This window comes from Actinomyces mediterranea (assembly GCF_900155595.1).
Classification (GTDB): Bacteria; Actinomycetota; Actinomycetes; order Actinomycetales; family Actinomycetaceae; genus Pauljensenia; species Pauljensenia mediterranea.
On the sequence record NZ_FTPB01000004.1, the window covers coordinates 748,574 to 806,244 of the forward strand.

At 63.6% G+C, this 57,671-nt stretch carries 43 protein-coding genes, 3 tRNA genes and 1 pseudogene (1 of these 47 cut by a window edge); 18 read left to right on the forward strand and 29 right to left on the reverse strand.

Annotated features, from left to right (window positions below):
• The 3 genes in view from dcd to BQ7471_RS07380 are tightly spaced (at most 50 nt apart) and all read left to right on the forward strand, a layout consistent with a single transcriptional unit that may run on beyond the window.
• Positions 1-205, forward strand: partial view of a dCTP deaminase gene (gene dcd, locus BQ7471_RS07370; protein WP_076466260.1) — the final stretch only. Its footprint begins 377 nt before the window's first position; the window shows 205 of its 582 coding nt (coding positions 378-582); the start codon falls outside the window, past its left edge; it ends in the stop codon at positions 203-205.
• 4 nt (positions 206-209) lie between these two features.
• Entirely contained in the window at positions 210-1,520 is a 1,311-nt protein-coding gene (locus BQ7471_RS07375; protein ID WP_076465282.1) for a PRTRC system protein E, read from the forward strand.
• 50 nt (positions 1,521-1,570) lie between these two features.
• Positions 1,571-2,449 (forward strand): HhH-GPD family protein, encoded by an 879-nt coding sequence (locus tag BQ7471_RS07380; protein ID WP_076466262.1) that lies wholly within the window; start codon positions 1,571-1,573, stop codon positions 2,447-2,449.
• Positions 2,450-2,452: 3 nt separating this feature from the next.
• Here the strand turns inward: BQ7471_RS07380 and BQ7471_RS07385 are convergent, their stop codons facing one another.
• The 4 genes from BQ7471_RS07385 to BQ7471_RS07400 form a co-directional block, all read right to left on the reverse strand.
• A complete protein-coding gene (locus tag BQ7471_RS07385; RefSeq protein WP_076465283.1) occupies positions 2,453-3,826 on the reverse strand; it encodes an ABC transporter permease in 1,374 nt (457 codons plus the stop codon).
• A complete protein-coding gene (locus BQ7471_RS07390) occupies positions 3,823-4,569 on the reverse strand; it encodes an ABC transporter ATP-binding protein (protein WP_076465285.1) in 747 nt (248 codons plus the stop codon). Before BQ7471_RS07390 ends, BQ7471_RS07385 begins: the two co-directional genes overlap by 4 nt.
• 16 nt (positions 4,570-4,585) lie before the next feature.
• A complete protein-coding gene (locus BQ7471_RS07395) occupies positions 4,586-5,653 on the reverse strand; it encodes an efflux RND transporter periplasmic adaptor subunit (RefSeq protein ID WP_076465286.1) in 1,068 nt (355 codons plus the stop codon).
• 568 nt (positions 5,654-6,221) lie between these two features.
• A complete protein-coding gene (locus BQ7471_RS07400; RefSeq protein ID WP_076466263.1) occupies positions 6,222-6,407 on the reverse strand; it encodes a YgaP family membrane protein in 186 nt (61 codons plus the stop codon).
• 195 nt (positions 6,408-6,602) lie between these two features.
• Between BQ7471_RS07400 and BQ7471_RS07405 the strand changes: the two genes are divergently transcribed.
• On the forward strand, positions 6,603-7,466 hold the full coding sequence (locus tag BQ7471_RS07405; RefSeq protein WP_235821260.1) for a MerR family transcriptional regulator: 864 nt from the start codon (positions 6,603-6,605) through the stop codon (positions 7,464-7,466).
• 147 nt (positions 7,467-7,613) lie between these two features.
• Here BQ7471_RS07405 and BQ7471_RS07410 read toward each other — a convergent pair.
• Positions 7,614-7,687: transfer RNA gene (locus BQ7471_RS07410), tRNA-Gly, on the reverse strand.
• Between the two features lie 115 nt (positions 7,688-7,802).
• Here BQ7471_RS07410 and BQ7471_RS07415 point away from each other — a divergent pair.
• The 3 genes from BQ7471_RS07415 to trxA all read left to right on the forward strand — a co-directional run bounded on the left by BQ7471_RS07415 (position 7,803) and on the right by trxA (position 9,521).
• Positions 7,803-8,255 carry an NUDIX domain-containing protein gene (locus tag BQ7471_RS07415; protein ID WP_235821261.1) on the forward strand — a complete coding sequence of 151 codons (453 nt, stop codon included), beginning with the start codon at positions 7,803-7,805 and terminating at the stop codon, positions 8,253-8,255.
• A 39-nt stretch (positions 8,256-8,294) separates the two neighbouring features.
• Entirely contained in the window at positions 8,295-8,993 is a 699-nt protein-coding gene (locus BQ7471_RS07420) for a TetR/AcrR family transcriptional regulator (RefSeq protein ID WP_076465291.1), read from the forward strand.
• 162 nt (positions 8,994-9,155) lie between these two features.
• Positions 9,156-9,521, forward strand: a complete 366-nt coding sequence (trxA, locus tag BQ7471_RS07425) for a thioredoxin (RefSeq protein ID WP_076465292.1) — start codon at positions 9,156-9,158, stop codon at positions 9,519-9,521.
• 21 nt (positions 9,522-9,542) lie between these two features.
• Here the strand turns inward: trxA and BQ7471_RS07430 are convergent, their stop codons facing one another.
• The 7 genes from BQ7471_RS07430 to BQ7471_RS07460 form a co-directional block, all read right to left on the reverse strand.
• Positions 9,543-10,598, reverse strand: a complete 1,056-nt coding sequence (locus BQ7471_RS07430) for an aspartate-semialdehyde dehydrogenase (RefSeq protein WP_076465294.1) — start codon at positions 10,596-10,598, stop codon at positions 9,543-9,545.
• Between the two features lie 75 nt (positions 10,599-10,673).
• Entirely contained in the window at positions 10,674-11,990 is a 1,317-nt protein-coding gene (locus BQ7471_RS07435) for an aspartate kinase (protein WP_076465295.1), read from the reverse strand.
• Between the two features lie 115 nt (positions 11,991-12,105).
• Positions 12,106-12,906 (reverse strand): ABC transporter ATP-binding protein, encoded by an 801-nt coding sequence (locus BQ7471_RS07440; protein ID WP_076465297.1) that lies wholly within the window; start codon positions 12,904-12,906, stop codon positions 12,106-12,108.
• Complete coding sequence (locus BQ7471_RS07445) at positions 12,906-13,853, reverse strand: ABC transporter permease (protein ID WP_076465298.1); 948 nt, start codon at positions 13,851-13,853, stop codon at positions 12,906-12,908. The genes BQ7471_RS07440 and BQ7471_RS07445 overlap by 1 nt, the downstream gene beginning before the upstream one ends.
• A 96-nt stretch (positions 13,854-13,949) precedes the next feature.
• Complete coding sequence (locus BQ7471_RS07450; RefSeq protein ID WP_076465300.1) at positions 13,950-14,942, reverse strand: ABC transporter substrate-binding protein; 993 nt, start codon at positions 14,940-14,942, stop codon at positions 13,950-13,952.
• Positions 14,943-15,132: 190 nt separating this feature from the next.
• Positions 15,133-16,692, reverse strand: coding sequence for a sensor histidine kinase (locus tag BQ7471_RS07455; protein WP_235821262.1), 1,560 nt, complete (start codon positions 16,690-16,692; stop codon positions 15,133-15,135).
• On the reverse strand, positions 16,689-17,426 hold the full coding sequence (locus tag BQ7471_RS07460) for a response regulator transcription factor (protein ID WP_076465303.1): 738 nt from the start codon (positions 17,424-17,426) through the stop codon (positions 16,689-16,691). The genes BQ7471_RS07455 and BQ7471_RS07460 overlap by 4 nt, the downstream gene beginning before the upstream one ends.
• Positions 17,427-17,675: 249 nt before the next feature.
• On the opposite strand from BQ7471_RS07460, the gene BQ7471_RS07465 reads away from it, so the two are divergent.
• A complete protein-coding gene (locus BQ7471_RS07465; RefSeq protein ID WP_076465305.1) occupies positions 17,676-18,221 on the forward strand; it encodes a TM2 domain-containing protein in 546 nt (181 codons plus the stop codon).
• 68 nt (positions 18,222-18,289) lie between these two features.
• Here the strand turns inward: BQ7471_RS07465 and recR are convergent, their stop codons facing one another.
• From recR to BQ7471_RS07490, 5 genes are all read right to left on the reverse strand, one after another.
• Positions 18,290-18,886 carry a recombination mediator RecR gene (gene recR, locus BQ7471_RS07470; protein WP_076465307.1) on the reverse strand — a complete coding sequence of 199 codons (597 nt, stop codon included), beginning with the start codon at positions 18,884-18,886 and terminating at the stop codon, positions 18,290-18,292.
• 3 nt (positions 18,887-18,889) lie between these two features.
• Entirely contained in the window at positions 18,890-21,400 is a 2,511-nt protein-coding gene (locus BQ7471_RS07475) for a DNA polymerase III subunit gamma and tau (RefSeq protein ID WP_076465308.1), read from the reverse strand.
• A gap of 119 nt (positions 21,401-21,519) precedes the next feature.
• Positions 21,520-21,607: transfer RNA gene (locus tag BQ7471_RS07480), tRNA-Ser, on the reverse strand.
• Positions 21,608-21,678: 71 nt separating this feature from the next.
• Positions 21,679-21,768: transfer RNA gene (locus BQ7471_RS07485), tRNA-Ser, on the reverse strand.
• 55 nt (positions 21,769-21,823) lie between these two features.
• Positions 21,824-23,164, reverse strand: a complete 1,341-nt coding sequence (locus BQ7471_RS07490; RefSeq protein ID WP_076465310.1) for an AGE family epimerase/isomerase — start codon at positions 23,162-23,164, stop codon at positions 21,824-21,826.
• 206 nt (positions 23,165-23,370) lie between these two features.
• Here BQ7471_RS07490 and pgm point away from each other — a divergent pair, with 206 nt between their 5' ends.
• Positions 23,371-25,041, forward strand: coding sequence for a phosphoglucomutase (alpha-D-glucose-1,6-bisphosphate-dependent) (pgm, locus tag BQ7471_RS07495; protein WP_076465312.1), 1,671 nt, complete (start codon positions 23,371-23,373; stop codon positions 25,039-25,041).
• 354 nt (positions 25,042-25,395) lie between these two features.
• On the opposite strand, the gene BQ7471_RS07500 is transcribed toward pgm, so the two are convergent.
• Entirely contained in the window at positions 25,396-25,740 is a 345-nt protein-coding gene (locus BQ7471_RS07500; RefSeq protein WP_205408269.1) for an integrase core domain-containing protein, read from the reverse strand.
• A 395-nt stretch (positions 25,741-26,135) separates the two neighbouring features.
• Here BQ7471_RS07500 and BQ7471_RS07510 point away from each other — a divergent pair.
• The 4 genes and pseudogenes from BQ7471_RS07510 (at position 26,136) to BQ7471_RS07515 (ending at position 30,956) form a co-directional block, all read left to right on the forward strand.
• Positions 26,136-26,926: pseudogene (locus tag BQ7471_RS07510) on the forward strand (ABC transporter ATP-binding protein).
• 39 nt (positions 26,927-26,965) lie between these two features.
• Positions 26,966-27,265 (forward strand): hypothetical protein, encoded by a 300-nt coding sequence (locus BQ7471_RS11150; RefSeq protein ID WP_129583381.1) that lies wholly within the window; start codon positions 26,966-26,968, stop codon positions 27,263-27,265.
• A gap of 49 nt (positions 27,266-27,314) precedes the next feature.
• Complete coding sequence (locus BQ7471_RS11155) at positions 27,315-28,745, forward strand: hypothetical protein (RefSeq protein ID WP_129583382.1); 1,431 nt, start codon at positions 27,315-27,317, stop codon at positions 28,743-28,745.
• 987 nt (positions 28,746-29,732) lie between these two features.
• The gene (locus BQ7471_RS07515; RefSeq protein ID WP_076465316.1) at positions 29,733-30,956 is read left to right on the forward strand and encodes an MFS transporter; all 1,224 of its coding nucleotides are present in this window, start codon (positions 29,733-29,735) and stop codon (positions 30,954-30,956) included.
• A gap of 72 nt (positions 30,957-31,028) precedes the next feature.
• On the opposite strand, the gene BQ7471_RS07520 is transcribed toward BQ7471_RS07515, so the two are convergent.
• A complete protein-coding gene (locus BQ7471_RS07520; RefSeq protein ID WP_076465318.1) occupies positions 31,029-34,925 on the reverse strand; it encodes an alpha-L-rhamnosidase in 3,897 nt (1,298 codons plus the stop codon).
• Positions 34,926-35,484: 559 nt separating this feature from the next.
• On the opposite strand from BQ7471_RS07520, the gene BQ7471_RS07525 reads away from it, so the two are divergent.
• Together BQ7471_RS07525 and BQ7471_RS07530 are read left to right on the forward strand one after the other, a co-directional pair.
• Positions 35,485-36,606: a class II aldolase/adducin family protein gene (locus BQ7471_RS07525; RefSeq protein WP_235821263.1), complete on the forward strand. Its 1,122-nt coding sequence runs from the start codon at positions 35,485-35,487 to the stop codon at positions 36,604-36,606.
• A 27-nt stretch (positions 36,607-36,633) separates the two neighbouring features.
• On the forward strand, positions 36,634-40,227 hold the full coding sequence (locus BQ7471_RS07530) for a glycosyl hydrolase (RefSeq protein WP_076465321.1): 3,594 nt from the start codon (positions 36,634-36,636) through the stop codon (positions 40,225-40,227).
• Between the two features lie 95 nt (positions 40,228-40,322).
• Here the strand turns inward: BQ7471_RS07530 and BQ7471_RS07535 are convergent, their stop codons facing one another.
• The 9 genes from BQ7471_RS07535 to BQ7471_RS07575 form a co-directional block, all read right to left on the reverse strand.
• Positions 40,323-43,205 carry an NACHT and WD40 repeat domain-containing protein gene (locus tag BQ7471_RS07535; protein WP_235821264.1) on the reverse strand — a complete coding sequence of 961 codons (2,883 nt, stop codon included), beginning with the start codon at positions 43,203-43,205 and terminating at the stop codon, positions 40,323-40,325.
• A gap of 786 nt (positions 43,206-43,991) precedes the next feature.
• A complete protein-coding gene (locus BQ7471_RS07540; RefSeq protein ID WP_076465325.1) occupies positions 43,992-44,372 on the reverse strand; it encodes a hypothetical protein in 381 nt (126 codons plus the stop codon).
• Between the two features lie 175 nt (positions 44,373-44,547).
• Positions 44,548-46,104, reverse strand: coding sequence for a rhamnulokinase (locus tag BQ7471_RS07545; RefSeq protein WP_076465327.1), 1,557 nt, complete (start codon positions 46,102-46,104; stop codon positions 44,548-44,550).
• Positions 46,105-46,218: 114 nt separating this feature from the next.
• Positions 46,219-47,397, reverse strand: a complete 1,179-nt coding sequence (gene rhaI / locus BQ7471_RS07550) for an L-rhamnose isomerase (RefSeq protein ID WP_076465328.1) — start codon at positions 47,395-47,397, stop codon at positions 46,219-46,221.
• 40 nt (positions 47,398-47,437) lie between these two features.
• On the reverse strand, positions 47,438-47,800 hold the full coding sequence (locus BQ7471_RS07555) for an L-rhamnose mutarotase (protein WP_076465330.1): 363 nt from the start codon (positions 47,798-47,800) through the stop codon (positions 47,438-47,440).
• 146 nt (positions 47,801-47,946) lie between these two features.
• Positions 47,947-49,032 carry a rhamnose ABC transporter substrate-binding protein gene (rhaS, locus tag BQ7471_RS07560; protein ID WP_076465331.1) on the reverse strand — a complete coding sequence of 362 codons (1,086 nt, stop codon included), beginning with the start codon at positions 49,030-49,032 and terminating at the stop codon, positions 47,947-47,949.
• A gap of 13 nt (positions 49,033-49,045) precedes the next feature.
• Entirely contained in the window at positions 49,046-50,101 is a 1,056-nt protein-coding gene (locus tag BQ7471_RS07565) for an ABC transporter permease (RefSeq protein WP_235821265.1), read from the reverse strand.
• Positions 50,098-51,117 carry an ABC transporter permease gene (locus BQ7471_RS07570; protein WP_076465333.1) on the reverse strand — a complete coding sequence of 340 codons (1,020 nt, stop codon included), beginning with the start codon at positions 51,115-51,117 and terminating at the stop codon, positions 50,098-50,100. The genes BQ7471_RS07565 and BQ7471_RS07570 overlap by 4 nt, the downstream gene beginning before the upstream one ends.
• Positions 51,114-52,628: a sugar ABC transporter ATP-binding protein gene (locus BQ7471_RS07575; protein ID WP_076465334.1), complete on the reverse strand. Its 1,515-nt coding sequence runs from the start codon at positions 52,626-52,628 to the stop codon at positions 51,114-51,116. The genes BQ7471_RS07570 and BQ7471_RS07575 overlap by 4 nt, the downstream gene beginning before the upstream one ends.
• Positions 52,629-52,888: 260 nt before the next feature.
• On the opposite strand from BQ7471_RS07575, the gene BQ7471_RS07580 reads away from it, so the two are divergent.
• Positions 52,889-54,082 carry a LacI family DNA-binding transcriptional regulator gene (locus BQ7471_RS07580; RefSeq protein ID WP_235821266.1) on the forward strand — a complete coding sequence of 398 codons (1,194 nt, stop codon included), beginning with the start codon at positions 52,889-52,891 and terminating at the stop codon, positions 54,080-54,082.
• Positions 54,083-54,170: 88 nt separating this feature from the next.
• Positions 54,171-55,358, forward strand: a complete 1,188-nt coding sequence (locus BQ7471_RS07585; RefSeq protein WP_076465338.1) for an App1 family protein — start codon at positions 54,171-54,173, stop codon at positions 55,356-55,358.
• Between the two features lie 11 nt (positions 55,359-55,369).
• On the opposite strand, the gene BQ7471_RS07590 is transcribed toward BQ7471_RS07585, so the two are convergent.
• Complete coding sequence (locus tag BQ7471_RS07590) at positions 55,370-56,065, reverse strand: LytR C-terminal domain-containing protein (RefSeq protein ID WP_076465339.1); 696 nt, start codon at positions 56,063-56,065, stop codon at positions 55,370-55,372.
• Between the two features lie 156 nt (positions 56,066-56,221).
• On the opposite strand from BQ7471_RS07590, the gene BQ7471_RS07595 reads away from it, so the two are divergent.
• Positions 56,222-57,367 carry an acyl-CoA dehydrogenase family protein gene (locus tag BQ7471_RS07595; RefSeq protein ID WP_076465341.1) on the forward strand — a complete coding sequence of 382 codons (1,146 nt, stop codon included), beginning with the start codon at positions 56,222-56,224 and terminating at the stop codon, positions 57,365-57,367.
• Positions 57,368-57,671: the final 304 nt, after the last annotated feature.

Consider the following 57,671-nt stretch of genomic DNA (forward strand, 5'->3'; position numbering starts at 1 on the left):
CACTTTGGAGCTGTCGAATACTGCGACGATGCCGATCCTGCTGTACCCGGGTATGAAGGTCGGACAACTGTGCTTCTTCGACTTGTCCTCGGCTGCGGAGCGCCCCTACGGTTCGGCCGGACTCGAATCCCACTACCAGGGACAGAGGGGCCCCACACCGTCGCGCACCCACATGCGCTTCTCGCGCACCCGAATCGACGGATGACCCCATGGCCGATACCCCGCCCGACGGCCTCCACCGACGCTCCATGCGCGACCGCATTGCCGATGCGGCATCCTCCACCATCGACCGGCGAATCTCGAACCTCGCCACTCCTCCCGCCGTCGACCCCGCGCAACTCACCTCCACCTCCATGACGTCGATCGGCTCCCTCGCAGACATGTCGACGGCATTCACCGTGGGCGACGAGGGGGGGGTGATCCGCACGAGCGCCCTCGCCCCGATTTCCGCGCCCCTCGACGTGACCGGGCCCGCAGGGGTCATCGACCTCGCCGATGCCCGCGCCCACCACCTCCTCCTGATCGCCGATGATGTCGAGGCCGCCGAGATCGAGGCTCTCGCCCTCTCCATCTGGGACGTCGCCTCCTGGGAGGGTGCGGGACTGCTGCACCTGACGAATGGGGCGCGCCTCGAAGGACCGTGGACCGTCGATGTCGCCACCCGCAAGGAGTTGGGGACGCCCGCCTCCTTCACACGGGCGTGGGTGCTCCGCTGCCCGGCGTCGCGGCGCAACCCCGTCGCCCCCGGGCTCGCCGCGCTCGACGACTGGGCGCGGGCCTTCCCCGACGGCATCCCCTCGGGCCTGGAATACCGGGTACTCGTCGCACTGCGCCGGATGGCGCGGCGCCTGGGAGCGGGACTGCGGATCGCCGATTCGGGGGCCCTCATCGCGCCGGACCCGGATTCTGCGGTGTCTCTCGCGATCTACACCCCCCGGTGGCTCGATCCGCCCGATCTGATGGCGGCCCTGGAACCCGAGTTCCCCCGAATCATTGATTCTCGCGATGTGATGCTCGAGTCGCCCCGCCAGCCCAGCGCCGCCCAGATCAAGCAGATCGAAGAGGCGAAGAAGAACCTGGGGCCGACGCGTATGGACGTCGCGACGAAGATCGCGCACGTGCGCGAGGAGAGCGAGCGCCACGAGCAGCGCGGTGAGGTCCCCGTCGTGTCCGGTTATGCGACGATGACGCCGATCGCGAACCGATCCGACCTCATGATCGAGGTTCATCCGGTGCCCCGCCCGCCGCAGGTGCTGCGTTGGGAATCGTGGACGACGGGTGTCATCATCGAGTACCGGCTGCGTTGGCTGCCCGGCGGCTCGATGGAGTTCCCCGCCACCGGAATGTCGAGGACCGCTCGTTTGGAGCGCATGCGCTCCGCCCGCGATATTGAGAAGGCCGCGGGGATCCTGGTGTCCATCGTCGGGGGTTCGGTCATCGACGAGGACGGCTTCCTCGTCGGCCTCGAAGAGCAGCCCGTCGGCGAGGACTCCGCCCCCGAGCTCGACGCCGACCGGTGATCCCCGACCGCGTTGACGACGCCGCCCTCGTCGCGATCAGAAGCGCCCTCATCGACTGGTACCGGCACAACAAGCGGGACCTGCCAATGCGTTCCAGGGGCGTCACCCCGTGGGGAACCCTCGTCGGGGAGGTGATGAGCCAGCAGACCCCGATGCCGCGAGTCCAGCCCGTCTGGCAGCGGTGGATGCGACTGTGGCCGACGCCCGCCGACTTGGCGGCCGCGCCCGCAAGCCGGGTCCTCATCGAATGGGGGCGCCTCGGCTACCCGTCCAGGGCGCTGCGCCTGAGGGAGTGCGCCGCCGCGATCGCTGCGAGGCCCGGCGGCGAAGTCCCCGCTGATTACGACGAGCTCCTCGCGCTTCCGGGAATCGGGCCCTACACCGCTTCCGCAGTGGTTTCCTTCCAGTTCCACGGGCGCGTCCCCGTCCTCGATACGAATATCCGCCGGGTCCTAGCGCGCGCCCTCGTCGGCGAGGAGCGCCCCCGCTCATCCGCGCCCACTGCCTTTGAGCGCGCCCTCGCCACTCGGATGCTGCCCGACGAGGGCGCCGAGTGCGCACAGTGGAATGTTGCGGTCATGGAATTCGGGGCCCTCGCCTGTACGCAGCGTGAACCTCAGTGCGCCGACTGCCCGATCGCTACAGCATGCGCGTGGAATCTCGCGGGCAGGCCTGCGAGTGGGCACCCTGCGAGGACGCAGGCGTGGGCGGGGACGGACCGTCAGGCCAGGGGCCGCGTCATGGCGCTCCTGCGCTCGAATCATGAGGATGCCGAAGCGGCCTCACAGCGCGGCGTCACGCGCGACGAGGCGCTGACTGCGGCGACGCTCGAGGGCGCCGAAGGGGACCAGGCCGAGCGCGTCCTCGCCGCCCTCGAACGCGACGGCCTCCTTGTGGACGAGGGCGGGGTTGTACGGCTGCCCGATTAGCAGTCAGTAGCGGATGGCGTCGATCGGCTTGACCCTGACAGCGGCGAAGGCGGGGATGATCCCGCACAGGGCGCCGATCGATGTGGAGATCGTGACGCCGGCGATCGCCGCGGACATGGGGAATGCGGGCGGCTCCTGCATTTCGATGCCGAGTGTGGCGAGGGGGATGAATCGCAGGACGACGATCGCGATTGCGACGCCGATGACGCCGGCCACGAAGGTTGCGACCACCGACTCCATGAAGACCGCGAAGAAGACGCGTCCGGCGGAGGCGCCCATAGCGCGTCGAATGCCGATCTCCCGGATGCGTTGTCGGACCGTTACGATCGCCACATTGAGCAGGCCGAGGGCGCCGAGGAAGATGACGATGCCGCCGATGAGCATGATGACGGTGCGGATCGTGCTCGTCGAGGACTGGCCGGATTCGAAGCCCTCACCGCCGTTGACACTGCCCTTCCATCCCTTTCCGAGGACGGACGCGAGGGCGCTCGGCAGTACGGTGCGCGCCTGCTCCGCCTGGTCCTCGCCGGTCCAGACGAGCATTTCGACATTTCCGCCGGAGGGCTGCTCGTTCCCCAGGGCGGCCGCGCTGACCTTCGTCAGCTGCCACGCGTCGTAGGAGACGTAGGCGGCGGGGCTGTCGAAACTCGTCGGGGATTTCACGACGCCGATCACCCGGTACTGGGTTCCCGCATCGTCCTTCGAGTGCAGGATGATCGGATCAACGATGGGGGTGCGGCCGAGGTAGTCCCACATCGCCGAGTTGATGACGATGGGCACGAGGCGCTGCTCCGCGTCGGACTCGCCGATCCAGCCGCCCGCCATCGGTTGGAGTCTGAAGAGCGTCGCATAGGCCGGGTCGACGGCTTTGATCTGCATCGTCTCTTCGAACCCCCACGCGGGCTGTGTGACGGGGACACCGCGGAAAGAGGAGTTCTGACGGATCTCATCGAATTCCTTCAACTCGACGGATCCGTACTCCATGCGCGACCAGTAGGGGATTTCGAATCGCGCCGCGACGGTCTTCATCGCCTCTCCCATGGGGTCGCGGACGTTCACCCCTGCGATTATGGATTCGCTTGAAGAGCCCGCCGCGGATGCGGACGGTGATGCGGTGGTCTGGGATCCGTTCGCCTGGGACTCCGAGTTCGCGCTCTGCTGGTTCGCGCTGATGTGGAGGGTGATGGACCTGCCCGAATAGGACTCCGTGAGTTCCTGCGTCGCCTGAGCCGTCAGGTCGCCCAGGGCGATGACTGTAGACATTGCGGCGACCGCTGCGACGACGCCGACGAGGGAGAGGACGACACGGGCCTTTTGGACCTTCACCTCGCCCCAGGCCTCGACGAGTGCCCCGATCATCTGGCCGAAGAGATTCATGCGTCGGCTCCATCCGTCATGAGCGCGGAATCCGCGGTGGGACTGACGAGTGCGCCCGGATTGTCGACTGCGTGTAGGACGCCCTCGGACAGGGAGTACACGCGCTTGGCGCGGACGGCGACGTTGAAGTCGTGGGTGATGACGATGAGTGCCGCATCGTTCTCGCGCGCGACGCTCTCGAGGAGTTCCATGACTGCTGTGCCCGTATTCGGGTCGAGGGCGCCGGTCGGCTCATCGGCGAGGATGATCTTCGGCTGGCGCACGAGGGCGCGCGCAATGGCGATGCGCTGCTGCTCTCCGCCCGACATCTGGGTCGGATAGGAGTCGAGGCGGTCGCCGAGGCCAACGCGGGACAGCATGTCTGCGCTGAGATCCTTGCGCTTCCAGAACTTCATGCCCGCCGTGTAGAGCATGGGCACTTCGACGTTCTCCAGCGCTGTGCGCGCATTGAAGATGTTGAACTGTTGGAAGACGAATCCGAAGGTGTCGCCACGCAGACGCGCCCGTCGACCCTCGGACAGTTTCGAGACGTTGATGCCGTTGATGTGGTAGGCACCGGCGGTGGGCAGGTCGAGCAGTCCGATGATGTTGAGCATCGTGGATTTTCCGGTTCCCGAGCGGCCGACGATGCAGATGTGGTCGCCTTCGTCCACAGTCAAGTCGATCCCCCGAAGGATATGCAGATCAGAACCATCGGGCAGGACGACTGTGCGAGTGACTCCCTCAAGAGTGATGAGTGACATGACGGTGATGCGCCCCTCATTCGGTGGAGGTTGAAGTGCCGGTCGGCCCGTAGACGACTCCGCCCTCCGTTGATGGGGAGGGGGCCTCGGAGTCCGTCTTCGCCGTCGGGATGAACTCGAGGACCTCTTGATCCTCATCGATGCCGTCGACGACCTCAACGACCTTGCCATCGGTCAGGCCGATCGTGATCGCAGTCTTCACCGGATCGGCGCCATCGGCGCCGGGCACGTACACGTAGCCGGATTGGAAGCGGCCCTCGACGGCGCTGATCGGAAGCGTCAGAACATCGCTGGACTGCCCCGCGACGATGTCCATCGTGACTTGTAGTCCGGGGAAGACCGTTTGGTCGGCGGGTACGGGGCATTTCGCGCGGGTGCTCGACGAGGATGCGGCGGAAGCGGAGTCCGTACTCTTGTCGTTGCTATTCGTCTTCGCGGACTGGGGGGTCACGATCTGCAATCCGGTGCACGTGAATGGAGCGGGGCCGTTCGTGATGGAAAGGGTCGCTTCACTCGGAGCGTTCTGAATGCGGTAGAGCTGTTCGGCATTGAGGGCGGCGACCGCCGAGTATGTGGACGGCTGGATGGTCGCAACGGCGTCGCCGATGGAGAATTGCTGTCCGAGCAGGGCGGTCAGATGGAGGGTCCCCGAGGCGTTGGCGTAAACGGTCGTGTACTCGTAGGTGGGCCGACCTGGCGTCGTCGTCACAGTGCCCTCCTCGTCCACGGTCTGAGTGTCCCGCCCCTGGATCTCCTTTTTCAGTTCGAGAATCGGCTCGCCGGTCGTGATGGCCGCGCCGTCACCGGTATACAGGTAGGAGACGACGCCCTCTCCGGTCGCCTTGACGGTAGTGGCGGGGTCCTGTTCGATGCTGCCCTTCGCAGTGACTGTGTTCGCGATGTCGCCGCGGACGGGAGTGACCGTCATGTGGCCGTAGTTGGCGCTCGGGTCGAGGGATTGGGCGCTGTCGGCTGCCGTCGACGGAAAGAAGGCGAACTTGACGAGGGCGATGGCGATCACCGCCCAGATGAAGACTTTAAGAAAGTTGAGCACGTGAACGGTGCGACTCTGTGCGGTCATCATTCCCCCACTTGTTGTCCTGCTGAGACTGGGAACAGTATGTCCCGCCGGGCTGCGTGCGCGTAAGAGTTCCATCGGTTTCACGCGCCGATTCAGGGATAATCCAGGGTCTCACCCCGAGCGCTCAACGAGCATACGCCTGGGGCGAGGATCTGCTAGGCCAGTTCCTCGCCCCAGGCGTTTTCGTCGCGGCATCACGATCGGAAAGGACACCCCAAATTGCTTCCCGGTCGTCACCCCACGTCGTGTTCCACCGCTCCCGGGTTCCCCACAGGTGAGCACGTGGCTCCGGAGGCGGTGAAAGCCTGTTGTGCGCGACCCCGGTGCGACCCGGCATTCGGCGCGGTTCCCGACTGCCGTGTTCCCCGATTCGAGGGTCGGTCACAGATGAATAAGGTTAGAGGCTTGATCGGACGTTTGCAAAGGCCAATCGGGGGTTTCCGGGTTGAATCAGGGTATTTTCAGGGTAGCCTGAAAAGCATTCTCAGTGATGCGCCCCGTTGGGCTCTCGCAGAACCGCCATCGCGATCGACACGGGTGGCGCAATGGGCCTGCCAGCGGCGCACCTCCCCTACTTGGTGCGGCAGGTGGAGGCTCCGAGGAGCGAATACAGGGGGCAGTAGTTCACGAGCCCGGTGATGAGGGGCAGGGCCCCCACCGCTCCCCACCACGATTGGAAGTACACTCCGCTGCCGATGATTCCCAACCCCAGGAGGATGCGGATCGTCTTGTCGACGGTGCCGACATTCTTCGCCATTGCCATGCCTTTCTAATCGTTTTTAACATCGGGCACTGTCAGGCTAGCGGCGGCGACGACGACCCGCTCGGCATAGAATCGGAGGATTCTCACGGAATAGCTCGGCCCTGCCCGACGTTGAGCACCGCACAGGCGGGCGCACACGCACCCCGCGGTCTTGACCCTGACGCGACGTGAGGGATGAGACTCGTGCACATGAGAGATGCTGTCCCCATGGACGATGACGCTTCGCTGCTGGGACACCGACCGACCTCGACCTCGTCGAACGCTGAGAAGGATCTGACGGTCGGACAGGTCGCCGCCATGTGCGGCGTCACCGTGAGAGCCCTGCATCATTGGGACCGGATCGGTCTGTGCTCACCATCGGCGAGGTCGTGGTCGGGATACCGCCTCTACACGCCCAACGATATCGAGCGCCTCCAATTGGCATTGGTCTACCGCGAGACCGGTATGCCCCTGAGTCGGATCGGCGAACTCTTGAACGGGCCCGCGGATGTGGCGGAGCACCTCGCGCGTCAGCGCGACGCCCTCGTGGAACGCATCTCTCAACTGCAGCGGATGGTCCGCGCAGTCGACGCGATAATGGAGAAGGACATGACCGACACACCGATGAATGCAGAGGATCGCGCACGCGCTCTGGGCAGTTCGTGGTCGCAATACGAGGACGAGGCCGAGGAGAAGTGGGGCGATACCGATGCGTGGGCACAGGCGAGTGCCCGGCGGGAGGCACTGACTCCCCAGGAGTGGTCGCGAGTCACCGCCGAGGTTGATGCACTCGAACGGGACCTTGCGGAGGCGATGATCCGCGGAGTCCACCCCGGCTGCGAGGAGGCGAATGCCTTAGCAGAGCGTCACCGGGCATCCCTTGACCAGTGGTTCGACACGACTCACGAGCGCCACGTGCTCCTCTCGCGCGGATATGCCGCCGATCCGCGCTTCACGGCCCACTACGACGCTCGCGCCGAGGGTCTGGCCGCCTGGCTCGTCACGATCATCGAGGCGAATGCACGCGCCCACGGCGTCGATCCCGAGTCCGCCGAGTGGGACCCCCGCCGCTGAGCGTCCTGCGCACTCGGCGAATACTCTACGGTTCCGAACGCTGCAACGTTCGGATCGGCAGCAACGCAAGCGCACATGTGCTCGCGCAGCGGCCCACGGGGCGCCTGGACAGCGAAAAACGGCCGACCCTCGGGTCGGCCGTTGCCATGGAGCGGGCGACGGGAGTCGAACCCGCCTCTGAAGCTTGGGAAGCTTCCATTCTACCGATGAACTACGCCCGCCAGGCGGCTCACAAGTGGAGCAGCCCCACGATCATAACCGCCCGCAGCCCCCTTCGTCCAAGCGGAGCGGAAGATGAGACGGCCGACCCCGCCCGCGAGCCCTAGAATGTGCACCGTGAATCCCCGCCCCGTCGTCGCCGCCGCCATCGTCGATTCACTCGACCATCCGACCCTCCTGCTGTGCGCCGCGCGCGCCTACCCCGAAGAGTTGCGCGGCGGCTTCGAGCTGCCCGGCGGCAAGATCGACGAGGGCGAATCGCCCGAGGAAGCGCTCGCGCGCGAGATCCGCGAAGAACTCCGCACATCGATCACGCTCGGACCCGCCGTGCATGGTCCTCACGGCCAGTGGTGGCCGATCCTCCAGGGCCGCACCATGTCCGTATGGCTCGCGGAAGTGGATCATGGGGCGCCCGCACCGACACTCGGGGCTTCTCACTGCGAGTTGCGCTGGGTCCGCCTCGACCGGGTCGCCGACCTCGACTGGATCGGCCACGACCTCGCGATCGCCCTCGCCGTGGCGAATCTGTGCGCCCGCAGGAGGCGCGCCCCTCGGATCAGCCTCCCCTAGAGTTGACGACACTCCACCCGTAACTGTCAGAATGACTCTATGCCGAAGATCATCGGAGATTCACTCGCGGACCACCGCGCGCTGACGCGCCACAAGCTGTTCGACGCGCTCGGCCAACTCCTCGCGGAACAGTCCTTCGACTCCATCACGATGTCGCGGATCGCGGCCCGCGCCGGGGTCGGGCGCACCGCCGTGTACAACCACTTCGAGGACAAAGAAGTCCTGCTCCTGTCCTATATGGAAGAGGCGACTCGGGAGTTCGCCGCGCTCGTTCACGCAGCCCTCGAAACCGAGCCGGACGCGGTGGAGCGTTTCCGCATCTACATCCGCGCGCACCTGGAGATGACGAACCGCTACCACCTGGCCAGCCGGATCCACCTGCGTGAACAAATGTCGCCCATGAACTCCGCGCACCTGCGCGAGCACGCCGGGATCATTGGCGAGGTCCTACTGATGATCCTCACCGATCTCATGTCGGATCATGCGATCCCCATGCAGGATCCGCATGCCCTCATCCCCCTCGTCAACGCCTGCCTCGCCAGCCAGGAGCTTCCCCCCGATCCCGCGCAGCGGCGCACTGCGATCGCCACGATTGAGGCATTCGTTCTGCGCGCCGTGGGAGTCGCCCCAAACTTCATCCATCCCATCCCTCGCGCGCCCCACTCCCCCGAGTCGCTCGAGGACGGCGCGCCGGAACACGGACAGGCGGCGTTCGCGCACTGTCCGGCGGTCCGCTGACGCCCGAATAAGGCATCGAGCCAGCCTAGGACCAATGTCACAACGCGCTGGATTCGCATTTGCGGAATAGACTGCACGCACGGGTCGTTGAAGTACTCAGACGGGTCGCGCACCCGGCACCCACGACCATCCAGAATCCTCTGGCAATCATAAGGAGACCACATGGCCACCATCGCGCTCACCAATGACAACTTCGAGACCACCGTTTCCGAGAACGCCATCGTCCTCGTCGACTTCTGGGCCGCATGGTGCGGTCCGTGCCGCCAATTCGCCCCGATCTTCGAGGACGCTTCGGTCAAGCACAAGGACATCGTCTTCGGCAAGATCGACACCGACGCAGAGCAAGAACTTGCACGCGCGGCCCAGATCTCCTCCATCCCGACTCTCATGGCGTTCCGCGACGGCATCGCGATCTTCCGCCAGTCGGGCGCACTGCCGGCGGTGGCCCTCGAAGATCTGATCTCTCAGATTCGCGAACTCGACATGGACAAGGTCCGCGAGCAGATCGCGGCCGCCGAATCCAAGTGAGCACCGGAGCCCCCTCCCGGCTCACCGCTTCGCGAACAATTCGTCCTTGACGAGTTCTGCAACCTGAATCGCGTTGAGGGCAGCCCCCTTGCGCAAGTTGTCGCCCGATACGACGAGGACGAGGCCCTTGCCCTCATCAACGGCAAGATCCTGGCGGATCCTTCCGACGAGGACCTCGTCGCGGCCCGCTGCCTCTAGGGGCGTGGGAACGTCGACGAGGCGCACGCCCGGCGCGTCGGCGAGGACTGCCCGCGCCTCCTGCGCGGTGATCGTGCAGGGGAAGTGCGCGTGAATCGTCAGGGTGTGTCCGGTGAACACGGGGACGCGCACGCAGGTGCCCGAGACCTTGAGGTCCGGCAGGTGCAGGATGCGGCGCGATTCATTGCGCAGCTTCTGCTCCTCATCCGTCTCCTCCGTGCCGTCGTCGACGATCGACCCGGCCAGAGGCACGACGTCGAAGGCGATGGGGGCGACATAGGCTTCCGGCTCCGGGAGAGTCACGGCGCGACCATCGAGGGCGAGGGCGGCGAGATCCTGCGTGACAGCCGCATGCGTCTGGCGGACGAGCTCTTGCACCCCTTTGAGTCCGGAGCCCGACACGGCCTGGTAGCTGGACACGAAGAGGCGCTCCAATCCGCCGGTCCTCTCGACGAGGGGCCGCAAGACGGGCATTGCGGCCATCGTCGTGCAATTGGGGTTGGCGATGATGCCTTTGGGACGGTTCGCAATGTCCTCGGGGTTCACGTCGGACACGACGAGGGGGACGCCCTCGTCCTTGCGCCAGGCGGAGGAGTTATCGATGACGACCGCCCCGGCTGCGGCGAATTTCGGCGCGTATTCGCGCGATGCATCCGCTCCAGCGGAGAACACGGCGATGTCGACACCCGCGAGGTCCGCGGTCGCGACATCTTCGACGGTGACATCCTCGCCCTTCCATTCGAGGGTCGTTCCGGCGCTGCGGGAGGAGGAGAAGAATCGGATGGTCTCGACGGGGAAGGCGCGCTCGTCGAGCAGGGAGCGCATGACGCGCCCGACCTGGCCGGTGGCTCCGACGACTGCGACATTCAGGCCGCTCATAATGGTCTCCTTAGTGGTGGATGCGCACACAGGGGTGCTCTGGTGTCGCGCTCAATAGTGGGGCGGGGGCTGCGGTCAGCGGCCAGTCCCGCCGTAGATCACGGCTTCCGTTTCGGTCGTGTCGAGGCCGAAGGCCGAGTGCACGGCTTGGACCGCACGATCGAGGTCGTTGAGCTTCGTGACGACGGAGATGCGGATTTCGGAGGTGGAGATCATGTCGATGTTGATGCCCGCATCCGACAGGGCGGAGAAGAGCTTCGCCGACACACCGGGGTTCGTGCGCATCCCCGCGCCGATGAGGGAGAGCTTACCGATGTCGGGGTTGTAGCGCAGTTCCCGGAACCCGATCTCGTCCTTGGCCGCTTCAAGGGCTTCGACCGTCTTCTTCGCGTCGCCCTCGGGAAGGGTGAAGGTGATATTCGCGAGCGTCGCATCGGATACGGGAACGTTCTGGACGATCATGTCGATGTTCGCGCCGACCCTCGCGCAGGTGGAGAAGACGCGGGCGGCGGCTCCCGGCGTATTCGGCAGATTCGTCACAGTGATCTTGTCCTGTGAACGGTCATGGGCGATTCCAGAGATGAGCGGCTTCTCCATGTTCTCCTCCTTGGGATCGACGAGGGCGGCCGAGGGCACGAGGCCCGTGAGTTCAGGGTTTGCCGGGCGGTCGGAGATCCACGTCCCGTTCTTCTCCGAGAAGGAGGAGCGGACGTGGAGGGGGACGCCGTAGCGGCGCGCGAATTCAACGGCGCGCAGGTGGAGGATCTTCGCCCCGTGAGCCGCAAGCTCGAGGGTCTCCTCCTGAGTAAGGGTGCGCAGACGGTGCGCTTTGGGGACGATGCGGGGATCAGCGCTGAAGAGCCCATCGACGTCGGTGTAGATCTCGCAGACATCCGCTTTGAGTGCGGCTGCGAGCGCCACCGCCGTCGTGTCGGAGCCGCCCCGCCCCAGGGTGGTGACGTCCTCGTCGCGGGAGACCCCCTGGAATCCGGCGACGATCGCGACCTGGCCCTCTTTGATGGTGCGGGCGATCCTCTCGGGGACCATGCCGATGATCTGGGCGCGGCCGAAGTGCGAATCCGTACGGATGCCCGCCTGTGCACCGGTATAGGCCTGTGCGCTGACGCCGAGCTCATTGACTGCCATGGACAGCAGCGACATGGAGATGCGCTCGCCCGCGGACAAGAGGATGTCCATCTCCCGGTCGGGCGCGTCGGAGGTGATCTGGGCGGCCGTATCGAGCAGATCGTCGGTGGTGTCACCCATGGCGGATACGACGACGACAACCTGGTGCCCGGCATCGTGTGTGTCGACGACACGGCGGGCGACTCTCTTCATGGCCTCAACGTCGGCCACGGATGAGCCGCCGTACTTCTGCACGATGAGTGCCACGGATCCCCATTTCTGCCGGGGCGCCCGAAGAACCGGACGCAGTCCTCGTTAATACTAGAAGGAGTCGCCCCTCATTGAGAGCACGACCGCGATTCGGTCAGAATACGACCGAATATCAGGCGAGCAGGGTCCGGTCCGACAGCCCCTGGCCGTCCGAGCCTCGCAGCTTATCGAACTCGGCCAGCAGCGACTCCACGGTCGCATGCTGCTTGGCCACGCCGGACAGTTCAAAGATGATGCGCCCCTCGTGCATCATGATGAGCCGATTGCCCATTGACAGGGCCTGCTCCATATTGTGCGTCACCATCAGCGTCGTGAGGCGGCCGCGCTCGACGGCCTCTTCGGTGAGCTTAGTGATGAGGGCGGCGCGCTTAGGGTCGAGGGCGGCGGTGTGCTCGTCGAGGAGCAGCACCTTCGGGCCGGAGAAGGTCGCCATGGTGAGGGAGAGGGCCTGGCGCTGGCCGCCGGACAGCAGTCCCACCTTCGTCGTGAGGCGATTCTCGAGTCCCTGTTCGAGGGGTGCGAGCACATCGCGGAACATCTGGCGCTTCTTCGAAGTCAGCGCCGGTCCGAGGGTGCGGCGCTGTCCGCGCGACCACGCGAGGGCAAGATTCTCCTCGATGGTGAGGTGGGGCGCCGTGCCCGCCATGGGATCCTGGAAGACCCGGGACACCAGCTGTGCGACTCTGCAGTCCGGCAGTCGCGTGACATCCCTGCCCGCAATGGTGACGCGACCGATGTCCGCCTGATAGCGGCCCGAGACGATATTGAGCAGCGTCGATTTGCCGGCGCCGTTGGAGCCGATGATGGTGACGAAGTCACCGGGGGCGAGGGTGAGGGAGACGTCGCGCAGGGCGAGGCGCTCGTTGACGGTCCCACGGAAGAATGTCTTGGTGACGGCTTCGACCTCAAGCATCACAGCACCACCTTCTCGTTGTCGCGCTCTTCAGGCGTGTGAGTGATATCCGGTTCGGGCGCCAGGGTGCGCGCGCGGCGGCGCTCGCGGATCTTCGCGAAGATGCCGAAGCGGGGGATCATGAGTGCGGCGAACACGATGACTGCGGAGATGAGCTTCATGTCGTTCGCCTCGAGGAACTCGACTCCGAGGGCGAGCTGGATGATGACGCGGTAGGCGATCGAACCGAAAACGACGAAGAAAGAGGTCACCCAGACGCCGTGCGAGCCGATGATCGCCGTGCCGATGATGACGGAGGCGAGGCCCGCGACGATGAGGCCGATCCCCATCGAAATATCCGCATACCCCTGGTATTGGGCGATGAGGGCGCCGGAGGCGGCGACGAGGCCGTTGGACAGAGAGAGCCCGATGACTTTCATTGCACCGGTGGGAACACCCTGGGCGCGCGCCATGCCCTCATTGTCACCGGTCGCGCGCATCCCCAAGCCGACCTGAGTGGACAGGAACCAGTTGAATACGATGGTGATGAGTGAGACGACGACGGCGAAGATGACGACAGAGGCCCAGGTCCCGATGAGGCCATTGGAGCGCAGCGGGGTGAGAACCGTTTCGATGCCCTTGAGGAGGGGCACATTCGCTTTGCCGAGGATGCGCAGGTTGATCGAGTACAGGCCGATCTGGGTGAGGATGCCCGCGAGGAGCGGGTGGATTCCCGCGGCGACGTGGAGGAGCCCCGTGATGACGCCCGCAGCGCATCCGGCGGCGAATCCGCAGATGGTGGCCAGCCAGGGGTTGTATTCGGCAGTGACCATCACGGCGGCGACTGCCGCGCCGGTCGTGAAGGAGCTGTCGACCGTGAGGTCCGCGATGTCGAGGACGCGGAACGTCAAGTAGACGCCGAGCGCCATGAGGCCGTAAATGAGACCGAGGTCGAGAGCTGTCAGCACGAGAGGTCCTTCAATGGTGGTGATTCGGCAGAGGTGTCGCCGAATAAGAGTGCGTCGCCCTCGCTGGGGCGGGGCGAGGGCGACGCCGAGGAGGGGTCAATCGACGGTGACCGCCTTGTCGACGAGACCCGCGGGGATCTCGAGGCCGATCGCCTTCAGAGTGGCCGTATTGATGGTGAGCTGGTATTCCTTCTGCGTCTGGACCGCCATGGTCCCCGGATCCGCGCCTTCGGTGAGGATCTTGATGGCCATCTCGCCGGTCTGACGCCCCAGCTCCGCATAGTCGATGCCGTAGGTCGCAAGAGCGCCATTGGCGACGGAGTCGTTCTCACCGGCGATGAGGGGCAGCTTGGCGTCCTCGGCGGCCTGAACGACGGAAGCGAAAGCGGAGACGACGGTGTTGTCCGTCGGGACGTAGATCGCATCGACCTTGGACGCGAGGTCCGTCGCGGCCTGCTGCACTTCGGAAGAGTTCGTCACGGTCGATTCGACAACGTCGAGGCCCTCGCTCGCGGCCGCTTCCCTGGCGAGCTCCACCTGGACTTCGGAGTTGACCTCGCCGGAGGAGTAGATGATGCCGACGGTCTTCGCATCGGGCGCGAACTCCTTGATGAGAGAGATCTGGTCGGCGACCGGGTTCATGTCGGTAGTACCGGTGACATTGGACCCGGGCGCGTCGAGGGAGTCGACGAGCTGAGCGGAGACGGGGTCAGTGACCGCGGTGAAGAGGATCGGCGTAGAAGTGATCACCTGAGCGGTCGCCTGAGCCGACGGGGTCGCGACAGCGAGGATGAGGTCGAGGTCGGCGTTGGCGAACTTCGAGGCGATAGAGGTCGCGGTCGCCTGGTCCCCCTGCGCATTCTGCTCGTCCCAGGTGACGGCGATGCCGGCGTCGTCGAAGGCCTGCTTGAAGCCCTCGCGCGCAGCGTCAAGCGATGTATGGGTCGTGATCTGGGTGATGCCGATCGAGTAGGACCCGGAGGAGCCCGAAGCCGTGGACTGCGACGCGGTCGTGCCGGAGTTCGAGCAGCCCGCAAGAGCGAAGGCTGCGGCGGCAATGGCGCCGACGATGAGGGATGAGCGCTTCATAGGGGTCTCTCCACTGGTGAGTCGGATGATGTGCGACGGTGCAGGACCCGCCGCCTGCGGTGAAGGCTAACCAGAGGGACGAATCGTGAGAAGGAAGTGTTCGCTCCGTGAACACAACGGCCTCGAATTCATTCCACAATGCGGGATTAGTTACCGGACAATGCGTGTTCGTCTCTGTTCATCAATGAAATCAGTCGTGATTGAGGCGCGGGAGGAACACGGAGAACGCCGTCCCGCCGCTTCCCGTCTCCATCTCCACCCTGCCGCCGAGCGCCCGGGTGATGGACGAGACGATCGACAATCCGAGGCCGGAGGAACCCGTGCCCGCCCTCGTCCGCGACGAATCGCCGCGAACGAAACGATCGAAGACCGTCGACCGGAGGCCCTCGTCAATGCCCGGCCCGTCATCCGCAACCGTGATCCTCACCGAACCGGCAGGACCCGTGCCAGAGCGCCACCGGCGCGCTCCCGAAGAGTCCACCACGACGTCCTCCTCGGATACGGGCAGAGCATGGACGCCGATGACGACTCTCGTACCCGCAGGAGTGTGGACGCGGGCGTTATTCACCAGGTTGGCGAGGACCTGACGGATCGCGGACTCGTCGCCGAGGACCTCGCAAGCGGGGATCTCCTCCTCGTCGCCGTCCACATCGAGGACCCACTCGTGGTCCGCGCCCGCAGCATGGGCATCCGAGACGGCATCGATCGCGAGGGGGAGGACATCAACGGGAACGGACTGCAATTCCCTGCCCGCATCGAGGCGGGCGAGAAGGAGGAGGTCCTCGACGAGTCCGGACATGCGCGCTGACTCCGAGGAGATCCTGGAAAGGGCGAGCTCGGGCTCGATCGAATCGCGCCGGAGGAGTTGCGTATAGCCCTGAATCGATGCGAGCGGGGTCCGCAGTTCGTGGGAGGCGTCGGCAACGAATCGGCGCAGGCGCTGCTCGGACTCGGCCCGCGCCTGCAGAGCGGAGGCGACATTGTCGATCATGACGTTGAGGGCCTGGGCGACATCGCCGACCTCGGTGCCCCGGGGCGCAACGGATTCGTCCACGCGGTCGAGGGGCTCGATCATGTCGGTGGCGAGGTCTTTTGCGCCGATGCGGCGGGAGGTCTGGGCGACGGCGCCGAGCGGGGCAATTTCGCGGACGATCCAGCGCCTGCCGACGAAGGCCGCGCCCGCGATGATGACGATGGACAGTCCCGCCCCCATGAGGACCAGCATCATCGTCGTGCGGTCAACCGTATCGAGGGACTGCCCGACGACGATCCGGGTCCCATCCGATGACTCGGAGACGAGGACGCGGAAGGAGCCCAGGCCTTTGAGGGAGACGGTCTGGCCATGGCGCTCGACCGGCAGGGCGCGCAGCATCGCGAGACTCTCATCGTCCAGCGATGTCACCCGGAAGTCGTGGACGACGCCCGAGGTCGTCTGCCCGTCGCGTTCGACGACCTGAAGCTGTCCCTCGCTCGAGCCGGGCCCGTCCAACCCCTTCAGGGCTTTGCGGCTATCACCGTCGCGGGGGCCCTCGTCGATGGAGCGGATCCGGTGAACCGATTCCTGAAGGGTCTTGTCGACCTGGAAGATCATCCACGAGCGCATCGCGACTCCCGAGGAGGCGACGACGAGGGCGACGGCGATGAAGACGGTCGCAGCGAGGAAGAGGCTGACCCGGGTCGACAGTGGGCGCCTGCGTATTCCGATCGAGTCCCGGTGGCGCTCGAACGGGGTTTCCCGCGTGTTACTCACTCGGCGTCCTCGCCCGGGCGCAGGATGTAGCCCGCGCCGCGAACGGTGTGGATCATCGGAGTTTGTCCTGCTTCGATCTTCTTGCGCAGGTAGGAGATGTACAGTTCGACGACATTCGCCTGGCCGCCGAAATCGTAGGACCAGACCCGATCGAGGATCTGTGTCTTCGACAAGACGACATTCGGATTCTCCATGAGGTAGCGCAGCAGTTCGAATTCCGTGTTGGTCAGCGCAATGGCCTCCCCAGCGCGGGACACGTCGTGCGAGTCCTCATCGAGGCTGAGATCTCCGACGGTGAGGACGTGCGATACGGTCTGGGAACTCATCCCCGAGCGGCGCAACAGCGCATCGATGCGGGCCGTCACCTCATCGAGGTCGAATGGCTTCGTCACATAGTCATCGGCTCCGGCGCGCAGGCCCGCCACCCTGTCGGACACGGCGTCCCGCGCGGTGAGGAAGAGCACCGGCAGGTGGGGGTAGCGCTTGCGCAGACGGTCGAGTGTCTTGAGGCCGTCGAGGCCGGGCATCTGAATGTCGAGGACCACGATATCCGGATCGAACTCCGCGGCGGCGTCAAGGGCCTCCCACCCATTCGACGCGGTTCTGGTCACCCACCCCTGGTGGCGCAATGCTGCCCCGAGAAGTTCAGCGAGGACGGCCTCGTCGTCGACGACGAGGATGCGTGCGGGGGTTCCGTCGGAGCGGACGAATGATGATACGGGTGCTGGGCTCACAGGGCGATTCTGCCACGGGGCGGGTGTGTTTCTCCCGCAGATCCCCTATGGAATTCCTGTGAAGGGCGGGGCGTGTGCGCCGAATCTCACGTCAGGCCCTCAGATCCGCTCTGGCGTCGCGGATCACCGCTGCGGATCGGTGCCGGATCCCGGGCGGCGTCGAAGGAAATCGGGGCGACCTGTTAACATCCGAAGCAGTTCGCTTCGCATCTCCGCCCGGTGATGTGATCTCTCAAGAAAGCAGGCACCATGTCCACTCCAGTCACTCCTTCGGGATCTGAGCAGAATCCGTACGGCCAGCCGCTGACCCCTGCAGAGTCTCCCGTCGAATCGACCTACGAGCAGACGAATCCCTACGCGCAACCGGCCGCGGCCGCGCCCGCCCCTGAGCAGATGCCCTACGGCGACGCTTACGCGCAGACTCCCGACGCCCAGACCTCGTACGCTCAACAGCAGTACGCCGATCCGCAGGCCCAGCAGGCCTACCAGGCTCCCTATGCGGCGCAGCCCGGATACGGCGCGCAGTACTCGTACGGCGCGCCCTCGCCGGTCGGCGGCAAATCGAAGATCGTCGCCGGCATCCTCGGTCTCTTGCTGGGCGCCTTCGGCGTTCACAACTTCTACCTCGGGCGCACCGGTCGGGCCGTCGCCCAGCTGCTCATCACGGTCCTGAGCTTCGGGATCCTCTCATTCGTCTCGGTGGTGTGGGGCCTCATCGAGGGCGTCCTCATCCTCGTCTCCTCCCCCGGCTCCCCCTGGCACCAGGATGCTCAGGGCTACGAGTTGACCGACTGACCACCAGTCGTCGCGCGAGCGCCCCCGGCTAATACCGGGGGCGCTCGTTTCGTGAGGGGATGACGGCGTCAGACCATGTGGCGGCGCCCCTCAAGCGCCCGCCCCAGAGTCACCGCATCGGCGTATTCGAGGTCCCCGCCCATCGGCAGGCCCATCGCGAGCCGTGATGTGGTGACGCCGATCGTTGCGAGAGTCCTGGCGAGGAACGACGCCGTCGCCTCGCCCTCGACATTGGGGTTCGTTGCAATGATGACCTCGCTGATCTGTCCGTCGGCCAGGCGGGCGAGGAGTTGACGGATGCGCAGTTGGTCGGGCCCGATCCCGTGGATGGGATCGATGACCCCTCCGAGGACGTGGTAGCGGCCGCGGAATGCGCGGGACGCCTCGATCGCTTGAATGTCCTTGGCCTCTTGAACGACGCAGATCGCCGTCGGGTCGCGGCGGACATCCCGGCAGATGGAGCAGAGCTCGTCTTCGGTGAGGTTCGCGCACACGTGACAGTGGTGGACGCGCTGGCGCACGGCGTTGATGGCGTCGACGAGGCGGGCCACGTCTTCGGACGGAGCGTCGAGGACGTGCATCGCCATGCGCTGGGCGGACTTCGGGCCGATCCCCGGGAGCAGCCCGAACTCGTCGATGAGGTCTTGGAGTGCGCCTTCGTACACGGATCACAAGCCCCTCTCGTCAGTGCGGGTATCGATGATAGTCCCCCCGAGGATCTCGAGGACGGCGGGGACTCCGAAATTGCGGTTCATCTCGATGTCGTCGTCAGTGACGGATGGAGTGTCCTCCGCGTCGTCGAAGGCGGGGGCCGCCGGTGCTGCGGGAGCGTCCTCTTCGGGCGCCCTCATTCGGGGACTGCGAGTGGCGGGTTCGTTCGCAGTCCACGCGGGCGCCTCGTCCTCGAATGTCACTTCGCCTCCGGGCAGGGAGACCGTTTCCGCCCAGCCGCCGATGGGGGCAGATGGGACGTCATCGTAGGTGAAGACGCTCACCGTCTGCGTCTGGACGCCCGCCCCTGTGGGAGCTGCGGGCTCTGTCGGCACCACCGGCTCTGCTGCGGCTGCAGACGCGGTCAACTCTGCGGGCGCCACGGGCATTGCTCGCGGCGACGGCTCCGGTGCAGCGTCGACGGGCGCAGCGTCCAAAGGGGTGTTGTCCAAGGGCGCCGAATCAGCGGGCGGGGCGTCCATCGGCCGGGCGACCGTGGGCCACCCCTGCTGCGACGTCGGGGCATCAGCGGCGCCCGAGCCCCCCGCCTCATCGAGGCGGGGGCGGGATACGGGCTCAAAAGGGGACGGCTCCGAAGCCGCGTCATAGGCGGGGTCGACGAGGGGCTCATGCACCTGACTGTCGGGCTGCTGGGCGCCGCTGTGGCCCACCTGGGCGCGCACAGTGACCGTCAGGCCCGTCACGGCTCGAATCGCCCCTGCGACCTCAGCTGCACGGTTGCCGCGCGACAGGTTCATCGCCATGCCCTCGGAGGGGAAGAGGAGTTCCACTGTCGAGTCATTGACCGCGCCGAGGCGGGCATTGCCGATGAGGCTGCGTGTCACGCGGCTCAGCGACTCCACCTGGGCGACGATCTCCGTCCAGCGGGAGCGGATCTGGTGAGTGCCGCCCGGGGTCGATCCGGCGAAGGGGTCTCGTGCGTCGATGGGACGGGCATCCGCACCCCTATCCGGCGGGTCCGATGCCTGAGTGCTCCGCCCGCGCTCGGAGTCGGCCTCGTGATCATCCCGCTCCCGGGAGTGACCGGTGGGCGCAACGGGTGTCCCGAGGACGGCGGCGGATGGCCAGCCGGACGGGGCCTGCGCATCGGGTGATTGACGATCCCGTGGAAGCGGCGAGGGGTGGTCAACGGGTCGGTCGTCATCGCGCTGTGGGGGCGCGCTGGGCGAGTGCGTGCCCGCAGTGGAACCATGCGACGGCACGCGGGAGGAATCATCCCGCTGCCCCGCACTCGCCTGAGAGCGCTGTCTCTTCGAGCGTGCGAGCGCCTCTCTGGCTTCCCGAGCACCGAAGCGGCTCTGCGCGGGAGCGTCCTCGATCGACGTCGCAGCCGGTGCCCCGGCGGGAGCGGGTTCGACGAGGAGCCTGCCGATGAGCAGTTCGAGTTGGAGGCGCGGCGAGGTCGCGCCGACCATCTGACGCAGCGCCTCATCCGCGAGATCCGCCGCACGCGACAGGCCGCGGGAGTTCCACGCCGCGACCTGGGAAACCATCCTGTCCCACTGGTCGGCGGGAACGGACGTCAACACGTCGCGCGCGCGATCACCGGCGACGGAGATGATGAGCAGGTCACGCAGTCGCTGGAGCAGATCTTCGACGAAACGACGCGGATCGTGGCCCGAATCCACCATCTGTTCGACGACGCGATAGGCACCGGCCCCCTCCCCCGCTGCGAGTGCTTCCACCGTCTCGTCCAAAAGGGCGGTGTCGGTGTAGCCGAGCAGGGAGACCGCAGTCCGGTAGGAGACTTCGGAGTCGATGGCGCCCGCCATCAGTTGGTCGAGGATCGACAGGGTGTCGCGTACCGAACCGCCGCCCTCGCGCATGACGAGGGGGAGGACGCCGTCGGCGACGCGGATGTGCTCGTCGTCGGCGAGGGACTGCAGATACGGTTCGAGGACGTCGGGCGGCACGAGGCGGAAGGGATAGTGGTGGGTGCGCGAGCGGATCGTGCCGAGGACCTTATCGGGCTCTGTCGTGGCGAAAACGAACTTCACGTGATCGGGCGGCTCTTCGACGAGTTTGAGCAGCGCATTGAAGCCCTGCGGCGTCACCATATGGGCTTCGTCGATGATGAAGATCCGGTAGCGGTCGCGTACGGGCACCGATGTAGCGCGCTCGCGCAGGTCGCGCGCATCATCAACGCCGCCGTGACTGGCCGCGTCGATCTCTACCACGTCAAGGGAGCCGGGGCCGCCTGTGGCAAGTTCACGGCACGAATCGCACTGCCCGCACGGCGTGTCCGTCGGTCCTTCAGCGCAGTTGAGGCAGCGCGCGAGGATACGCGCCGACGTCGTCTTCCCGCACCCCCTGGGACCGGAGAACAAGTACGCGTGCGTCACCCGATTGGCGCGCAGCGCAGCGCGGATCGGGCTGGTCACATGATCCTGACCGATCACCTCGGCGAAAGTGTCGGGGCGATACCGTCGATACAGAGCTATGGTCACACCCCAACCCTACGTGTCGACACGAGCATGTGCGGCATTGATCATCACATGTGCGACCGGAGCGCCCCGTACACGATGAAGTCCCGGGACATCGCGGAACAACGTCCTGGGACTGAGAGCGGAGACGAGGGGATTCGAACCCCTGAATCGCGCAACACGATTAACTCCTTAGCAGGGAGCCCCTTTCGGCCGCTCAGGCACGTCTCCAATACCGACAACCCTAATGCATGAACTCCGAGCGTCGAAATCGTCAGGCCCACACCACAGCGAAGTCGGTCTGGCGGAGGGCGGGGGATTCGAACCCCCGGTGCCATTGCTGACACAACGGTTTTCAAGACCGTCACCTTCGGCCACTCGGTCAGCCCTCCAGACTCGTCGATCGTACCCGACGACGAGCGCAAACGAAGACTCAGAGTCACATGATCAATGCCTCAGACCGAAGAAGTTCCACGACTTCTTATCCGAGGGCGCCTCTTCGGGTTTATCGAGCAGGCCGCGCGATAGGGCCGCCGCATACGGCGGCCACAGCGGCACGCGGACGGCGAGCATCGCCTGCACCGCATGGTAGACGTCCCAACGGGACGCCTTCGCGGAGTCGACCTTGCGGTTGACATTGTCGAGGCGGCGCTTCCACCTGCCCGGCTGTGTGATGAGGTAGTCGTTCACATAGTCGAGGAACGACCGGTAGCAATGCTCGTAGTGTTCAACCTCACCCGGAGCGCAGCCATCGTCGAGACGAGCCCGGCGCAGTGCCGCAGTCGCACTGATGCCCTCACACACAACCCACTGCTGATGCTCATCCTCACCCTCGAGCGGCGAGCCGTCGACGCCGATGCACGTCGCGAAACCCGGTTCACCGTTCATGCGCCGCCATCCGTCGACTCGCGAGCGCTCGAAGACCTCGGTCGCGAATTCGAGGAGGTAGTCGGGCTGTGAACGCCCCATGGAGCGCAGCCCCGCGCGGATCTGCAATGCGAGCCTCGACCACTGCAGGGCGTGACCTGTCACGTAGCCGTGATAGATGCGGCGCCGATCGCACATCCCCTCGGGCTCGCCGATCAGGGGCTTCCACGAGTTGTCGTAGTACTCCGGCAGGCGCCACTCGTGTTCGGATGCGCTCTGGTGCGCGAACTCCGCCATCACTTCGGCGCGCTCAAGCCACACCGGGTCGGTCGTCGCCTCCGCGGCGGCCAAGTATGCTTCCGCGGTGTGCAACAGGGTTCCGATCGTCCTGACGGGCAGTACATCGGAGAAGTCCTCGGAGTACTGGTCGCGGACCAGGCCATTGCCCTCGAGCCAGTGCCTCTCTTGATCGTGGAGCATCGTGTGCAGCAGTTCATGCGCATTGGGGCGGTTGGCGACTGCGGCGGCGGCGAGGCCGAGGATGACGTAGGCGTTGTGGTACTGGGATTTGCAGCGCCCGTACTCGTCCCAGGGGACGCCGTGCCCCTCGGCGTCGGGCTCGGCGGTGATGGATGTCCACATGCCGCCGTGAACGGGGTCGAGGAAGTAGGTGGACAGGGCCTTCATCGCATGGTCGGCGTAGCGGCGCGAACCGGGCAGGCCCATCAGGGCCCCCAGCGAGAAGACGTAGAGCATGCGGGCGGTAACAGCGAGGTCGATCCTGCGGCTGAGGTCTGGTTCTCCGTCGTCAGTGAGGTGGGCGAAGCCGGTTGTCACAATCGCGCCTTCGGCCTCTTTGATAAGCGCCTGCATCTGTGCGGACAACCATCTGTTGTGCTCCACTGAGTCGAACCATCCCACGGTGTTCTCCTAAGCATCGTCGCTATTGCCGGCCGGGCGGTGACTGGCGCTAACAGCGTAGCGGATCGGCGCCCTCGGCTGCGACATCCTTCCCCCGTCCCCTCCCCGACGAGGGGGCGAGCGAGCGCCCTCGCGCAGTCCCAGCAGGCGAAACAATTGCCCTATTCGATTCCTCTACCGCCCCGATGAGTGAGAAACTATGGACTATGCATGAAAGAGCTGGCACTGTTGCCCTTCCAGAAGACCTCATCAACGTTGACGAAGTCGTCAACGCCTACTATGACATTGAGCCCGACCCGTCGGTGATCGACCAGCGCGTGTCCTTCGGCACGTCCGGGCACCGCGGCTCCTCCCTCGATGCGAAGTTCAACGAGGCTCACATCGTTTCGATCACAGCTGCGATCGTCGAATACCGTGCGGCTCAGGGCTTCGACGGCCCTCTCTTCATCGGCCGTGATACCCATGCCCTGTCGGAACCGGCGTGGCGGACCGCCCTTGAAGTGCTCGCCGCAGCTGGAGTCCGCGTCATGATCGATTCACGCGGCTCTTACACCCCGACTCCCGCCGTCTCCGTCGCGATCCTCGGTGCCAATGGCGCCCCCACCGAGTTGCGCACCTCGGGCCCCGGCCTCGCCGACGGCATCGTCGTCACCCCCTCTCATAACCCGCCCCGGGACGGCGGCTTCAAGTACAACCCGCCTCACGGCGGCCCCGCCGATACGGATGCGACCGGGTGGATTGCGAATCGCGCCAATGAGATCCTCGAACAGGGATGGCGCAAGATCCCGCGCATCATCGGCTCCTCGCTCTTCGAGGACGAGCACCTGGAGAAGTTCGACTACCTCGCCTACTACGTCGGCCAACTCGACACGGTCATCGATATCGACGCGATCCGCTCGGCCGGGGTCCGTATCGGCGCAGACCCCCTCGGCGGCGCCTCCGTCGACTATTGGGCGGCGATCTGTGAGCAGTACGGCCTCGACCTGACGGTCGTCAACCCCGTCGTCGACCCGGCGTGGCCGTTCATGACGCTCGACTGGGACGGCAAGATCCGCATGGACTGCTCCTCGCCGAACGCCATGGCGTCCCTGCGAGAGGCGATGACCCCGGATGCGCAGGGCAACACCCCCTACGATATCGCCACCGGGAATGACGCGGACTCGGACCGCCACGGCATTGTGACCCCCGATGGGCTCATGAATCCGAACCACTATCTCGCGGTCGCCATCGAGTACCTCTTCACGCACCGCCCCGGATGGGCGGAGAACGCGGCCGTCGGCAAGACCCTCGTGTCCTCGGCCCTCATTGACCGCGTCGTCGCCGCCATGGGCCGCACGCTCATCGAGGTGCCTGTCGGCTTCAAGTACTTCGTCCCCGGCCTCCTCGACGGTTCTGTCGGCTTCGGCGGCGAGGAGTCCGCAGGAGCGTCGTTCCTGCGCAAGGACGGCACCGTGTGGTCGACCGACAAGGATGGCATCATCCTCGCCCTGCTGGCATCGGAGATCCTCGCGGTTACCGGGAAGACCCCTTCGCAATTGCACGACGAGCAGGTGGCCCGCTTCGGCGCCTCCGCCTACGCCCGTATCGACGCACCCGCGTCGCGCGAGGAGAAGGCGAAGCTCGCGGCACTGTCCCCCGAGGATGTGACGGCAACCGATCTCGCGGGCGAGGCGATCGTCGACCGCCTCGTCGCGGCCCCCGGCAACGGGGCCGCGATCGGCGGGCTCAAGGTGACCACCGAAAACGCATGGTTCGCGGCGCGGCCCTCAGGTACCGAGGACGTGTACAAAATCTACGCGGAGTCCTTCAAGGGAGCCGAGCACCTCGCCGAAGTCCAAGAGGCGGCGAAGGGCGTCGTATCCGACGCCCTCGGATGACGCGTCTCAATCGCTGAATCTGGGAAGCGCCCCCGTTCTTCGTGCCGGAAGGCCGAAGGGCGGGGCGCTTGTTGCAGTGGCCCCGTTGGTCGGGGTTCTGGTCACTCAGCTGGGTATGATTTTGTTGCCCTGTTGTTGATGATCCGGTGGGTGTTGCCGCCTAGTCAAGTAATAGGGACACTGCCCAGGAAATGCCTGAGGTCTATTCGCAACGCGGGTGTCAGCATCGGGTGTCACCATCCATGTACCAAACCTCAACGCCGCCGTTGGACCGTCACCGAAGTCCTGACACATAACATGCTCGCCCACACCAACGTAATCCCACTCAACAAGATCGCCTACGACTGTCCCGCGTCAAGTAGTTGGCACGATTTCCTTGGGTTGAAATGTCGGGATGGTGGGGTCGGCCAGTCTCAGGTGCACCTCCTTGGGCCGGTTCCATGAAATGGCCTCGTGCGGCCGGATCTCGTTGTACTCGATCCGGTAGTCCTCGGCCCACTCGGCGAGCATGAGCGCATCATCAATCTCATCCAGGTAGAGCCGTTCGTACTTCAGCGTGCCGAAGCCGCGTTGCCGGGATCCGTTCTGCCCCGGGGTCTTCACCCGGGTGCGCACGTGGTGTAGTTCGGGGTGGGCGGTGACGAAGGATTCGAAGCGGAAGGACCGGGACGGGCCACCGTTGTCCGTCACGATGGTCACCGCCAGCCAGCACGCTCACCACGATCCGGGTCTTCTTCTCCGCCGGGATCGAGGGTGGCCTACCCATACTCAGACTCTCCTTCAAGGCCTACATAACGGCCCTGCCACATAGTCTGACGCGCGACATCAGCACACCACTGCCGGACTTGACCCGCGATCCCCAAAGGAAGGCGAAGCAGCCATAACTTTATGTGACTCTTGACACACAGGAATCTGCTTGGCAGCATGTAACTGTGCCGTAGCACAAACACAAGAGAAGCTGTTGCGTGGTGGATTACATGCCAAAACAAAGGCATGTATCCAGCAGTCGACATGCCTGCCTTCTCGCAAGGCGGAACGTGGAAGGCGTACTGCAGGAGCTAGTCTCCGCTTCCAAACCCCCAACCAGGCAGAAGATGGAGTGGAGGGCCGTGACAACGACAACTCTAGATGCTTCAAAGCTAACTAAGAAATACGGCCGCCACACGGTCCTGCAGAGTTTCTCACTGAACCTAAAGCCAGGGGTAATCCATGGCCTCTTAGGGCCTAATGGCTCAGGGAAAACCACGACCCTCCACATCATCACTGGAATAATAAAGCCAAGTTCCGGTAGCGTCCAAATTACAGGTGTCTCAATTGAAAAAAGGAGTCTCGTAATCATTTGGGATTTGCACCTGACGATCTGGCGTTACCCATGTCGTTAACAGGTGAAGAATTCCTGAAATTTCATGACTCCTTGCGACGCACTAACACCAAACTCCGTAGTGAACTTCTGGCTGAAATCCTGGGACTTACTGACGATATCCACCGCCCAATTGCCCAATATTCCCACGGAATGAAGCGGAAGGTACAACTTATCGCAGCTCTCTCTCATGAGCCTGAACTACTCATCCTTGATGAGCCATTCCGCAGCCTCGACCCTGAGGCCTCATCCATTTTACTGAGCCTATTGAATGAATTTACCTCATCTGGACGAACAGTACTGATTGCAACACATGACATGCTACGCGCAAACCGAGACTGTGATACCGTTACCATCCTGAACCAAGGTAGCATTGTTAGCCAAGGTGCGCCAAACGAACTCATCACACTCACGCCGGGAGCGGAGACTCTTGAAGACGTCTTCATGAATGTGACAGGACTCTACGACGAGAAAGAACTGCGTCAAAGTAGACTGAAGGACTTATTCAATCCAATGCACATTTAAATCACCTGATCTCCTGCTCACACACAGAAGGACGAAATCATGAAGCTTTTCTCCAACCTGATGATTGCCGCAATTAGCGGGATTCTGACTGGCGCATCTCTATTGTTTTTAGCCATCGTTGTGGCGACGGGATTCGCTTACCTGACAAGTTCTTCGATTTATTTGCCTGGCATCATCCAAGCATGGTTTACAACTGAAAACGACATGCCTGCTTTGAACTTCAATCCAAATTTTACTGGAATGCTAGGGTGGATTGGAGTAGTTGCGGTCATGTTTTGTCTTACAGCATGGCGTCGGACAAGAGAAACTCAAGCAAACACCACTCACGCCAATGATTAACCCTATTCTTACAGTTTCCAGGACTGTAGTTCTCACGTGGATTCGCGGAATGGCATCAACATTTCGAACACGACCCAAGAATATTCTCTATGGCGGAATACTACTCTTACTATCAGCAGTAGCCCTTGGCTTCCTTCTAGCACTCATAGCGGTTAGCGGGTTAAATGTTAAAATACCGATAGAGCTGAGGTCCACTATCCTCAGAACATCTATCGGAGGTTCTGTAATAATCGCTGGCACAATTGCCACAATTCTCTGTATTACAACACCCGCAAGCAATGCGCTGCATACGCTTCTAGATCTTTTGCCCATCTCGAGAGTTCATGCACATATTGGCATGAGAATGCCATTCCTCATTGTCGGGCTTTCCTTCAGCATCCCCTTATCAGCCACAGCATGTCTGATCATCGTTCGGTTTAGTTCAGGATGGACCGATTTCCTTCTGTCCCTTATAATCCTAGTCGCAACGATCCTCGTCGCCCTCACTACCGCCACTGGCCTGTTTACCATAATCCACTTCTTTCTGCGTCAATACCTTAGAATTCCCTACAATTACGCAACTATTATGGCTGGAGCAATCGTGATTGCTTCAAGCATATCAACAGCCATAGGAGATATTGTAACCTTACACCCGTCCACGGAATCCGGATTTAAATTCGCAGACCTTCTTCTTCATCGAGTCTCCGCTTCTATCGTGGCTAATCCATTGACAGTTGGCGGTTGGCTCGGACTAGCTGCCTGGGGATTAGTCGGGCTTCTTACTTTCATTTCATCGGGCCATCTGCACGATCAGAACCTTACTAAAACTCCGGTACTCATCTTTCACGGCTTGACACCGTCACTAAGTCCTGTACGCGGCTCATTGTGGTTCACCTTCTTGCTAACAGCACGAAGCTCACAGTTCTTTATGGCTGCACTACTGCCAATCCCTCTTCTTACAACGATGTGGCTCTTTCGAGAGCATCCTTTTCTGCTTGAAACTCAAGAGGCCTTCGCCCTCATTATCCCTAGCCTTCCTTCCTATCTCGCCGTCTATGCGGTCGGCCGCATCATACATTCGAGATGGATTGGAACCATGACCACAGCATCTTCCGATTGGTGGATTTGGCCAACCATCATTGTTTATACTACAATATCACTAACGATAGCCACATTGGCGGCCACTGCGGAAATAACACTAGGTTTCATAGCCATCAATAACCTTCATGAATTGTATTCTCGGGTTGTGTTAACCGTAGCATGCGCATTACTCGGTGGCGCACTTGTTCCGTACAACGAAGAACATCCACTCACCATCACGGCTGCAGGGCTTGCAACCCTGGTGATCACGATGGCCGCATCACTACTTCTGTCGCTCGCCACTCCCACAGGACACGCGATAGTTGGATCATCACTGAGGCTACTAAACGCATTTTTTCTCATATTACTTGTGTTCATGGTTTGCCAAAGAGTAGAAGACGCGGTCAGCCATGCGGAATAGCACGCCAATTCGCCTAACAAGCGGAGTACGCGTAGTAGATGATGGCTACCTATTTGCAGAAGTTGGAATATTTGTTTCGTCACACCATCCCCGACTGCGGAGTGAGCTTCTTGGTGCAGGGCTCGCATCGGAGATATCGTCGCCTTGGTGGAGATCAAGAAGTTCCGCGATCGTTCTAGCTCCTGACGTTTCTGCCGCCCCCCTTCGATCTTTGATTCACAATCTTCACGGAATGCTTCGAACGATCATCATTTTGGTATTTTTGACAACATTATCCATCACTTTCAACAATGTTGGCATAGTCGGAATATGCATCGCCGCAGCTATCTTCCTTGCTAGCATACTGTTACACGAAGCAGGCCATGTTTTCGCCTTTCGCCTCGTCGCTCCTCGTCGGTACGCAGTCTTGGTTTCTGCCGGATTGCGCTGTCACATGGTTCGCCCAGCCCTAGAGGGTTGGAGGGAGATCACAGTAGTTATTGCAGGTCCAATCGCACCTATGCTCCCGACGATAGGGTTTCTTCTGTATGCAAGAAGCGCAACTTTCGTTGTCTATGTGTGGGGTGCTATAGCTTTGGGGCACGTCCTACTATTGCTCATTCCTATCGGAGATGGCGCGAATCTTCACCTTGCTATTTTTCGCCGCAGGACATAGCGGATTATTCAGTAAAGTTCGAAGAACTTCTTACACACGAGTAACTGGGTTAAGTTTTGTCGCGTTGTTGTGGATAGGCGCCGGTAGCTGGGTGTGGTGACGAGGTCTTGGAGGGTAGTGTCGGATAGGTAGTGCCGTTCGCCGTTCTTCGTGTTGTTTGAGCTGGACGGCTCCAGGGGAGGTGGACGCGGTCGGTTCGGCGTTGACTCGATGAGTGGGACGCTTCACCCGAGGATCAAGCGCTCCGACTGAGAAACACTCGCATGTGAGCGTCGAGGACCGCATCCGGGCCGATCATGAGGCGATCCGGCGGCGGCCGCTAGAATCGTCTCGTGCTGTCCGCTTATAGTGAGCTTCTCCGCGTGCCCGGAGCATGGAGATTCTCCCTCGCGGGGTTCGTCCTGCGGCTTCCGATGTCGATGATGGGGATCTCCACGATCCTCCTCGTCAAAGCATCCTATGGGAATTACACGCTCGCCGGCGCCGTCGCCGCCGTCGCGATCGTTTCCACGGCCGTTGTCGCGCCCACTTTGGCGCGCCTCGTCGATCAGTCGGGGCAACTGAAGGTGATGGGGCCCGCGCTGACGGTGTCCGCCCTATCCGCCGTGGGTCTGCTCGTCGCCTCGGCGAATCGAGCTCCGATCCCCCTCGTCATCGTCTTCGCGGCATTGGGCGGCGCCACGTGGGGCTCTCCGGGCGCCCTCGTGCGCTCCCGCTGGGCCCGCGTCGTCGCGAACCCCCGTCAGTTGACCTCCGCTTATGCTCTGGAATCGGCCCTCGACGAGTTCATCTACATCCTCGGGCCCGTGCTCTCCACCATGTTGGGGACCTCCGTCCACCCGGGGGCGGGGATCGCCCTGTCGGCCGTCTTCCTCGCCCTCGGCGGCACCGCCTTCCTCGGGCAGCGATCCTCTGAGCCCCCGCCGCAGCCGCGGGCCGATGGAGTGCGCAGCCATTCCGTCATCCTCCAGCCCGTCGTCCTCGTCATGGCGCTCACCTATGTCGGAGCCGGGGCGCTGTTCGGGGCCAATGATGTGGCAGTCGTCGAATTCACGGCTGAACGCGGGGCTCCCGCGCTCAGCGGCGTCCTGCTCGCCGTCTCCTCCTTCGGCTCGTTGGTGGCGGCCCTCGTCTACGGGGCCCGAGTGTGGCGGCTCGATCTGTGGAGGCTTTACGCGATCGGCGTCGTCGCCCTCGGGATCGGTGTGGCACCCTTCTTGCTCGCCGATTCACTGCAAGTGATGGCCGGGGCGATGCTGATCATGGGCATGGCGTGCGCTCCGACAATGACGAACGTCAATATGATCATTGCGAAAGTCGTTCCGCGGACCCAGCTCACAGAGGGGTTGACATGGATGAGCACATCCATGAATCTCGACGTGTCCATCGGGTCCGTCCTCGCCGGGCCCGCTGTCGATGCGGGCGGTGCATGGGGCGGCTACCTCGTGGTGGTCGGCGCCGCATGGGTGATGGTCGTCCTCATGGTGGCGGGTCTGGGGCACCTGCGCCGCGGGACCGAAGACGCATCACCACCGCGTTTGCCCTCTGGCGGCTGACGAGGACGGCCACCCGCAAACATGGCGGCCGGGCGCACGGGAGGCCCCGCGCGCGTATGAGCCGCCCTCGGATCAACTCTGTGCTCGCCTGCGTCGGGTGAGGGCGAGTCCGACTGCGCCGACGATAAGAGCAGTCACGAGAACACCGACGACACTGGCACCGGTCTTCGACAAACCACCACCGGGGAGGGTCCCGGGACCTGCCCCATCGGATGGAGCATCGCCGCCTCCGGGCGGAACAACATCAGCATCTGCTGCGACTACGACCACGGACGCACTGGCCAACTCGACCCCCGCCTCGTCAGAGGCGATCACTCGGTGCTGCCCCACGGGGAAGTCGGAGGGCACGCTCCACACCGCGGACACACCTCCGGCCTCGTCCACAGTCACATCCGCGATCACCACCGGATCCGAATGCGCCGTCAGCGTCACCACCGCACCGGGGACGAAGCCCCCACCCGATACCGTCACCGATTCACCCTGACGCACGTGTGCAGGATCCACCGCCAACGACACTACAGGCGCCGCACCCACGGTGAACACATACGACCCCGACCCCACCTCAAGGGTTGCGACCCCACCCTCAATCCCCACGAGAGTCACACCCTCAGCGGCGGAGGCCACGACCTCGCCCTCGTACACAGTGTCACCATCGCCAAGACCAGGGAACTTGACCGTTGCCGACGCATTCGCCGGAACCTCCACCCGATACGTCAATGCCCCGTCATCGTCGACACTCCACCGCGATCCGATCACGCCATAGGGCGAATCGAAGACGCCCTTCGCCCACATCACACGACCATCATCATCAATGCGCGGCGCCAGCACCACATGTTGGAAACCGGGCGATGCGGGATCGGCATTGATGCCCGCGACAGTGTTGTAGATCCACTTCGACACCGCGCCATACGCGTAGTGGTTGAAGGAATTCATCGTCGCAGGACCGAACCCTGCGTCCTTCGTGTAGGAGTTCCACCGCTCCCAGAAGGTCGTCGCCCCCTGATCGACTGTGTATAGCCACGACGGGTACGCATGGGAGAGCACCAGGTCGTATGCGGCATCCGTTTCCCCGTTGTCTGAGAGTGCGGGGAGGATGTTCGGGGTGCCGAGGAATCCGGTGTTGAGGGCGGACTCCCCCGCGGTGTTCTTGGTCAGTGCCGCGAGTTCGGCTGCCGCCTCGACTTCGTGTCCGGCCGGGACGAGGCCGAAGTTCAGGGCGAGGGAGTAGCCGGTTTGTGTCGCCCGCTTGTCCCCTTGCAGGATTCCCGTTCCGTCCGGGAAGTACGTCGCGATGAATTGTTCGCGGAAGGCGGCGGCTTGTGCGGTGAATTCCTCCGCGTCTGCGGTTTCACCGATGGCTGCCGCCATTTCAGCAATCATTTCGAGGACGCGCACCCGGTAGGCCTCGAGGACGAGGGCGGAGTCGGTTTCCACGAGCGACAGGTGATCGGCGAGGCCGCCACGGGCGTTGCCGACGAGTCGGCGCTCATAGGCTTTCATCGCCCCGTAATTCGTCCGCACGAGGTCGGTGTCCCCGTAGGCCTGATAGGCCGCATAGGTGACGATGATCCCCGCATCGTGCCAGGCGTTCGTCGTCCCACCGGCTGTTCGGTTCCCCTTCGCGAAAAACGCGTTGGGAGCGAAGAGGGGGTAGTAGCCGTCGACTTGCGCGTCGATGAGGTCGACGGAGAGCCACTTGTTAAAGAAGCTCTGCACGTCTGCGGTCATGACGGCGGTCGACGCGAAGACCTGTGCGTCGCCCATCCATCCGAGCCGCTCATCGCGGGCGGGGGTGTCTGTGGGGATGGACAGGAAGTTGCCGCGCAGGCCCCACACGGTGTTCGAGTGAAGCTGGTTGAGTCCCTCGTTGGATGATTCGAAGGACATGGTGATGTCCTTGGCTGAGGACAGGACCACTGCTCTGACGTCATCGATTCCAATAGCGTTCGGATCGAAACCGTCGTAGCCGCTCACTTGCAAGTAGCGGAAGCCGTGGAATGTGAACGTCGGTTGGAATGTCCCCGATCCAGATGCCCCGAGCGTGTAGTAGTCGGTGACCTTCGCGCTGCGGTAGTTGATGTTGTACACAGTCCCCTTGGGACCGTCGGCGCCCAGAGAGCTGTCATTGAGGGCTTCGCCGTAGTGGAGTTCCATGGTGGAGCCGGGGGCTCCCGACACTGCGACGCGAACGTTTCCGACGAGGTTTTGTCCGAAGTCGAAGACGATATTGCCGTTAACGTCGACGTTGCGACTGATCGGAGCAATCTCGTCAACGACGGTAATCGCGGCGTCCTGGTTGCCCCGGACGGCTGCCTCGGGGCGCTCGGCGATTCCCGGTTCTGCCCATGTCGATTCGTTGAATCCCGCGGTCGACCAGCCCTCGAGAGCGGGTTCGCGATTCGCGTCGTAGTTCTCACCGTGGATGAGGTTCGATTCGAGGATCGGAGAATCCGGCGAGTATCTCCACGTGTCGTCGGTGATGATGTTCTCCACAGAGCCGTCCTCGTAGACGATTCGCAACATCGCCATGACCGAAGGCTGTGCGCCGTAGGGCTTGAGCATTGCGGCATTCACACCGGAGTACCATCCGTCCCCGACACTGAACCCGATGGCGTTGCTGCCGCGGGTCAGCATGTCGGTGACGTCGTAGGCCTGGTACAGGATGGACTCGTTGAAGTCGGTGTAGCCGGGGGCGAGGTATTGGTCACCGACTCGCTTACCGTTGATCCGGGCCTCGTATGCGCCGCGGGCGGTGGCGTAGAGCTGAGCGCTCGCCACTCCGCCTCGGAGGGTGAATTCTTTCCGGAAGAGAGGGTCTCCGACCGGATCCATCGGTTCTGCCGCAATGGCGTCGGTGACGGTGATCCACCCGTCGGCAATGGTCGCGCCGTCGACTCCGGCGAATATCGACGAGGCCGGGGCCGCGCCCAGCGCGTCGGTCGTCTCATTGATGATCCCGTCTGTTCGACTCGGCGAGGTCCGGTTGATGACGATATTCGAATATTTCGCGGATTGTCCCTCGGGGTTGTAGAAGCCCAGTCGGCCGAGGCGGATGGTGCCCGCGTAGTCGGGCAAGGAGAAGGTCGCGAGATCGCTGCCGTCCAGGCTGATCGTCCAGTCCTGTGCGATGGCGAATGGCGAAATGTTACCGCCGTAGAAGATCTCTGATCCCGCGACTGCGACCTTCAGAGTGTGGATCGCTGAGGGGTCGAACGACCGGTCGAGTTCCACGTCAACGGCGACGGGTCTGTACCCCCGGGGAGAGGCAGCATCTTCCTCTGCTGAGTTGTCGCGGGCGAATGGGGTGATGCCATTCGCGTCGCCCTCGTAGAGTCCGAGGCGCCATGCGCCGTCGTGGTGATAGATGCGCGCAAGGACATAGTCGTCGTCCATTCCCGCCCAGGTGAAGCCGGCACCGCCGTCGATGTCGGTGACATCTGCGCTGATTTCGTAGGCGACGGCGAGGAGGCGGTCGTCCTCGTATGTGGGGTCTTGGCGGGTCTGGGTGATCCATTGGGCGCCGCCCCAGTTCGTCACACCATCAGTAGAGCGCAGACCCGTACGGAACACAGAAGTCACAGGATCCGACGCATGGCCCTGGCCGTCCCACACCGTCACAGTCCACGAGTACTCACTCATCGCAGCAAGCTCAGCACCCCCATAGACGACATCAATACTCGACGAGGACTCCACCTTCCCCGAATCCCACACCACACCACCAGCATCAGACACCACCACCCGATACGCCGACTGAACAGCACCGCGCACCCCCGACTCCGACCGCCACGAAAACACCGGAGCGTCCTCCACCAGAATCGGAGACGACGCATGATCCACCCGCGGATCCACCACCGTCAACACACCAGAATCAGCAACAGCAGGACCGCATATGAGGGTTCCCGCGCCGAAGGCCGCTGCTGCGACGAGGACGATGCTCCGCGTGAGGAGCGTATGGAGGGACGAGGACATACGGCTATCCGTTCATCATTGACAGGATGTTTCGTTATGGCGATCCCCACGAGGGGACGCGTGTCCACCGCGATCACATCGTCGTCGATGTGTGCGAGGAAAAGGTGCGTTGCCGGTGGTGGTGTTGCACTGTCGGCGACTCGCACGGGCGTTGGTCCGATGGATTCACATCATGCCCGTGCCTGGAAAACCTGTCAATGAATAGTTTCATTCTCGCTACTCGTCACACAGGCGCCGCCCCTCACCCCTTGATCGCTCCGAGCAGCGGAATCATCGCATTTTCAGGGCAACACATCGGCATAATCGGCTACATCCAGCCAGTTCTTCACCATTGGCACAGATATCGAATACTGAGAAACCTCCGACGAGACTCTCCGGAAACTCCTCGCCTCGAATGGCTTCGTAGGGGTGTTGCGATCGCTGGAGGCTTCCTATGAATCGTCTCACCATGCCCGCTGAACGATCTCCCCATCTCTTTAAGAATCGTTGACACCCGCAGACGGGTCCCATACTCTCAGTTATGAATCGTTTCACTCTTCACTGTCGAAGGGATCCCGTCATGACCGACCTCACCACCCAACTCATCGCCCTCGCCAACGAAATCGGCGGGAACACAGAGTTCTCCCGCGCCGGCGGCGGGAACGCATCCGTCAAGCTCAACGGCATCCTCCACATCAAGCCCAGCGGCGTCCCCCTGGCGACTCTCCAAGCGGAGGACCTCGTCCCCCTGCGCATCGACGTCCTCCTCGATGCGCTCCACTCCGACGAGGAGGTCGAGGGAGACCCTGTGCGCGCCGCGGCCGCCAAGGCGCAGGTGGGCGATGCTCACGGACGCCGCCCGAGCGTCGAGATCCTCTTCCACGCCCTCATCGCCGATCCGCTCGTCCTTCACCTGCACCCCCTGACGGCGAATGCCGTGACCTGCAATGAGAAAGGCGCCGAACTTGCGCGCGAAATCCTCGGCGACGACGCCGTATGGGTCGACTACATCGATCCGGGCATCCCGCTGGCTCGCGGCGTCGAAGAAGCGCGGGACGCTCACGCCTCCCGCACCGGCCGACCCGCACCGTCGATCGTCCTGCTCGGCAACCACGGCATCATCGTGTCGGGCGCGACCTACGACGAGGTCGCCGAGCGCGTCCATTTCCTCACCGACTCCATCCGCCGAGCGATCGACGCCTCCCCCGAACCCGCAGCCGCAGACGAGGCCGTCGCTCCCGTCGACCTGAAGGGCGGGGTCGCGCAATCCTTCCGCGCCGCAGTCGGCGCCGAAGCGGTTGCCGTGTCCGCCGACGGGTATGCGCGCAGCGCCTCGCATCTCGATGCAGGCCCCGTCTCTTACGGTCCGCTCATCCCCGATCAGATCGTCTACGCGGGCTCCTTCCCCGTGATCCTGCGGGCCACGGATTCTGCAGAGGACGTGGCCTCCGCAGTCGCGGCCTTCCAGTCCGCTCACGGCCGCCTTCCCATCATCGCCGTCGTGCCCGGACAGTTCGTCGTCGCCGCAGGCGAGGACACCGACACAGCCGATAACGCCCTCGCCACGTACCTCGACGCGCTGCGCGTCGCACACGACGCCGACCGGCTGGGACGGGTGCGCGTCATGAATGAGCGCGAGCGCCACTTCATTGAGAACTGGGAGGCCGAGGCCTATCGACGCTCGGTCGCCAAGAAGGCCTGAGGGCCTCTTCATTCCAACGGAGGAACCATGATTTCGCCGCGCACCCGCATAATCGGCGTCCTTGCGACGCTGACCGCCCTGCCCCTCGCACTGATCACGGTCGGCGCCCCCGCCCTCGCCGCACCGGATGCCACCCCGAGTGTGGACCCGATCCGATTCGCGAACCCCGACATCACCTATCGGCCCGGCGTGCGCTGGTGGTGGCCCGGCAATGGTGCGACCACCGAGGACCTCGTCGCCCAAGTGGAGTACCTGCACGACAATGGCTTCGGCGCCGTCGAGATCGTCGCCTTCTCGAAGGGCTTCCTCACGGGCAATGGCACCACCACCGGCTACTTCTACGACTCGGCGGGCCTGGGATACGACACCGACCAGATCGCGTCCTACGAGTCGCCCGAATACTTCGACAAACTTGACGCGGTCATCGCCCGCGCCAATGAGATCGGCATCACCGTCGACCTCAATATCGGCTCCGGCTACCTCGCCAACGACGATTCGGTCGCCCTCGAGGACTCCCAGGCCACGATGGCCCTGGGGAGACAGAGCATCGATGTCTCCCCCGACGCGCCCATGACGCTGACGATCCCCGAAGTCGAGGCCTCCCCGATCTTCGCGACTGAGAAGTTCGGCTTCGACTTCGCCGAGTGGGACGCCGACAATGCGCAGCTCTCCGCCGTCATCATCGCCCGCATCACTGACGAGGGCGAGGCCCTGACGACGAATAACCAGAGCCTGTCGGCCGACCTGTCCACCGTCATCACCTATCCGAATCAGACGGTCGTCGACCTGGCGAATGCGACGGTCCTCTATCCCGCCACAGGGGCGACCACCGTCGACCTCGACACCTCGGATATGGAAGCGGGCCCCTATGAGGTCATCGCCCTCTACTCGACGAACACCGGCTCCTTCGGCCTCAACTCGATCATTGAGAACACGACGACCGGCAGACGCAACCGGGTCGTCGACCACCTCGATGGCGGAGCCGTCACCCGCATGATCAACGGCTGGCTATCAGAGGCGGGCCTCAGGCAGATCGTCGACTCGCGCGACATCCGCGCCGCCTTCAACGACTCCTACGAGTTCTACACGGACGCCCACTACAACTCCGTCGTTCAAACGGCAGCCCAGTCCACCGCGCTGTTGGGCTACGACATCACGAAGTTCATCCCGAGCTTCTACCAGTTCTTCGGCGAATCCTTCCTCATCGACGGGGCACCAACCATCAAGGATCAGTACGCGGCGGAGGGCTTGGCCGACCTCTCCTTGTCGCGCTTTTCCGGCGGGGACGTCTCCCTGCTGTCTGCCGGCCTGAGCGACGACGAGGCCGCTCGCGTGTCCTACGACTACGCGCAACTGCTCAACGCCGCCTTCCACGAGGGCATGAGTGCCTTCTCGCAGACCCTGGCCGATTACGGCATCGTCTACCGCCAGCAGGCCTACAACCCGCCGATTGACATCCTCGGTGCCGCCGAATTCGTCGACATCCCGGAGACGGAGGGTCTCAACGAGTACAACATCAAGAGGGTCTCCTCCGGCGCCCACCTGTACGGAAAGAACCTGGTGACCTCCGAGGTCTTTACCCTCGGCTCGGTCCCCTACACGGTCACCCCGGACTTCCTCAAGCGCGGCTACGACCTCATGGCGACCTCGGGAGTCAACAACTTCTTCTACCATGGACTGTCGGCCACCTACCACGGCTCCGATGATCTCGCCTCGGACGATGGTCTCTTCCCCGAAGAGGGCTGGCGCGCCTGGCCGACTATTGGCGTCTCGATGGAAGCCACGAACCCGCTGAGCACCTACTTCCCCACTCTCAACGCCTACGCCTCGCGCGCGAATTACACGATGCAGCTCGGCTCGCCCAGCGCCGACGTCGCCGTGTACAAGCCGATGCTCGGAGACGTTGACCTGGGGAGCGCCGGAGCGGGCTCAAGCTCGGCCATGGCCCAAACCGCCGAGGCCCTCAACACGAACGGCTTGGCGTGGGACATGATCAATGACGACACGATCCAAGGGGGCCTGACCTGGACCGGTTCTCAGCTGGTGGCGAATGGTAATGTGCGCTACGACGCGCTCGTCGTCGAATCGCAGTCCGTCCCCGTCGCCACCCTTGAGGCCCTCAAGGCGCTGGCGGATGCGGGCGCGCCGATCTACTTCCACGCCACCGCTGTTGCTTCGCAGCCCGGATACGCCGACGGCGACTACGCGGCCCTGGATGCGCGCGCCGTCGAATTGTTCAACGCCATGGGCGGCCTGACTGCGACGGATGCGCTGGTGTCCGAACTCAAGGCGAATTCGAATGCGGCGATCTCCTACGCCGCGAATGATTCGATCCGCTTCAATAGGCGCAGTCTCGACGAGGGCGGCGAGCTCGCTTACTTCCGCAATACGTCGACCGATATGCCGACCGCGTTGACGATCGAGGTCGCAGACGAGTCGGCCTCGTGCTACTGGCTGGACATCGACAATGGAACGATCCACGAGGCTGAGGTGGCGCAGGGCTCGGCACCGGTGTTCCTCGAGGCCGCCGGAGCCGTCGGTTTGGTGTGCGAACCGCGGGGAGTATCTTTCGCCGCAGAGGATCTGAGCGAGGGCGCCCCCGAGTCGATCGCCGTCTTCTCGGGCGAGCAGTCACTGGGCCTCACCGGCTTCACCCTGGAGGTCACGGCCGACAATATCGGTTCGCAGACCCCCGGCGGTGAGGCGACGGTGACGTGGGGCGAGGACGGTGCCGATGTTCTCGGCGACTGGTCGGATCCCGGCGTCCTCGACGGCGCTCTCGCGTGCGTCGCCGATTCGGGCGTCTATCGGATGACGCTGACGGTGTCGAATGCCGAGGAGGTCCGATCGGGCGGTGCCCTGCTCGACCTGGGCACGGTGAACTACGCGGCGACGGTCCGAGTGAACCCGGGAACCGGCAGTGCTGTCGAGAAGCAGTTGGTGCACTCCCCCTTCACGGTGGACATCTCCGACGCCCTCGTCGACGGCGCCAATGTCATTGAGGTCGAGGTGCAGCCGGTGAAGAACAACCGCCGCGTGTGCCTCAAGCGGGCGTGGCAGTCCGATCCCGAGACGAACGCGCAGTACATGGCGTATGAGGCGCTGCACGGGTCGAGTGAGTTGATGCCCGCGGGCATGGTCGGCCCGGTGCAGCTGCGAACGGCGGTCGGCGTAGATCAGACGGAGCCGACGCTGCGCCCGAGTGTCGCCCTCAGTGATATGACGGTTGAGCGCGGCCAGACGATCACCATTACGGGCGCGGGTTTTGCTTCCGGCATGGAGGTCGCGGCGCGTTTCCATTCCGATCCCGTTGACATCGGTGTGGCGCCTGCCGACGCGGAGGGCTCGGTGGCTTTTAGTTTCACGATTCCCTCCGATGCTGAGCTCGGGTCTCACCGGATCGTGCTCAGCCAGGATGCGGGGGTGGAGGCCTCGGCGGAGCTGACCGTCGTGGAGGCAGCGCCCGCAGAATCCGGGACAGTCGATGGCGAGGGCGATTCGAAGACTCCTGCCAAGGGCGGGCTCGCCTCCACCGGGGCATCCGACACAGCACTCCTCCTGACGGCGGCGGCACTGGTGGGATGCGCGGGGATGATGCTGCGCCGACGTGCCAATAGGTGATCCCAGGGCATTGCCCTGATCGGACTGGGGCCCGGGCGCCGCTGAGAAACGGTGCCCGGGCCCCAGTGCTGGTCGGGGAAGGGTCTCAACCCGAGTCAGCTCGCGGGGGGCGCGTAGGATACGCCGGGGATGACCGGGCGACTCACGCGACCGTTGTCGTCACGAATCCATAGGTCGCGCCATGCTCCGCCCTCGACCGCATCGATCATGGGAACCCCCGGGCGCCACGAGGCAAAGCCCGCGGGATAGCCCGGCTTTGTGGGAGTATGAAGTGTCGTCCTCAGCGGTTGTCCATTGTTCGCATCCCACACGCGCGCAGTCCGATCCCTGCTCCCGGTGACCACACGCGCCCCATCCGCCGACACCGCCACCGACCACACGGAATCACGATGGCCCTCAAGCACTTTCACCACTCCACCGGTGTCTGCATCCCACACACGAGCAGTCCCATCTCTGCTACCGGTGACCACACGCGCCCCATCGGTCGACATCGCCACCGACTCTACACGGTCAATGTGACCCTCAAGCAGACTCACTTCCTCACCCGTATCCGCATCCCACACACGCGCAGTCCCATCTCTGCTTCCCGTGACTACACGCGACCCATCCGCCGACACCGCCACCGACGTTACCCAGCCGTAGTGGCCGGACAAGACGCTCGTCACGTCACCGGTGTCCGCATCCCACACACGCGCAGTCCGATCCCTGCTTCCGGTGACCACACGCGACCCATCCGCCGACACCGCCACCGATGTCACGGTGTCACGATGGCCCTCAAGCACTTTCACCTCCTTACCCGTGTCCGCATCCCACACACGCGCAGTCTGATCATCGCTCCCGGTGACTACACGCGACCCATCCGCCGACACCGCCACCGACCACACTCTGTTGGCGTGGCCACGACACACGCACATCACCTTGCCAGTATCCGCATCCCACACACGCGCAGTCCCCTCCCATTCTCCGGTGACCACACGCGACCCATCCGCCGACACCGCCACCGACAACACGGCGTCACTGTGGCCCTCAAGCACCTTCATCACCTCACCGGTGTCCGCATCCCACACACGCACACTTGAATCCCCACTCCCGGTGACCACACGCGCCCCATCCGCAGAAAGTGCAACAGAATCTACGCTGTTCACGTGCCCCTCAAGCACGCTCACTACTCCACCGGTGTCCGCATCCCACACATGCAAAGTCCCATCCATGCTCCCGGTGACCACACGCGACCCATCGGCCGACACCGCCACATTGTGACAGTCGACTAGTGGGTTGAGAATGCCACCCTGCATCAACAGATTCTTCCCCGAGATCTTCGGAGCGACCCAGGCCGCTGATGAGCTGTCAACCGGCCACAGCGCACCTTTATGTCGAGTACTCGCGAAGGTCGCTTGAGCCAAGCGCGCATCCGTAAAGTTGGTCCGGTTCAGGTTCACGTTCTCGAAGACGGCACGTCGAAGCGAAGTACCGACAAAACTCGCTCCGCTGAGGTCGATCAACGCCCCTTCGCTACCTTGTACCACGAGGTCATCCAGGTGGGCACCATTGAGATTGATGCCTCGTAAAACCGGAACGGGCAGCCCATGTTGACGCGCATGAAGCGCATAGCCGACGAGAAGCTCACTGACCTTCGGTCGGTAGGTGGTACGCCAACGCGTGACGTTCCTCAGAGCATCCGAATACTCGTCCTGGAAGAGCTCGCCGAGGAAGGTGAGCGTCTCTCGGCTCGGCACGCTGATCGCCCAACCCTCCGGCTCGTTCCGTCTTGCTGACTCAGCGAGATGCAGAGCTAGGAAGTACTCCAACAGAGAAGTGTGCGCAAAGCGGAATCCTTCGTCAGGAGCGTCTTCGCGGCTCAGGAATGTCGCCGTTCGGAGGTCCTCCTCCAAACGTTCTATGTCGGCACCCGCGTAGCGCCTTTGGAGGCTGGCATCTCCTGATACCCACTCATGGAACCAGTCGTGGAGGTCTGAGACGGGCAAAAGTGTGGTTCCCGAACGCCACAGGTAGGCCGCCAAGGAAGCAACCAATCGCGGCTTGTGCTCGCGCGCGATGTAGTGTTTCTGGTCATCACGGTCCAGCCACTCCTCTGTCATCAATCCGTAGAGGGTGGCTCCGGATGCAGCTTCTCCGGCAGCGCGTTTTCGCTCGAGTTCAGGGACCTGTTTTGAGATGAGCTTGAGCGTGTACGGTCGCTCCGAGAGTTCGCTCAGGTTGTGAATTCCTCTGACTGTCTCCATCACCGCATCGACTGGAATCGAAGGAACGGCTGCTCCCAGATAGGTGCGCACTTGTTCCTCAGTCAATGGCAGAAGGGTCATCGCCCGATAGGTGTCGGCAACAACATCGCCACGATCTCGGAGGAGAAAATGGTTCCGCTGCGCCCTCAAGGTTGGGAAGTACTGCGTTCGACAGGTGAGCATCACCTTCGTTTGAGACCTCAGCTCCGTAGGCACCACGTCGATCACGCCGAGAAGTTGCTGGGTGAAGCCAACTCCTACACGTTCATCGAACTTGACCAGCAGCTCATCAAGACCGTCGAAGATCACCAAGCACGGAACTGAGGCAAGCCAACTGACGAACCGCTCCCATGTGTAGTACTCCGACTCCTTGGGGAGCCAGCCGTCGCGCATGCAGGTCTCCACGGTTGACCTCAGTGAGGACGCATCCTCAACACTCTTGATCCGCTTGAAGTCGAAGTACAGCGGCATCGGCAGAGTCGGATCGGTCTCACGTCTCTTCTCCAATTCTGTTGCCAGACGTTGAGAGGTCACTGTCTTGCCCATTCCGTATTCTCCGAGCAATGCAAAGAACTGCCCTGCCTCTGGATCCGACACCCACTCCATGAGAGCTTCGAGGACCGGCCTTCCTGCCTCGGCGTTGGGGGCAGGATCCTGCTTGTCCAAGCTCAGGGCTGCCGCCCGCGGGTCTTCGATAATGCGACCTTGCTTGAGAACCTCATCGAACTTCCCCATCGTGGCAACCGTCGGGCTCAGCAGGGGGCGGTATCCTCGCGGCGACTCACCTGGTCCTCGCTCGATGATGGCACGGACAACTTTGGCGGCTTGCCTGGCTGCGACTATCTGATCTCGCTCCTTGTAAGAATTGTTCTTGCCTGCGCCCCAGTCACAGATCCCCTTGACCACCAGCCATCGAACCGCTTCCCGGCAAGCGAGCTCAATACCAGAACCCTCCATCTCGCCACCCACAACTTGGGAATGCAGTGCTTTCAAGGCATTTCGATAGCTCTCATTGTCGACCAAGGGATCACCGCTGACCACGATGCCCTTATGGATCGTCGGCCAACCATCCTCCCCAGCACGAGCATGTTCCAACTCAAGTACCCGTCGAAGCAGGGCTTCGGAGGCATTCCTCGGCGTCGCCCTGAGAGTGAGCTCCCCACTCGGTTCAACTCGGACATGCATGTAGTTGAGGACAGCAGTACTTACGAGAACATCACCGATGTTCTGCTTGTCAGGATTGATGCCGAAGGCGATTCCCACTGCGTAGACTTCAGTGGGATTCCAGTGTTGTACCGCTTCCACGGCCGCCTGTTGGGCCTCCCCGGTGGTCTGCTTCGAAATGGCATGGATGACCTGCACTCCACCGAATTCACCCAAGTGGAAGTAGCTCCGTCCTCCGCGAGGAACGCGATGAGCCGGTTCTTCCTCGCTGCCCGTGAATTCCCGCCACACAGCCCGAGTCTCGTTCGGATTGAAGGTCAGCAGCACCACCGTAGGCGCTCCACTCTCTACTGCCCTCTATTCTGCGAGTTGCCCCTCAGGGATAGCCCTCAAGGTATCGGTATCGAACTGTGGAGCTTCGAGATCAGGGCCCTCGAACCACACCCTTCGGGCTGCCGGTCCTCCACTCTTGGCAGCGGTGACGCACATGGACAATGCCAAGTTCTGTTCTTTGGCGGCCTTGTTGACTGCACTGATCAGACGATTCAGGCCGCGGTTGAGGTTCGCAAGTTTATTCTCGTACGGGTAGAGCTTCTCGAACAGGTCAGCGACACTGACGAAACCGTCTGCGTCAAGCATCTCGACGATCGCCTTAAGAGCAGCGAAGTTCTGTTGGGAGAGACCCTTGAGCCTCATGATCGCTCCGCGAGCACTGACGAAATCCAAGATCCTGGCCATGACACCATCCTTCCGACGGTGTCACCCTAGCAGATTCACTTCACTTGAGTGACTGAATTGACTGAATAACGACTGAATGAAGCGTTACCCCATTTCAACAACCATTCAAGCTCTTCAGATTTCGACGAGTCAGAGCGCATGCCACTGGACGCCTGCTCGCACTCCCTCCCATCACTCAGCCAAAGGCGCGCTTCTCGGCCTCGTCCCAACGGGCCGCCTCGGCGGCACGGGCATGCGGGTCAGCGCCGCCTGCGGGCTCGTAGCGGCGCATGTCGGTGGAGGCTCGCACGATCTCACGCAAATCCGACAAAGAACCTTCCAATAGACTTGCGCCACGGGCCGCCACCAGGACATTGCCCAGGGTCGTCGCCTCTTCGGGGCCAGCGACGACCGGCAGGCCCGTAGCGTCGGCGGCCAGCTGGCACAGCAGACGGTTGCGAATGCCGCCGCCCACCATGTGCACGGTTGCCACCTCAACGCCCGCCAGCTCACCAGCTTGTCGCACAGCGCGACGATAAGCCAAGGCGAGGGAGTCATCAATGCAGCGCACATACTCGCCAAGATTGCGCGGGATCGGCTGTCCGCTGGCGAGAGCGAAAGCGTCGATGCGGGCCGCCATATCCCCCGGTGCGAAGAAGATCGAATCATCGATGTCGACCACCGTGCGCAGGGGCTCGCTGGCCGCAGCAGCCGCGTCCAGCTCAGCAAACCCCGCCTCGTGACCCTGTTCGCGCCAGGTGCGCACGGCCTCGTTGAACACCCACAGGCCCATGACGTTCTTCAGGTAGCGCACCGTGCGGTCCACGCCGAGCTCATTGGTGAAATTCGCTTCCCGCGACGCCTCGGATAGGACCGGCTCAGGCAATTCGAGGCCGACGAGGGACCATGTCCCACAGGAGATGTACGCGAAGTCCGGCCCCACCCCAGGTGCAGGGGGCGATGCCGGAACGGCTGCGACGGCAGAGGCCGTGTCGTGGGTTCCCACTGCGACCACCGGGGTCGGCACGCCGGAGGGCGTGCACAGTTCCACGACCTCGGGGCGGACGCCCCCGATGGGGGTTCCGGCCTCGACCATGCGCGGAAGGATCGGGGAGATGTCCACCTCGAAGGAGCGTCTCACGGCCTCTAAGAGGGGCGGGGACCAGGTGCGGGTGCTCGCATCCATGAGGCCGGTGGTCGACGCGTTCGTCACCTCGATGACCTGCTGGCCCGTCAGCCAATAGGCGATGAGGTCGGGCAGCATGAGTAGCGTGCGCTGGTGCCCGTCGGGCAGCCCGCCCTCGCGGTATTCGGCAATGAGTTGGAACACCGTGTTGAAGTCCTGCACCTGCAGGCCGTTGGTCGAGTAGAACTCCTGCGCGGTGATCTTGGAGAACACCTCGTCGGGAATGCCGCGGGTGCGTCCGCAGCGGTAGGAGGCGACCTGGCCGCGCAGCGCCCCCGCGGCGTTGAGCAACCCGTAGTCCACCGCCCACGTATCGATGCCGATCGCGCTGAGCGGACCCACCCGCCTCGCCCCCTCGATAAGGCTCGCGACGATCTCCTCCCACAGGCGCAGCACATCCCAGTGGAGGCGCGGCCCGCGCATGGTGGGCAGACTGACCGGCCCATTGCGGAAGCGGCGGATCTCGGTGAGTTCAACGCGCCCACCCGCCAGGGTCGCGACCATGACGCGCCCCGAGGATGCGCCGAGGTCGACGGCGCCGATGTGGACGGGTTCGCTGTTGTTCATCGCTGCTCCTTTGCGCCGATCAGGGGGTGCACGTGAATGGGAATGACGAGGGCGGGGCCGCCTGCCGTGCGGCACCCCCGATCGGCGGCTCCGCTCTCGTCGATGGGGTGGGAATCAGGCTCCCCAGCTCGCCTGCTGCCCGCCGACGCGTTCCTCAGCAATTCTTGCGAGGTAGCCGGAGCGCGTGAATGCGGCGAGCGGCTCCGGATCAAGGCCCTTCTCTTCTCGTAGTTCGCGCAGGAGGGGGCGGACATCGGTCCAGAACGCGTCCATGAGGATGTCGTTTGCGGCGATGACATCGTGGTTGAGCTGTGCGGCATTGAGGGCCTCTTCGTCGACGAGGAGCGCCTTGGCGGTCGCCTCCTGGACGTTGAGGACGGAGCGGATCTGGCCGGGGATCTTCTCTTCGAGGTTGTGGCACTGGTCGAGCATGAAGTTCACGCCCGAGTCCTTGTCGAGAGCATTGGCCGCGACGATCTCCCGCATGATGCGGAACAGCTGGAACGGGTCGGCCGCGCCGACGATGAGGTCGTCGTCTGCGTAGAAGCGCGAATTGAAGTCGAAGGCGCCGAGGCGTCCGGCGCGCAGCAGTTGCATGACGATGAACTCGATATTCGTGCCGGGCGCGTGGTGGCCGGTGTCGAGGCAGACGACGGCCCGCTCGCCCAGGGCGAGGACGTGGCCGAGAGCGGTGCCCCAATCGGGGATGTCCGTGGTGTAGAAGTACGGTTCGAAGAATTTGTATTCGAGGAGGAGCTGTTGATCGTCGTCGAGGGCGGCGTAGATCTGGCTGAGGGAGTCTGCGAGGAGTTCCTGGCGCACGCGCATGGAGTCCTGTCCGGGGTAGTTCGTGCCGTCGGGCAGCCAGATCTTCAGCGTCGAGGATCCGGTGGCGCGCATGACGTCGATGCAGTCGATGTGGTGGGCGATGGCTTTGGCGCGGATCGTCTCATCCGTGTTGGTCAGCGAGCCGAACTTGTAGTCGTTGTCCTGGAAGACATTCGAGTTGATCGTGCCGAGCCGGACTCCCAGCCCTTCCGCGTACTCGCGCAACTTCGCGAAGTCCTCGACGAGGTCCCACGGGATGTGGAGGGAGACCCGGGGGGCGAGGCCGGTGTAGCGGTGGACCTCAGCGGCATCGGCGATCTTCTCGAAGGGGTCGCGCGGGGTGCCGACGGTGGCGAAGACCTTGAAGCGGGTGCCGGAGTTCCCGTACGCCCATGAGGGGACCTCGATGGTCTGTTCGGCGAGGAGGCGGTGTTGTTCGGGCGTGAGGTCTGACAGAGTAACCATGATATGTCCTTCGTGAATGGTTGAGGCGAGTGCGCCCGGGTCAGGGCAGGTAAAAGTATTGGGAGAGGATCTGAGCGTCTCCGCCGTCGGGCTGGAAGTATTGGGCCATGGCCTCTTGCCAGCGGGTGTTGACGTCGTTGGCCGCCATGGCGCGCTGAGCCGCGTTGACGTCGTCGGATTCGAAGTATCCGACGACGAGGCCGGTCTTCTCTTCGAGGAAGAGGGAGTAGTTGCGCCATCCCGCCCGGGTGAGGGCATCGCGCATTTGCGCCCAGACTCTCTGATGCACGTCGACGTACTCGGCGAGCCGGTCGGAACGGACCCTGAGGAGAAAGCACTGCCGCGTCGGGGACGCCTGGTCGGTTGTTGCGAGAATCGCATGAAGATCGGGGCTGTCGCTCACTGGTCCTCCTTCGTCATCGAATAGGGATCTGCTGTTTCCCAGCATAAAATGAAACGTTTCATCATGTCAATGAACAATCCGTATTGTACAAATGCGGCGGTCAGGATCGTTACTCCCCGACCGCCGCATCTCATGCATCTGATGGATCAGAAGTCGTAGTCGTCAATGTTCTCCGCATTGAACCGGACCGGATCGCCGACGACGACGATGCCGCCCTCTTCAACGGTGCGCTTGCCGAGTTCGCCCGCGACAAAGGTATCGCCGACGGCACCGGTGATCGCCCCGGACTGAAGGGCCGCGCCCGCGTAAGCGGCGACGTAGCCGAGCTGAGCGGGATCCCACAGGCCGAACTCCGTAACGGTGCCGTCCTTGACGAAGGAGCGCATCTCATTGGGAAGCCCGAGGCCGGTCAGCACGATCTTGCCCTTGTACTCCGAGGTCGACAGGTAGCGCGCGGTCGCGGCAATGCCGACCGTCGTGGGGGCGACGATAGCCTTGAGGTTGGGGTTCGCCTGGATGAGGCCCTGCGCCTCCTGGAAGGACTTCGTGTCATCGTCGTCGCCGTACACCTTGGCGACGATGTTGATACCGGAGTACTTGGAGTTGGAGGCGATCTCCTCTTCCATGTACTGGATCCAGGTGTTCTGGTTCGCCGCGGTTGCCGTGGCCGACAGGATCGCGATGTCGCCCGAGCCGCCGATCTGCTCGGAGACCATCTCCAGCATCGTCAGCGCCACCTGCTTCGACTCGACCTGGTTGATGAACAGATCGCGGCAGTCCGCAGCGGCATCTGAATCGAAGGTCACGACCTTGGAGCCGGCTTTGCGCGCATCCTTGAGGGCCGGGCACACCGCATCGGGGTCGTTCGCGGCGATGACGATGACATTCGTGCCCGCCTGGACCTCCGAGTTGATGAAGGAGACCTGCGACGAGGACGAGGCCTCAAGAGGACCGACGACGTTATTCTCAGCGAATCCCAGTTCTTCGGCCGCGTTCTTCCCGCCGCTGAGCATGACATCGGAAAAGGGGTTGTTGAGCTGCTTGGGAATGAAGGTGATGGTCGCGTCGGAGACGTCGTACGAGCCGTCGGCAGATGCAGCCGTTGATGTGGAGCCGGTTGCAGAGGAGCCGTCAGATGCGGAATCGCCGCCCGAGCAGGCATCCAGGGAAAGGGAGGCCATGACGAACATGGCTCCGAATGCGGCAGTGAGGCCGCGGTTGAGACGAGACATCGTTGTCTTCCTTTCAGGCGCGCACTGCGCCAGTATTGGGGGTTGGTGTCGGTTGAGATGATTCAGGTCGCCTCTTCGAGCGCCATTCCTTCCACGCGGTGACCACCGACGGGGCCACCACCGATGCGATGAGGAGCAGACCGGTGATCATCACGAGGACGACCTCCGGAATCCGGTTGAGGCGGAGGGCGTAGTTGAGGACGCCGACCGTGAAGACACCGCAGACGGAGCCCCAGATGGAGCCCTTTCCGCCGAAGACCGATACGCCGCCGAAGACGATCGCGGCGATGACGGTGAGTTCGAGGCCCTCGAGATTGTCGGATTTGGCCGCCGAGTAGCGCAGGGTCCAGAAGATCCCCGCGATGGCGGACATGAATCCCGATAGGATCAGTGCGATGAGGCGCGATCGCTTCGTGTTGATACCGACGAAGCGGGCAGCCTCTTGGGAGTATCCCAGCGCGAAGAGTCCGCGCCCGTAGGGGGTCTTGTTGAGCAGGATCCAGAATGCGAGGACGAAGACGATGAGCGGGATGACGACATAGGGGATGCCGGTGCTTCCGAAGGATCCGGTGACGAAGGACGTCGCCCATTCGGGGAATGCCGATATCGACTGATCGCCGATGACGACCAGCGCCAGGCCCCTGTACAGGGCGAGTGTGCCGATGGTGACCGCGAGCGCGGGCAGGCCGACATATGCGGTCATTGCAGCATTGAACGCCCCGCAGACGATGCCGATAGCCAGGCAGATGAAGATCGTCACCCACAACGGCGTTCCCGATTGGATGAGGACGCCCATCGAGGCCGAGACGAGTCCGGCGATCGATGCGACCGACAGGTCGATATCCGCATTGATCATGACCAGCGTCATCGACAGCGCCATGAGGAGCGTCGCCGTGACGTCGAGCGTGAGGTACGTGAGTGTGCGGGGCTGGCCGAAGCGGGGCACGAAGATCAGTGCGAGGATGATCGCCGCCGCCAGGATCAGCACCATTTTTACATCGCGCGATGCTGCGATTCGCGACATGAGATCGCTTTTCGGGCGGGAGACGGTAGTGGTCGGGGTGCTCACTGTGCCCCTCCTTGCTTTCGTAGCGCCTCTTTGCGGCGGATGGTGGAGACACGGTCCATGACGATGGCGACGATGATGAGGGCGCCGACCACCGCTTTCTGCCAGAATTTGTCCACTCCGACCGCGGTGAGCGCCGATGTGATGGTGTTGAGGAGAAGCGCGCCTATGGCCGCGCCGTAGGCGATGCCGACGCCGCCGGTCATTGCGACGCCGCCGACGACGCAGGCCGCGACGATGTCGAGTTCCATGCCGGTGCCGGTCGTTGCGCCGACCGAGTTGAAGCGCGAGGCGTATAAGACCCCGCCGAGGCCGACGAGGGCGCCGTTGGCGACGAATGCCGCGAAGACGCGTTTGGCGACGGGGATACCGTAGACCGCTGCGGCCTCGCGATCAGAGCCGATCGCGTAGAGGTCGCGGCCCGATCGGGCGAAGCGCTGGTACAGCGACACGATGACGATGACGACCACGGCGAGCAGGGTGAGGACGGGGAAGCCGAAGAGCGTTGCGACTCCCAGATCACCGAAGGCCTGAGGACGGTCGCCCGCGAAGTACTGGGTCGATCCGGCCCACCAGTTGAGCGCCCCTCTGAATACGTAGAGGGTTCCCAGGGTGATGACCATGGCCGGCACTTTCGCCTTCGTCACCAGTACCCCGTTGATCGCGCCGAGCAGGGCCCCCAGCAGTGTGCCCGCGATGAATACGACGATGATCGGCATGGAGTCGGAGGAGGCGAAGAGGACTCCTGTGAAGAAGGCGGAGAAGCCCAGGATCGACCCGACGGACAGGTCCACGCCCTCGGTGGAGATGATGAGGGACTGTCCGGCCGCCATGAGCATGGCGATCGTCGCATTGAGGAAGAGGTCTTTGACGCCCTGGGAGGTCAAGAAGCGCGGGTTGATCACCCAGGTGATGATGATGAGTGCGATGAGGGCGACGATGACCGGCATTTCGCGGATGCCGAATATGCGCTTGAGGCGGGCCAGCACGGTGGGCCGCGCGGTGTCAGTGGTAGTCATGATGCCGCCTTCACATGGTCGGTAGCCGCGGTCATTACGTTCTCCGCATTCGCCTCGTCTCGCGAGAATTCACCCGTCACGACGCCCTCGCACATGACGATCACACGATCCGCCATTCCCAGGACTTCGGGCAGCTCGGAGGAGATCATGACGATCCCGACTCCGGACTGGGCGAGTGCGGACAAGAGGCGGTGCACTTCTGCTTTGGTCCCGACGTCAATGCCGCGCGTCGGTTCGTCCACGATGAGGATCCGCGGATCCGTGGCGAGCCACTTGGCGAGGACGACTTTCTGCTGGTTGCCGCCCGACAGTGAGGAGACGGGCTCGCGTTGGCTCGCGGTCTTCACCTCGAGTTTGCGCGACCATTCAGCTGCTGCCTCGGCCTCGTTCTTGGCGCTGATGATGCCCCACGTGGCGAGCTTGTTGCGAAGGGTGAGCGCGGTATTGCGCAACACGGACAACTCCATGACGAGTCCCTGTTTGCGCCGGTCCTCGGGCACGAAGCCCAGGCCCGCTTTAATGGCGGCGGTGGTGTCGCCCAGTTTGAGGGGCTCGCCGAAGACGTTGACGCCGCCGGCATCGACCGAGTCGATGCCCATGATCGCGCGGGCGACTTCGGACCTGCCCGCACCGACGAGTCCCGCGAGGCCGACGATCTCACCCGCGTGCACCTCGAAGGAAACATCGCGGAAAACGCCGGTCCGGGTCAGGCCGGTGACCGTGAGGATCGTGTCGCCGATCTCTGCGTCGAGTTTGGGGAAGAGCTGTTCGACATCGCGACCGACCATGTCGCGCACGAGTTCGGCGTTATTCGTCTCGGAGAGCATACGCGTCGAGACATAGCGCCCGTCCCGCATGATGGTGATCCGATCGCACAACTCGAAGATCTCTTCCATTCGGTGAGAGATGAACATGAGCGCCGCGCCCCGGTCCCTCAAGGACTTCGCGATCGTGAAGAGGCGCTCGACCTCGTGTCCGGACAGCGCTGCAGTGGGCTCGTCCATGATGAGCACTTTGGCGTCGAGGGAGATGGCTTTGGCGATCTCCAGGATCTGCTGATCCGCGATCGACAATCCCTCAGCGGGGCGCGCGGGATCGATATCGACTTCCAGTCGATCGAAGAGCTCCTGTGCGTCTTGGCGCATCTTCGCGTGGTCGATCATATTGAGCGCGCCGGTGGGCTGGCGCCCGATGTAGATATTCTCCGCGACCGACAGATCGGGGAAGAGGGTGGGTTCCTGGTAGATGACGGAGATGCCCGCGGCCTTGGATTCGGCCGGGCTGTGGAACGAAACGGGCTCGCCGTTGACGAGGACTTCGCCGGCGTTGGGCTGATGGATTCCGGCTAGTACTTTAACAAGCGTGGATTTCCCCGCCCCATTTTCTCCCGCGAGAGCATGAATCTCGCCGGGGTACAGCTCGATGCACCCGTCCCCCATGGCGACGAAGTTCCCGTACTTCTTCACTGCATGGCGGACTGAGATAATCGGCTGAATAGCTTCGCGTTGCACGCGACCACCTCCACACTGAGGTTGAAACGATTCATTGTTTTGAGTTTGACATGCGTCATGCGGCGCTGTCAACACCAGGAACGCTTCCCCGGGCGATCTGTGACCAAGTTGAGATGAATCGTTTCGCCATTGGAGTCGAACTGACGGCACAGACCCACCCGAGCGCACCGCCCCCCGCCACGGCAGGCAGACGCCTGACTGTTCGCACAAGTAATGACAGAATTGGCCACAAGCAGCGGTTTCCACGAAAGGTCTAAGCAGTGCCACGCGCATCAGCAATGAGTCGACAGGTCGATACCGCCTCCCGGACTCTCGCAGGCAATGAGAAAACACCTCCCCCCTCCACCCAGAAGGCACCGGGCGTCAAAGATGTTGCGGCCCTCGCGGGAGTGAGCGTCGGATCCGTCTCCAATGTCATCAACGGACGCGGAACAGTGCGCAACGATGTGCGCCAGCGCGTCGAAGACGCAATCGCCGCACTGGGATACGTCCCCAACCCGACCGCACAGGCGCTGAGGAGGGGAGTGTCTCCCCTCGTCGGAGTCACCGTCTTCGATCTGACGAATCCCTTTTTCATGGAGGCCGCTGCGGGAATGGAGCAGCGCCTGCGAGAAGACGGCTGCGTCATGTCCCTCGCCTCAACCAATTCCAACGTCGACACCGAGGCGACGGTGCTGCGCGCCCTCGCCGGACAAGCGGTGCGCGGAATCCTCCTCACCCCCGCCGACTCCGACCTCGACGTCGCCCATGAACTCGTCAAGCGCGGCGTGTCCATCGTCCTCTTCGATTCGCCCGACACTCCCGAAGACATGTCGGCGATCAGTATTGACGACCGCGCCGGAGCCTCGCTCGCCATCGAGCACCTCCTATCCCTGGGGCACCGCCGCCTCCTCTTCGTCAACGGCCCCTCGTCCGTGCGCCAATCGCGCCAGCGCCTCCTCGGAGTGCAGGACGCCATCCACCAGTGGCGCTCGCGCCCCGACTACGACGCCGAGTCCTCGCCCATCGTCCTCGATGTCGCGGAGGTCACGGACTTCACCGCCGAGGCCGGTCGGGCGCATATGCGCCGTATTCTCGCCGACGCCGGGGTCAACGCCACCGACCCCCGTAGTGGTGACACCAGGCCCTCATCCCCTCCCCCCGCCTCCTTGCCCGCGGACTTCCCCACCGCAGTGTTCTGCGCCAACGATCTGCTCGCATTCGGCGTCATGAGCACCCTGCGCGACGCCCGCATTTCGATCCCCCGCGATATCTCCCTCGTCGGATTCGACGACATCGCCCTCGCCGCGCAGATGCCCATCCCCCTGACGACGATCCGCCAGCCCATGAGGGAGTTGGGGCGAGAGGCCGCAGACCTGCTGCTCGCATCGTCCGCGCGCGAGGCGACAATCGTTCATCGCAAGTTCTACCCGAATCTGGTCATCCGCCAATCAACCGATTCCCCATCCCGCTGAGGCTCTCCGCCCGTCCGCATGGGCGCCGGGTCGTCGGACGGGACCGTGGATCGTGTACGTTGAAGATCCACCCATCCCGAGGAGGATAATGCTCTCCGAACCGCTCATCGATGATGAGTCGCCCTCCGTCCTCCTCACCCTCGTGTCCTCCGGCGGCGAATTGGGGTCGCGCACCCTCGCACGCGTTTTGTCCGATTGGGGGTTCCACCCCGGCATCGTCGGATTCGGCGGTCTGGGCTCCGAGCGCCGCGCCCGTGTCATCGGGCGGGTCATCATGGAGCGCACACGCGATCAGCGCTCCTGGCTCGCCCAGCGCCGCGGATGGCGACAGTTCTTCGATGCTCAAGTGCCCCGCCAGCCGGTCCTCGTCACAGTCGGATCGCAGCGCCGCATCACCTTCGCCGATCGGGGCGGTTACATTGACCTGACCGTCCCCGACCACGGCCTCGTCCCCGGATGGCACAGCGCGTGGATGCAGCCCCTCCATGAGGGCGATGTCCGTGCCCTCGGACTATCCGAGGGTGACACCGTCGAGTCACGTCCCTCGACGAACACCACCGGAGAAGTCCTCTACGCCGCGGGGCGCGTCCGGGCCGGTCAGCCGGTGTCCGTCGCCCTGCGGATCATCGGAGACGACGAGCGGGTGGGGATCGTATCGGATATCGACGACACCGTCATGGTGACGATGCTCCCCCGTCTGGTGGTTGCGGCGAAGCACTCCTTCGTCGATCGGGTCTCTTCGCGCGAAGCAGTCCCCGGGATGGCGGAGTTCCTCTCCGCCCTGGCGTCGACGCCGCTCAGCCGCGCGGGCAAGCAGCCGCACGCCCCCGTCGTCTACCTGTCAACCGGCGCATGGAATGTCATTCCGACCGTCAGGGACTTCCTCCAGCGCCTCGACTACCCCCTCGGGGCATTCCTCATGACGGATTTCGGCCCGTCGAACACCGGATGGTTCCGTTCGGGGCCAGAGCACAAGCGCAGAGAATTGCGCCGCCTCGCACGGATGCACCCGACAATGAAATGGCTCCTCGTCGGCGACGACGGGCAGCGCGACCCCGAGATCTACGCGGAATTCGCGCGAGAGTACCCGCACAATGTCGCAGGAATCGCGATCCGATCCCTCTCAGAGATCGAGCAGTTCATGTCGCACGGCACCTTCGAGTCGATGGTTCCCGATGCGCTGAGGACCGTGCCCGATTCGATTCCCGTGTGGTTCGGCTCCGATGGGCACGCGCTTGCCGCAGCCTCCGATGCGGCCGACCTCAACCTGGAGTAGTCGACCGGGGGTCACTCGGCCGATTGAGCGTCCGTCGGCTCTTCTGATTCGGCTCCCTCGGCCTCGGCACCGGATTGCTCCCCCGACCGAGCGGACTGTTCCGCGTCGCCCTCGTCATCAGTGTTGACCGCCACGCAATTCTTCGGCGCCCGGATCGGATCGCGCGAATCAATGATGCGTTGAACATCGTCGGCGCTGAGCGGGCCGTCGTAGAAGTTGCCCAACAGCACCGTCACAGTGGTATCCGTCGACTCGGTGAGGACCACCTTCGAGCCGGGGAAGAAGCGGGCGACGGTATACGCGGCATCAACAGCATTCGGTCCGACGTCGATCTCTACCTTGCCCGGGTATTCGGACACCGCATTGCCCGGTTCCAGAGGCGTGTACCCCGCTGTGGAGAGCATAGCCGTCGCATCGGAGGCCAGACTTGGGCGCGATGTCGTATTGAGGATCTGGACTCTGATCCCCGCGGGATCCACAAGCGCGGTAGAGGTTGGACAGGGAACGTCCCCGGGCGCAGCGTACTTCACGGTGCGCGAGAACTCGTTGCCAATGGGGACGGGAACGATTCCCGTGAGGACGAGAGCGGAGACGATCGCAACGACAACCAGGATCGCACCCGTCATGGCGAAAGTGAGGGCCTGACGGCGCTGACGGGCCTTGAGGAACCGCTGACGCGGAGTGAGAGCGGGCATTTGTGACGTCACAGGACAAACCTACTCGACTCCACTCGACTCATGCAGCCCTTGGCACGATTCGGCACCCATCGCCTGATCCGGCAGATGCATACTCTTCACGCTACCGTGGGAGACTCAAGCGGCGCGCTCCCCGCTTGACCGTCACCACCATGAGAAAGGACGACGATGGCGTTCCTCAGCGACGACCTGCTCGCACGAATCCACGAACGTGCAGCCGCACACGACCTCGACAACACCTTCCCCGATGAGGACCTCGCGAACCTGCGCGACTCCGGGTACCTCACGGCATTCGTCCCCAAGGAGTACGGCGGCGCTGGCTTGACCCTCGAGGAGATCGCAGCAGAGCAGACTCGCCTCGCCAAGGCCGCCCCGGGGACCGCGCTCGGCATCAATATGCACCAGATCATCGTCGGTCTGGGGCGCCACCTCGTGCGCAATGGGAACCCCCGCGGCGAAGTCATTCTGCGCGACGCTACCGCCGGTGAACTCTACGGTTTCGGCATCTCCGAACCCGGCAACGACCTCGTCCTCTTCGGGTCCATCACCACGGCAGAACCCGACGGCGAGGGCGGCTATTCCTTCACCGGCACGAAGGTCTTCACATCGCTCGCACCCGCATGGACACGTCTGATGACATTCGGCCGCGACGACTCGGGCGAGGACGGACCCCACTCGGTGTTCGCCATCCTCAACCGCGAAGACGGCGGCTTCACGATCACAGACGATTGGGACACGCTCGGGATGCGCGCCACCCAATCGAATACGACCCTCCTGGAGGGGGCGCATATCCCCGCCGAGCGCATCCTCACCCGCTGCGAGCCCGGCCCGTCGAAAGACCCGGTCGTCTTCGGCATCTTCTCCCACTTCGAGATCCTCCTCGCCGCGACCTACATGGGGATCGGCGAGCGCGCCGTCGAGGTCGCCGCCAAACATGTGAAGACCCGTCAATCGGTGAAGAACCAGACGGTGTACTCCAATGACCCGGATATCCGCTGGCGCATCGCGGAGGCCGCGATCACCATGAACGCGGTCGGCCCGCAGATCCGCGAACTCGCCCGCGACGTCGAAGAGGGCGTCGATCGGGGCCCGATCTGGATGCCGCAGTTGTCGGCGGCGAAGAACGCCGCCGCGGAGGCGACGCTGCGCGCAGTCGAGCAGTCGATCCGCGCATGCGGCGGCTCTTCCTACTACAACGGCCATGAGCTCTCGCGCCTGTACCGCGACGCACTGGCGGGCCTGTTCCAGCCCTCGGATCAAGAGTCGCTGCACGCCGCGTGGGCGAACGCCGTCCTCGGTCCGATCAGCGAGTAGTCGGACGGTCGGCGACAAGTCGCGCAGCTCGGCGAGCAGCTCGGCATGACGGGCACGTGGGCGCCCTCGTCAATCGACTGACGAGGGCGTCCGCCGACTTTGGTGGGGTCGGACTTCGTGTCGGTGGTCGCGTGTCTTGCCGAAGTGGTCTGGTGTGGGGATGGGCGAGGTGCTGGGAGTGTCTCCTCATATGATTCGGAGGTGGCTTCGCGGTCGTGGAGTGAGCGAACACAGTGGGACGAGCAACGGTGAGGCTGGTGGTCTGCAGGCGGAGAACAGGCGTCTGCTTCATAAGAATCGTGAG

Bases quoted from the DNA above. Each gene is read 5' to 3' on its own strand.
- BQ7471_RS07595 (WP_076465341.1), top strand. From the start codon at position 56,222: ATGGCGTTCCTCAGCGACGACCTGCTCGCACGAATCCACGAACGTGCA.
- BQ7471_RS07420 (WP_076465291.1), top strand. From the start codon at position 8,295: ATGCCGAAGATCATCGGAGATTCACTCGCGGACCACCGCGCGCTGACG.
- BQ7471_RS07570 (WP_076465333.1), bottom strand. From the start codon at position 51,117: ATGACTACCACTGACACCGCGCGGCCCACCGTGCTGGCCCGCCTCAAG.
- BQ7471_RS07520 (WP_076465318.1), bottom strand. From the start codon at position 34,925: ATGTCCTCGTCCCTCCATACGCTCCTCACGCGGAGCATCGTCCTCGTC.
- BQ7471_RS11155 (WP_129583382.1), top strand. From the start codon at position 27,315: ATGGCATCAACATTTCGAACACGACCCAAGAATATTCTCTATGGCGGA.
- rhaI (WP_076465328.1), bottom strand. From the start codon at position 47,397: ATGGTTACTCTGTCAGACCTCACGCCCGAACAACACCGCCTCCTCGCC.
- BQ7471_RS07525 (WP_235821263.1), top strand. From the start codon at position 35,485: ATGACCGACCTCACCACCCAACTCATCGCCCTCGCCAACGAAATCGGC.
- trxA (WP_076465292.1), top strand. From the start codon at position 9,156: ATGGCCACCATCGCGCTCACCAATGACAACTTCGAGACCACCGTTTCC.
- BQ7471_RS07535 (WP_235821264.1), bottom strand. From the start codon at position 43,205: ATGGGGAAGTTCGATGAGGTTCTCAAGCAAGGTCGCATTATCGAAGAC.
- BQ7471_RS07385 (WP_076465283.1), bottom strand. From the start codon at position 3,826: ATGAATCTCTTCGGCCAGATGATCGGGGCACTCGTCGAGGCCTGGGGC.
- BQ7471_RS07530 (WP_076465321.1), top strand. From the start codon at position 36,634: ATGATTTCGCCGCGCACCCGCATAATCGGCGTCCTTGCGACGCTGACC.
- BQ7471_RS07375 (WP_076465282.1), top strand. From the start codon at position 210: ATGGCCGATACCCCGCCCGACGGCCTCCACCGACGCTCCATGCGCGAC.
- pgm (WP_076465312.1), top strand. From the start codon at position 23,371: ATGCATGAAAGAGCTGGCACTGTTGCCCTTCCAGAAGACCTCATCAAC.
- BQ7471_RS07540 (WP_076465325.1), bottom strand. From the start codon at position 44,372: ATGGCCAGGATCTTGGATTTCGTCAGTGCTCGCGGAGCGATCATGAGG.
- BQ7471_RS07585 (WP_076465338.1), top strand. From the start codon at position 54,171: ATGCTCTCCGAACCGCTCATCGATGATGAGTCGCCCTCCGTCCTCCTC.
- BQ7471_RS07450 (WP_076465300.1), bottom strand. From the start codon at position 14,942: ATGAAGCGCTCATCCCTCATCGTCGGCGCCATTGCCGCCGCAGCCTTC.
- BQ7471_RS07440 (WP_076465297.1), bottom strand. From the start codon at position 12,906: ATGCTTGAGGTCGAAGCCGTCACCAAGACATTCTTCCGTGGGACCGTC.
- BQ7471_RS07430 (WP_076465294.1), bottom strand. From the start codon at position 10,598: ATGAGCGGCCTGAATGTCGCAGTCGTCGGAGCCACCGGCCAGGTCGGG.
- BQ7471_RS07400 (WP_076466263.1), bottom strand. From the start codon at position 6,407: ATGGCGAAGAATGTCGGCACCGTCGACAAGACGATCCGCATCCTCCTG.
- BQ7471_RS07545 (WP_076465327.1), bottom strand. From the start codon at position 46,104: ATGAACAACAGCGAACCCGTCCACATCGGCGCCGTCGACCTCGGCGCA.
- BQ7471_RS07465 (WP_076465305.1), top strand. From the start codon at position 17,676: ATGTCCACTCCAGTCACTCCTTCGGGATCTGAGCAGAATCCGTACGGC.
- rhaS (WP_076465331.1), bottom strand. From the start codon at position 49,032: ATGTCTCGTCTCAACCGCGGCCTCACTGCCGCATTCGGAGCCATGTTC.
- BQ7471_RS07405 (WP_235821260.1), top strand. From the start codon at position 6,603: ATGAGAGATGCTGTCCCCATGGACGATGACGCTTCGCTGCTGGGACAC.
- BQ7471_RS07390 (WP_076465285.1), bottom strand. From the start codon at position 4,569: ATGTCACTCATCACTCTTGAGGGAGTCACTCGCACAGTCGTCCTGCCC.
- BQ7471_RS11150 (WP_129583381.1), top strand. From the start codon at position 26,966: ATGAAGCTTTTCTCCAACCTGATGATTGCCGCAATTAGCGGGATTCTG.
- BQ7471_RS07395 (WP_076465286.1), bottom strand. From the start codon at position 5,653: ATGATGACCGCACAGAGTCGCACCGTTCACGTGCTCAACTTTCTTAAA.